General features: G+C 45.8%; 55 protein-coding genes and 3 tRNA genes (1 of these 58 only partly in view). 23 read left to right on the top strand and 35 right to left on the bottom strand.

The window, feature by feature from the left end; all coding sequences use genetic code 11:
- Both mpl and HMPREF2871_RS10750 read left to right on the top strand, forming a co-directional pair.
- On the top strand, positions 1–1,201 hold the 3' portion of the coding sequence (gene mpl / locus HMPREF2871_RS10755; RefSeq protein ID WP_049344804.1) for a UDP-N-acetylmuramate:L-alanyl-gamma-D-glutamyl-meso-diaminopimelate ligase. 176 nt of this gene lie to the left of the window's left edge; only the last 1,201 of its 1,377 coding nucleotides appear in the window; the start codon falls outside the window, past its left edge; the stop codon is at positions 1,199–1,201.
- A gap of 222 nt (positions 1,202–1,423) precedes the next feature.
- Positions 1,424–2,077, top strand: coding sequence for a DUF1287 domain-containing protein (locus tag HMPREF2871_RS10750; RefSeq protein ID WP_049333815.1), 654 nt, complete (start codon positions 1,424–1,426; stop codon positions 2,075–2,077).
- A gap of 112 nt (positions 2,078–2,189) precedes the next feature.
- Here HMPREF2871_RS10750 and HMPREF2871_RS11630 read toward each other — a convergent pair whose 3' ends face one another.
- The 5 genes from HMPREF2871_RS11630 to lon all read right to left on the bottom strand — a co-directional run bounded on the left by HMPREF2871_RS11630 (position 2,190) and on the right by lon (position 7,744).
- Positions 2,190–2,318, bottom strand: a complete 129-nt coding sequence (locus tag HMPREF2871_RS11630; protein WP_003683546.1) for a FeoB-associated Cys-rich membrane protein — start codon at positions 2,316–2,318, stop codon at positions 2,190–2,192.
- Entirely contained in the window at positions 2,315–4,183 is a 1,869-nt protein-coding gene (locus tag HMPREF2871_RS10745) for a ferrous iron transporter B (protein WP_049344803.1), read from the bottom strand. Before HMPREF2871_RS10745 ends, HMPREF2871_RS11630 begins: the two co-directional genes overlap by 4 nt.
- Positions 4,184–4,210: 27 nt before the next feature.
- The gene (locus HMPREF2871_RS10740) at positions 4,211–4,480 is read right to left on the bottom strand and encodes a FeoA family protein (RefSeq protein WP_049344802.1); all 270 of its coding nucleotides are present in this window, start codon (positions 4,478–4,480) and stop codon (positions 4,211–4,213) included.
- Between the two features lie 349 nt (positions 4,481–4,829).
- Entirely contained in the window at positions 4,830–5,099 is a 270-nt protein-coding gene (locus HMPREF2871_RS10735; protein ID WP_003683413.1) for an HU family DNA-binding protein, read from the bottom strand.
- A 185-nt stretch (positions 5,100–5,284) separates the two neighbouring features.
- Entirely contained in the window at positions 5,285–7,744 is a 2,460-nt protein-coding gene (gene lon, locus HMPREF2871_RS10730) for an endopeptidase La (protein ID WP_049344801.1), read from the bottom strand.
- A gap of 214 nt (positions 7,745–7,958) precedes the next feature.
- Here lon and HMPREF2871_RS10725 point away from each other — a divergent pair, with 214 nt between their 5' ends.
- The 7 genes from HMPREF2871_RS10725 (at position 7,959) to HMPREF2871_RS10690 (ending at position 14,569) form a co-directional block, all read left to right on the top strand.
- On the top strand, positions 7,959–8,234 hold the full coding sequence (locus HMPREF2871_RS10725) for an HP0495 family protein (RefSeq protein WP_049344800.1): 276 nt from the start codon (positions 7,959–7,961) through the stop codon (positions 8,232–8,234).
- Positions 8,234–8,836, top strand: coding sequence for a lipoyl(octanoyl) transferase LipB (lipB, locus tag HMPREF2871_RS10720; protein WP_049344799.1), 603 nt, complete (start codon positions 8,234–8,236; stop codon positions 8,834–8,836). Before HMPREF2871_RS10725 ends, lipB begins: the two co-directional genes overlap by 1 nt.
- A gap of 129 nt (positions 8,837–8,965) precedes the next feature.
- Positions 8,966–9,949, top strand: a complete 984-nt coding sequence (gene lipA, locus HMPREF2871_RS10715) for a lipoyl synthase (protein WP_003683323.1) — start codon at positions 8,966–8,968, stop codon at positions 9,947–9,949.
- Positions 9,950–10,042: 93 nt separating this feature from the next.
- Positions 10,043–11,800, top strand: coding sequence for a hypothetical protein (locus HMPREF2871_RS10710; RefSeq protein WP_049344797.1), 1,758 nt, complete (start codon positions 10,043–10,045; stop codon positions 11,798–11,800).
- An 82-nt stretch (positions 11,801–11,882) separates the two neighbouring features.
- Positions 11,883–12,098 (top strand): hypothetical protein, encoded by a 216-nt coding sequence (locus HMPREF2871_RS10705; RefSeq protein ID WP_049344796.1) that lies wholly within the window; start codon positions 11,883–11,885, stop codon positions 12,096–12,098.
- Entirely contained in the window at positions 12,095–12,649 is a 555-nt protein-coding gene (locus tag HMPREF2871_RS10700) for an ABC-three component system protein (protein WP_049344795.1), read from the top strand. The genes HMPREF2871_RS10705 and HMPREF2871_RS10700 overlap by 4 nt, the downstream gene beginning before the upstream one ends.
- Before the next feature lie 204 nt (positions 12,650–12,853).
- A complete protein-coding gene (locus HMPREF2871_RS10690) occupies positions 12,854–14,569 on the top strand; it encodes a DUF2326 domain-containing protein (RefSeq protein ID WP_009311764.1) in 1,716 nt (571 codons plus the stop codon).
- 93 nt (positions 14,570–14,662) lie between these two features.
- On the opposite strand, the gene HMPREF2871_RS11625 is transcribed toward HMPREF2871_RS10690, so the two are convergent.
- The 9 genes from HMPREF2871_RS11625 to ybaK all read right to left on the bottom strand — a co-directional run bounded on the left by HMPREF2871_RS11625 (position 14,663) and on the right by ybaK (position 23,351).
- The gene (locus HMPREF2871_RS11625; RefSeq protein WP_009311765.1) at positions 14,663–15,676 is read right to left on the bottom strand and encodes a TniQ family protein; all 1,014 of its coding nucleotides are present in this window, start codon (positions 15,674–15,676) and stop codon (positions 14,663–14,665) included.
- On the bottom strand, positions 15,673–16,566 hold the full coding sequence (locus HMPREF2871_RS10680; RefSeq protein ID WP_009311766.1) for a TniB family NTP-binding protein: 894 nt from the start codon (positions 16,564–16,566) through the stop codon (positions 15,673–15,675). The genes HMPREF2871_RS11625 and HMPREF2871_RS10680 overlap by 4 nt, the downstream gene beginning before the upstream one ends.
- Positions 16,563–18,425 (bottom strand): Mu transposase C-terminal domain-containing protein, encoded by a 1,863-nt coding sequence (locus HMPREF2871_RS10675; RefSeq protein WP_009311767.1) that lies wholly within the window; start codon positions 18,423–18,425, stop codon positions 16,563–16,565. The genes HMPREF2871_RS10680 and HMPREF2871_RS10675 overlap by 4 nt, the downstream gene beginning before the upstream one ends.
- Complete coding sequence (locus HMPREF2871_RS10670) at positions 18,422–19,069, bottom strand: heteromeric transposase endonuclease subunit TnsA (RefSeq protein WP_049344793.1); 648 nt, start codon at positions 19,067–19,069, stop codon at positions 18,422–18,424. The genes HMPREF2871_RS10675 and HMPREF2871_RS10670 overlap by 4 nt, the downstream gene beginning before the upstream one ends.
- A 412-nt stretch (positions 19,070–19,481) precedes the next feature.
- Complete coding sequence (gene hemB / locus HMPREF2871_RS10665; protein WP_003683488.1) at positions 19,482–20,483, bottom strand: porphobilinogen synthase; 1,002 nt, start codon at positions 20,481–20,483, stop codon at positions 19,482–19,484.
- Positions 20,484–20,515: 32 nt separating this feature from the next.
- Entirely contained in the window at positions 20,516–21,226 is a 711-nt protein-coding gene (locus HMPREF2871_RS10660) for a DUF6973 domain-containing protein (RefSeq protein ID WP_004519713.1), read from the bottom strand.
- Between the two features lie 160 nt (positions 21,227–21,386).
- Entirely contained in the window at positions 21,387–22,259 is an 873-nt protein-coding gene (locus HMPREF2871_RS10655) for a DMT family transporter (RefSeq protein ID WP_049344792.1), read from the bottom strand.
- Between the two features lie 3 nt (positions 22,260–22,262).
- Positions 22,263–22,850 carry a DnaJ domain-containing protein gene (locus tag HMPREF2871_RS10650; protein ID WP_004519715.1) on the bottom strand — a complete coding sequence of 196 codons (588 nt, stop codon included), beginning with the start codon at positions 22,848–22,850 and terminating at the stop codon, positions 22,263–22,265.
- A gap of 15 nt (positions 22,851–22,865) precedes the next feature.
- Complete coding sequence (gene ybaK / locus HMPREF2871_RS10645; RefSeq protein WP_004519716.1) at positions 22,866–23,351, bottom strand: Cys-tRNA(Pro) deacylase; 486 nt, start codon at positions 23,349–23,351, stop codon at positions 22,866–22,868.
- A gap of 99 nt (positions 23,352–23,450) precedes the next feature.
- On the opposite strand from ybaK, the gene HMPREF2871_RS10640 reads away from it, so the two are divergent.
- Both HMPREF2871_RS10640 and ttcA read left to right on the top strand, forming a co-directional pair.
- The gene (locus HMPREF2871_RS10640) at positions 23,451–23,804 is read left to right on the top strand and encodes a RidA family protein (RefSeq protein WP_004519717.1); all 354 of its coding nucleotides are present in this window, start codon (positions 23,451–23,453) and stop codon (positions 23,802–23,804) included.
- A gap of 128 nt (positions 23,805–23,932) precedes the next feature.
- Positions 23,933–24,892, top strand: a complete 960-nt coding sequence (gene ttcA / locus HMPREF2871_RS10635; RefSeq protein ID WP_004519719.1) for a tRNA 2-thiocytidine(32) synthetase TtcA — start codon at positions 23,933–23,935, stop codon at positions 24,890–24,892.
- Between the two features lie 91 nt (positions 24,893–24,983).
- Here the strand turns inward: ttcA and HMPREF2871_RS10630 are convergent, their stop codons facing one another.
- Positions 24,984–25,604 (bottom strand): TetR/AcrR family transcriptional regulator, encoded by a 621-nt coding sequence (locus tag HMPREF2871_RS10630; RefSeq protein WP_049344791.1) that lies wholly within the window; start codon positions 25,602–25,604, stop codon positions 24,984–24,986.
- Between the two features lie 395 nt (positions 25,605–25,999).
- Between HMPREF2871_RS10630 and HMPREF2871_RS10625 the strand changes: the two genes are divergently transcribed.
- From HMPREF2871_RS10625 to HMPREF2871_RS10610, 4 genes are all read left to right on the top strand, one after another.
- Positions 26,000–28,045: a TonB-dependent receptor gene (locus HMPREF2871_RS10625; RefSeq protein WP_070629609.1), complete on the top strand. Its 2,046-nt coding sequence runs from the start codon at positions 26,000–26,002 to the stop codon at positions 28,043–28,045.
- Positions 28,046–28,141: 96 nt separating this feature from the next.
- On the top strand, positions 28,142–28,540 hold the full coding sequence (locus tag HMPREF2871_RS10620) for a hypothetical protein (protein WP_004519722.1): 399 nt from the start codon (positions 28,142–28,144) through the stop codon (positions 28,538–28,540).
- Positions 28,541–28,640: 100 nt separating this feature from the next.
- A complete protein-coding gene (locus tag HMPREF2871_RS10615; protein WP_004519723.1) occupies positions 28,641–29,876 on the top strand; it encodes an MFS transporter in 1,236 nt (411 codons plus the stop codon).
- Between the two features lie 143 nt (positions 29,877–30,019).
- Positions 30,020–30,508, top strand: a complete 489-nt coding sequence (locus HMPREF2871_RS10610) for a DUF456 domain-containing protein (protein WP_003746916.1) — start codon at positions 30,020–30,022, stop codon at positions 30,506–30,508.
- A gap of 60 nt (positions 30,509–30,568) precedes the next feature.
- Here HMPREF2871_RS10610 and HMPREF2871_RS10605 read toward each other — a convergent pair whose 3' ends face one another.
- The 6 genes from HMPREF2871_RS10605 to HMPREF2871_RS10580 all read right to left on the bottom strand — a co-directional run bounded on the left by HMPREF2871_RS10605 (position 30,569) and on the right by HMPREF2871_RS10580 (position 35,919).
- A complete protein-coding gene (locus tag HMPREF2871_RS10605) occupies positions 30,569–31,228 on the bottom strand; it encodes a YecA family protein (RefSeq protein WP_004519725.1) in 660 nt (219 codons plus the stop codon).
- A gap of 34 nt (positions 31,229–31,262) precedes the next feature.
- Entirely contained in the window at positions 31,263–32,054 is a 792-nt protein-coding gene (locus HMPREF2871_RS10600; RefSeq protein WP_004519726.1) for a TrmH family RNA methyltransferase, read from the bottom strand.
- Between the two features lie 118 nt (positions 32,055–32,172).
- A complete protein-coding gene (locus HMPREF2871_RS10595) occupies positions 32,173–32,721 on the bottom strand; it encodes a sigma-E factor negative regulatory protein (RefSeq protein WP_039862135.1) in 549 nt (182 codons plus the stop codon).
- 5 nt (positions 32,722–32,726) lie between these two features.
- Complete coding sequence (rpoE, locus tag HMPREF2871_RS10590; RefSeq protein ID WP_004519728.1) at positions 32,727–33,326, bottom strand: RNA polymerase sigma factor RpoE; 600 nt, start codon at positions 33,324–33,326, stop codon at positions 32,727–32,729.
- A gap of 219 nt (positions 33,327–33,545) precedes the next feature.
- Complete coding sequence (gene tilS / locus HMPREF2871_RS10585) at positions 33,546–34,871, bottom strand: tRNA lysidine(34) synthetase TilS (protein WP_004519729.1); 1,326 nt, start codon at positions 34,869–34,871, stop codon at positions 33,546–33,548.
- 88 nt (positions 34,872–34,959) lie between these two features.
- Positions 34,960–35,919, bottom strand: coding sequence for an acetyl-CoA carboxylase carboxyltransferase subunit alpha (locus HMPREF2871_RS10580; RefSeq protein WP_004519730.1), 960 nt, complete (start codon positions 35,917–35,919; stop codon positions 34,960–34,962).
- A 204-nt stretch (positions 35,920–36,123) separates the two neighbouring features.
- Between HMPREF2871_RS10580 and HMPREF2871_RS10575 the strand changes: the two genes are divergently transcribed.
- Positions 36,124–36,525: an RNA-binding S4 domain-containing protein gene (locus tag HMPREF2871_RS10575; RefSeq protein WP_003679090.1), complete on the top strand. Its 402-nt coding sequence runs from the start codon at positions 36,124–36,126 to the stop codon at positions 36,523–36,525.
- Positions 36,526–36,618: 93 nt separating this feature from the next.
- Here the strand turns inward: HMPREF2871_RS10575 and HMPREF2871_RS10570 are convergent, their stop codons facing one another.
- The 4 genes from HMPREF2871_RS10570 to HMPREF2871_RS10555 form a co-directional block, all read right to left on the bottom strand.
- Complete coding sequence (locus HMPREF2871_RS10570) at positions 36,619–37,818, bottom strand: hypothetical protein (protein ID WP_004519731.1); 1,200 nt, start codon at positions 37,816–37,818, stop codon at positions 36,619–36,621.
- Positions 37,819–37,914: 96 nt separating this feature from the next.
- On the bottom strand, positions 37,915–39,678 hold the full coding sequence (gene recD / locus HMPREF2871_RS10565) for an exodeoxyribonuclease V subunit alpha (protein ID WP_004519732.1): 1,764 nt from the start codon (positions 39,676–39,678) through the stop codon (positions 37,915–37,917).
- 131 nt (positions 39,679–39,809) lie between these two features.
- Complete coding sequence (lolD, locus tag HMPREF2871_RS10560) at positions 39,810–40,493, bottom strand: lipoprotein-releasing ABC transporter ATP-binding protein LolD (RefSeq protein ID WP_004519733.1); 684 nt, start codon at positions 40,491–40,493, stop codon at positions 39,810–39,812.
- On the bottom strand, positions 40,486–41,736 hold the full coding sequence (locus tag HMPREF2871_RS10555) for a lipoprotein-releasing ABC transporter permease subunit (RefSeq protein WP_004519734.1): 1,251 nt from the start codon (positions 41,734–41,736) through the stop codon (positions 40,486–40,488). Before HMPREF2871_RS10555 ends, lolD begins: the two co-directional genes overlap by 8 nt.
- A 214-nt stretch (positions 41,737–41,950) precedes the next feature.
- On the opposite strand from HMPREF2871_RS10555, the gene HMPREF2871_RS10550 reads away from it, so the two are divergent.
- Positions 41,951–42,238, top strand: coding sequence for a hypothetical protein (locus HMPREF2871_RS10550; RefSeq protein WP_003683377.1), 288 nt, complete (start codon positions 41,951–41,953; stop codon positions 42,236–42,238).
- Positions 42,239–42,300: 62 nt separating this feature from the next.
- On the opposite strand, the gene recR is transcribed toward HMPREF2871_RS10550, so the two are convergent.
- The 4 genes from recR to rnr form a co-directional block, all read right to left on the bottom strand.
- Positions 42,301–42,906, bottom strand: coding sequence for a recombination mediator RecR (recR, locus tag HMPREF2871_RS10545; RefSeq protein ID WP_003679078.1), 606 nt, complete (start codon positions 42,904–42,906; stop codon positions 42,301–42,303).
- A gap of 82 nt (positions 42,907–42,988) precedes the next feature.
- Complete coding sequence (locus HMPREF2871_RS10540; RefSeq protein ID WP_049344789.1) at positions 42,989–44,842, bottom strand: SurA N-terminal domain-containing protein; 1,854 nt, start codon at positions 44,840–44,842, stop codon at positions 42,989–42,991.
- 145 nt (positions 44,843–44,987) lie between these two features.
- Positions 44,988–45,335 (bottom strand): ArsC family reductase, encoded by a 348-nt coding sequence (locus tag HMPREF2871_RS10535; RefSeq protein ID WP_004519737.1) that lies wholly within the window; start codon positions 45,333–45,335, stop codon positions 44,988–44,990.
- Between the two features lie 82 nt (positions 45,336–45,417).
- On the bottom strand, positions 45,418–47,913 hold the full coding sequence (rnr, locus tag HMPREF2871_RS10530) for a ribonuclease R (RefSeq protein WP_004519738.1): 2,496 nt from the start codon (positions 47,911–47,913) through the stop codon (positions 45,418–45,420).
- 79 nt (positions 47,914–47,992) lie between these two features.
- Here rnr and HMPREF2871_RS10525 point away from each other — a divergent pair.
- The 3 genes from HMPREF2871_RS10525 (at position 47,993) to HMPREF2871_RS10515 (ending at position 48,357) form a co-directional block, all read left to right on the top strand.
- Positions 47,993–48,079 (top strand) — tRNA-Leu (locus HMPREF2871_RS10525).
- 38 nt (positions 48,080–48,117) lie between these two features.
- Positions 48,118–48,204, top strand: a tRNA-Leu gene (locus tag HMPREF2871_RS10520).
- 62 nt (positions 48,205–48,266) lie between these two features.
- Positions 48,267–48,357, top strand: a tRNA-Ser gene (locus HMPREF2871_RS10515).
- Between the two features lie 179 nt (positions 48,358–48,536).
- Here HMPREF2871_RS10515 and HMPREF2871_RS10510 read toward each other — a convergent pair.
- The 5 genes from HMPREF2871_RS10510 to dnaQ all read right to left on the bottom strand — a co-directional run bounded on the left by HMPREF2871_RS10510 (position 48,537) and on the right by dnaQ (position 51,994).
- Positions 48,537–49,274, bottom strand: a complete 738-nt coding sequence (locus HMPREF2871_RS10510; protein ID WP_004519739.1) for a thermonuclease family protein — start codon at positions 49,272–49,274, stop codon at positions 48,537–48,539.
- A gap of 73 nt (positions 49,275–49,347) precedes the next feature.
- Positions 49,348–50,019: a ribose-5-phosphate isomerase RpiA gene (gene rpiA, locus HMPREF2871_RS10505; protein ID WP_003679072.1), complete on the bottom strand. Its 672-nt coding sequence runs from the start codon at positions 50,017–50,019 to the stop codon at positions 49,348–49,350.
- Positions 50,020–50,062: 43 nt separating this feature from the next.
- Positions 50,063–50,542: a 2-C-methyl-D-erythritol 2,4-cyclodiphosphate synthase gene (ispF, locus tag HMPREF2871_RS10500; RefSeq protein WP_004519740.1), complete on the bottom strand. Its 480-nt coding sequence runs from the start codon at positions 50,540–50,542 to the stop codon at positions 50,063–50,065.
- Positions 50,543–50,573: 31 nt separating this feature from the next.
- Positions 50,574–51,260: a 2-C-methyl-D-erythritol 4-phosphate cytidylyltransferase gene (gene ispD / locus HMPREF2871_RS10495; RefSeq protein ID WP_049336624.1), complete on the bottom strand. Its 687-nt coding sequence runs from the start codon at positions 51,258–51,260 to the stop codon at positions 50,574–50,576.
- Complete coding sequence (gene dnaQ / locus HMPREF2871_RS10490; protein ID WP_049336622.1) at positions 51,257–51,994, bottom strand: DNA polymerase III subunit epsilon; 738 nt, start codon at positions 51,992–51,994, stop codon at positions 51,257–51,259. The genes ispD and dnaQ overlap by 4 nt, the downstream gene beginning before the upstream one ends.
- Before the next feature lie 341 nt (positions 51,995–52,335).
- On the opposite strand from dnaQ, the gene HMPREF2871_RS10485 reads away from it, so the two are divergent.
- The 3 genes from HMPREF2871_RS10485 (at position 52,336) to HMPREF2871_RS10475 (ending at position 55,779) form a co-directional block, all read left to right on the top strand.
- Complete coding sequence (locus HMPREF2871_RS10485; RefSeq protein WP_003746951.1) at positions 52,336–52,812, top strand: NGO0322 family iron-responsive protein; 477 nt, start codon at positions 52,336–52,338, stop codon at positions 52,810–52,812.
- Between the two features lie 142 nt (positions 52,813–52,954).
- Positions 52,955–53,638 (top strand): 16S rRNA pseudouridine(516) synthase, encoded by a 684-nt coding sequence (locus HMPREF2871_RS10480; protein WP_049336621.1) that lies wholly within the window; start codon positions 52,955–52,957, stop codon positions 53,636–53,638.
- Positions 53,639–54,414: 776 nt separating this feature from the next.
- Positions 54,415–55,779: a sodium-dependent transporter gene (locus HMPREF2871_RS10475; protein ID WP_049336619.1), complete on the top strand. Its 1,365-nt coding sequence runs from the start codon at positions 54,415–54,417 to the stop codon at positions 55,777–55,779.
- A 60-nt stretch (positions 55,780–55,839) separates the two neighbouring features.
- Here the strand turns inward: HMPREF2871_RS10475 and dld are convergent, their stop codons facing one another.
- A complete protein-coding gene (dld, locus tag HMPREF2871_RS10470) occupies positions 55,840–57,531 on the bottom strand; it encodes a D-lactate dehydrogenase (protein ID WP_049344788.1) in 1,692 nt (563 codons plus the stop codon).
- Positions 57,532–57,671 lie beyond the last annotated feature (140 nt).

The raw sequence follows: 57,671 nt of genomic DNA, 5'->3' as shown, positions 1-57,671 counted from the left end.
GGACGAATTTAAAGCCGATATTTACGTTATCGGTAATGTTGCCAAACGCGGCATGGATGTGATTGAAGCCATTTTGAATAAAGGCCTGCCTTACATTTCCGGCCCGCAATGGCTTGCTGAAAACGTATTACACCATCATTGGGTACTCGGTGTAGCCGGCACACACGGCAAAACGACTACCGCCTCCATGCTCGCCTGGGTCTTGGAATATGCCGGTCTCGCTCCGGGCTTCCTGATTGGTGGCGTACCGGAAAACTTCAGCGTTTCCGCCCGTCTGCCACAACCCCCGCGCCAAGACCCTAACTCAAAATCCCCATTCTTCGTTATCGAAGCCGACGAATACGATACTGCCTTTTTTGACAAACGCTCCAAATTCGTACACTACCGTCCGCGTACCGCCATTTTGAACAATCTTGAATTCGACCACGCCGACATTTTTGCCGATTTGGGCGCCATTCAAACCCAATTCCATCATTTGGTACGCACCGTGCCGTCTGAAGGCCTCATCGTCTGCAACGGCCAACAGCAAAGCCTGCAAGATACTCTGGATAAAGGCTGCTGGACGCCCGTAGAAAAATTTGGTACCGAACAAGGCTGGCAGGTTGGTACCGTCCATGCCGACGGCTCGTTCGACGTACGTCATCACGGCGAAACAGTCGGACACGTCGCGTGGGAACTGATGGGCGAACACAACCGTATGAACGCCCTCGCCGTTATCTCCGCTGCACGTCATGCCGGCGTCGATATTCAGACGGCCTGCGAAGCTTTAAGTGCATTTAAAAACGTCAAACGCCGTATGGAAATCAAAGGCACGGTAAACGGCATCACTGTTTACGATGACTTTGCCCACCACCCGACCGCCATCGAAACCACTATCGAAGGTCTGCGCCAGCACGTCGGTAACGCACGCATCCTCGCCGTCCTCGAGCCACGTTCTAACACTATGAAACTCGGTACCATGAAAGCCGCCCTGCCCGCAAGCTTAAACAATGCCGACCAAGTGTTCTGCTACGCCGGTGGCGTGGACTGGGACGTCGCCGAAGCCCTCGCGCCTTTAGGTGACAAACTGCACGTAGGCAAAGACTTCGATGCCTTTGTTGCCGAAATTGTGAAAAATGCCGAAGCAGGCGATCATATTTTGGTCATGAGCAACGGCGGTTTCGGTGGAATACACGGGAAGCTGTTAGAAGCATTGAAATAGCCTTCTCCAATAACTAAGGCCGTCTGAAAAGTTTTCAGACGGCCTTTTATCATATGCCAATTTAAAATCTATATTTACAAAAAATGTTTTGGTAATACCCAAATAACACTCATCTATTATTTGCCCGTACATACTTGCTCAAGACCATTTTTCCATTATGCATTGCCAACCCACTCAAAAATCTGATAATAATGCAGACAACATCTAAGCCGTGCATATATCATGAAACACAAAATAGCCTTTAAGCCCATAGTTCTCAGTATTGCGCTTTCTATCCTTCTGATTACAACAGTTGTATTTTTTGCTCGTCATCACAATTCTATCCTAAGTATTAATACCGATTTCCTACAACAAAAAATTACCGAACCCAAAGGACCATCACCGAAAATCGTACAATCTGCGCGCAACCAAATCGGCAAAACCCTTCGTTACGACCCAGCTTACACGAAGCTCACTTATCCGATGGGAGATGTGCCGATATCAAAAGGCGTTTGCACAGACGTCATTATCCGTGCCTTGCGCGACCAAAATATAGATTTGCAAGATCTTGTTCATCAAGACATGAGCCGCAACTTTTCCGTCTATCCGAAACGCTGGGGTTTGAAACAACCTGATACCAATATTGACCACCGCCGCGTACCTAACCTAATGACTTATTTCACGCGTCAAGGCTGGGCAGTTCAAGATACAAACTATCAAGCTGGCGATATTGTAACTTGGGAACTGAAAGGCAACCGTCCCCATATCGGTATCGTCTCCGATCGAAAAATCGGAGACAGGCCCCTGATTATCCATAATATCGGTTCAGGAACCCGTGAAGACGATGTCCTCTACCGCTACACCATTACCGGACATTTCAGACTTCCCGTTCAATAAATCCTGGTGCTAAGCTCTAAATACTAGTTTAGCATCTGAAAAGCCATAGAGCAATAAAAAAGGCCGTCTGAAACAGTTTCAGATGGCCTTTTACTTACCTAACCCTCTTTATTTAACCGCAACCACCACATTTGCCGCAGCCACTGCTGCAGTCGCGTTTTTTCGGTTTGAACACGAATTTTCGCAAGAGGAAGAATACGCAGGCGAGCATAATCAAGCCGACGATAATATATTGAGTCATGACGATAGTATCCTTGAAGAAATTTGGTAAACCACGAATGCGGCAAAATAAGCCATCAGGAACAAATAGCCTGTAATCATAAGCATATTTTTCGTGGATTTGGTTTCGCGTCTAATCACGGTCAAAGTCGCGGCACACATCGGAGCATACACATACCAAGCCAAGAAGGCAAAGGCGGTCGGCAAGCCCCAGTTGTTGTGTATGATGGGAATCAGTGCGTTTTGTACGGCATCTTCAGACGATGCGCTGACGGCATAAACGGTACCCAATGCGGCAACGACCACTTCGCGCGCGGCAATACCCGGAATCATGGCAATACACATTTCCCACGTAAAGCCCAAAGGTGCAAACAACGGCTGAATAGCATGACCAAGCGTACCTGCCAAGCTGTAATCGATGGCTGCACCGGTTGCGCCTTCAGGCGGTTGCGGCCAGCTTACCAAGCCCCACAGAACCACGGCCAACGCAAAAATGATGGTACCCGCGCGTTTCAGGAAGGCTTTTACCCTATCCCACAGGCTGGTCATGATGTGTTTGAAGTTAGGCGTACGGAAAGTCGGCAATTCCATCAAAAGTGGGAATTGTTGCACGTTGCCTTTCATACGCGCCAAGCGTTTCATGATATACGCTGCCAAGGCGGCAGACAGGATGCCTGCGAGATAGAGGATAAACAGTGTCAGCCCTTGCAGGTTGAAAATCCCGCCTACCGTGCGATTAGGAATGACGGCGGCGATAATCAGCGCGTACACGGGCAGCCGCGCGGAGCAGGTCAGCAACGGGGCGACGGCGATGGTAACAAGACGTTCGCGCGGGTCATTAATCGTACGCGCCGACATCACGGCGGGAACGGCACAGGCGAAACTCGACAGAAGCGGGATAAACGAGCGTCCTGACAGACCGCTTTTTGCCATGAGGTTGTCCAACAAGAACGCTGCGCGCGGCAGGTAGCCGGAGTCTTCTAAAAGCAGGATGAAGGCGAACAAAATCGTAATCTGAGGCAGGAACACCAACACGCTGCCCAAACCGGCAATGACGCCGTTGACGAGCAAGTCGCTGAGGATGCCCGGCTCCATGTTGGCGCCTATCCATTCGCCCAGCGCGGTAAAGCCGCCTTCGATGGCGTCCATAATCGGCGCCGCCCATGTGTAAACCGCTTGGAACACCATAAACAGGATGACCAGCAGCATAATCATGCCCCAGACGGGGTGCAGCACGATGTCGTCGAGTTTTTTGTGCCATGCGGGCAGCGTCATCTGGGTGCGTACCACTTGTGCCAAAATCGATTCGACTTCTTGATAAAGTTTGTCGCTATCCAGCGCATCGAGCGTGCGTTCGGCAGAGGCGGGGTTTGCGGGGAAAGAGCGTTTGCGCGGCAGCTTCGCCACGGCTTCGCGTACAGCCTGTACGCCCGACGCGCTTACTGCAACTGTTTCCAAAACAGGTGCATCCAACAACTCGCTCAGTTTGGCCGCGTCGATATTCAAGCCCCTTTTGCGGGCCACGTCGCTCAAATTCAGCGACACCACCATAGGCAGCCCCAGCGTTTTCAGTTCCAAAATCATGCGCAGGGTCATACGCAGGTTGGTCGCGTCGGCAACGGCAATAATGGCATCGGGCGGAATGCCCATCTTGCCTACCATTACATCTTTCGCCACCGCTTCGTCGGGGCTGGTCGTGCGTAGGCTGTATGTGCCCGGCAGGTCGATAATGCGGACGGCCTCGTCGTCGAGGAAGGCGCCCTCGCGCTTATCGACAGTTACGCCCGGATAATTGGCAACCTTGGCATGTGAGCCGGTCAAACCGTTGAACAAAACGGTTTTGCCGCAGTTTGGCGCGCCAATCAAGGCAAAATAGCTTAGTTCCATCATTTTTCCTTATTCTTTCAGACGGCCTTAAACGGCCTCAACGATACGACACATAATCTTCCCGGCCTCTTCCAAACGTAGGGAAAATTGAGATTGGTTACCCAAACGTACCGCAAACGGGCCTCTCCCAAAACCACCCACTGCAATCACTTGCAACGGCATTCCGCTGGAAAAACCCAAATCTGCAAGGCGACGGGTTACCAAGGTATCCAAATCACCAAAAACAGGATTGGAAACGATGGAATCAATATGTACGACTGCGCCTTTTTTCAGGCGCGACAAAGGAATGGTAGACATAAGCCTCTCTTTTCATTTGTTTTAAAAAATCAGATTATTAGAAATGTGAGAAGTATGACGAATGTGTGCACATTTGAAAGGTTGGTTATGAGTGGCTATTCGCTACTTCTTTCAATAAGTGCGGTTTGTTTTAAGTATTGTTATTTTCTTTGCTAATGATAAATCTTATTAATGTAAAAATCAAATGTAACAAGATAAACTAAAAAGGCTGAAATCCTTTTATCATTAGGATTTCAGCCTTTTTATACACTCAATAAACTAAAGGCCGTCTGAAAACTTTCAGACGGCCTTCAAAATAAAAAACCGAATCAAATCGGTTTTTTATTCCCATTCAGGGAAAGACTCTAAATTACAGAGCGTCTTTCAATGCTTTACCGGCACGGAATTTAGGAGTTTTAGCGGCAGCAATAGTCAAAGGCTCGCCAGTTTTAGGGTTGCGGCCTTGACGTTCGGCGCGTTCGCCGACGTAGAAAGTACCGAAACCGACCAGAGTAACAGTGTCGCCGTTTTTCAACGCGTTGGTTACGGCATTAGTAGTAGCATCCAAAGCTTTTTGCGCAGCAGATTTGGAAATGCCGGCTTCTTGAGCAATTGCTTCGATCAATTCAGACTTGTTCACAATTAGTCCCTTCCTATCGTAAAAAATGATGAAATGCCCGAATACTCGGGGCTTAAGCACTTTTAAAGCACATACGCACTTTATAGCAATTCTGAAATTATCATGTCAAGTAAAAGATGTGGAATTGCCCTATTTTTGTGGCATTCAGGGCAAAACCACATTTTTTGCAACATCAGACGGCCTACTTAATGCTTGGTTGCTTTTGTTCTTGACTTCGCCTTAGAAGTTTGCGGGGTCTCGGCAACCGCCAATTCAGCCGCCCATTGCTCAGGCTGAGTTTCCAAGCCCAAAGCCAACACTTCATCAATCCATTTGACCGGATGAATGGTCAGACCGGTTTTGACATTTTCAGGGATTTCTTCCAAATCTTTGACGTTGTCTTTTGGAATCAATACATGCTTGATCCCGCCGCGCAAAGCAGCCAGTAGTTTTTCCTTCAAACCGCCAATCGGCAAGACTTCGCCACGCAAAGTGATTTCGCCGGTCATCGCCACGTCTGCACGCACCGGAATTTTGGTAAAGGCAGAAACCATCGCCAAAGTCATGGCGATACCTGCACTCGGACCGTCTTTCGGCGTCGCACCTTCAGGTACATGGACGTGAATGTCTTTCTTCTCGTAAAAATCAGGAGCCAGACCCACTGATTCAGCACGTGAACGGACAACCGACCATGCGGCCGATACCGATTCTTTCATGACATCGCCCAGTTGGCCGGTACATTGAATCGTACCTTTGCCCGGCAAGGCAACCGCCTCAACGGTCAACAACTCGCCACCGACTTCGGTCCAAGCCAGACCGGTTACCTGACCGATGCGATTTTCGCTTTCGGCCACACCATAGTCGAAACGGCGCACGCCCAGATAGTCATGCAGATTTTTCTCAGTAACTTTAATCGCTTTAGGCTTGGCCTTGCTTACTGTTTTGGATTTGGACGCTTTTTTCTTGTCCTCATTCAAAGTAACCTGCATCACTACTTTGCGGCAGATTTTGGCAATTTCGCGATCCAACGAGCGGACACCGGCCTCGCGGGTGTAGTAACGGATAATATCGCGCACTGCACTCTCATCAACCACCAACTCGCCCTCTTTCACACCATTGCGCTTCATTTGTTTCGGCACAAGGTATTGCATGGCGATATTGATTTTTTCGTCTTCCGTATAACCGGACAGACGGATGATTTCCATACGGTCAAGCAGCGGAGTCGGGATATTTAAGCTGTTTGAAGTGGCAATAAACATCACATCGCTCAAATCATAATCGACTTCGGCATAGTGGTCGGCGAACTTGTTGTTTTGCTCAGGATCCAGCACTTCAAGCAATGCACTGGCCGGATCACCGCGGAAATCGCTGCCCATCTTGTCGATTTCATCCAGCAGGAACAATGGATTTTTCACACCCGCTTTCGCCATGTTTTGCAGGATTTTGCCCGGCATAGAGCCGATATAGGTACGGCGGTGGCCTCGGATTTCGCTTTCATCACGCACGCCGCCCAAGGCCATACGCACATATTGGCGACCTGTGGCTTTGGCAATCGACTCACCCAAGGAAGTTTTACCCACCCCCGGAGGACCAACCAGACACAAAATCGGGCCTTTGAGCTTGTCCATACGTTTTTGAACAGCCAAATATTCCAAAATGCGCTCTTTGACTTTTTCCAAACCATAGTGGTCGGCATTCAAAATCAAATCAGCCTTGGCAATATCTTTGCTGACACGGGATTTTTTCTTCCACGGCAGCTCAAGCAAAGTATCGATATAGTTGCGCACGACAGTAGATTCCGCAGACATCGGCGGCATCATTTTCAGTTTTTTCAATTCAGACAGACATTTTTCTTCAGCCTCTTTGCTCATGCCTGCTTCTTTGATTTTGTTTTCCAGCGCATCCAGCTCGTCGCGCTCGTCCTCTTCGCCCAACTCTTTCTGAATCGCTTTCACTTGCTCATTCAAGTAATACTCGCGTTGGGATTTTTCCATTTGACGTTTCACGCGGCCACGGATGCGTTTCTCAACCTGCATGATGTCGAGTTCGGCTTCCAACTGCGCCAGTAGAAATTCCAAACGGTCAACAATACCGGCAGTCTCCAGCACATATTGACGCTGCTCCAATTTCAGCTGCAAATGCGCGGCAATAGTATCGGCAAGACGGCTGTTGTCATCGATACTGCTGATGGTGCTGATAACTTCGGCAGGAATTTTTTTGTTCAACTTCGCATATTGCTCAAATTGAGTCAGCAGAGTACGGCGCAAGGCCTCAATTTCAGGATTGTCTTTGTCGCTATTCTCATCAATCGCCTCAACATGAGACAAAAACAATCCGCCTGTTTCATCAACCGTCAACGCACGCGCACGACGAATACCTTCTACCAATACTTTAACGGTACCGTCAGGCAGCTTCAAAACCTGCAAAACTTGGGCGACTGTACCGGTCTGGTGCAAATCTTCAGCTTTAGGGTCTTCTGTATTAGGGTCAAGCTGGGCCAACAGGAAAACCGGATCATCATTGGCCATTGCCGCCTCAAGGGCCGCAATCGATTTAGGACGACCGACGAACAGCGGCAATACCATATGCGGATACACCACGACATCGCGTAAAGGCAAGGTAGCCAGCGCACTGTATTCCTCAAAATATTTGTCTTTTATCGGCATAGTTAGAAATCTCAATCATTGTTAAATCAGAATGTAGCTCAAAATTGGGCTGAAGCGCTGCATTTCAAGACTTGAAAAACAGCTTATCCGCACCTATTTTCGAAAACATCATTTTTAATAGCCCGATATGGACGTTTACGATAAAATATATCGGATTTCGGGCCGTCTGAAAACTTTTCAGACGGCCCGAGCAAACCAAACAAGGCAGTAAACCATGACAGACTCAACTGAAAAAAAATCACTGATTGAATTCCCCTGCACTTTCCCCTTGAAAGTTATGGGCGCAGTTCATCCCGAATTTGAATCCGCCATTTTGGAAACCGTGCGCAAACACGCTCCCGATACCGAGCCGCACCACATTACTACGCGCCCAAGCAGCAAAGGCAACTACACCAGCGCAACCGTCAAAGTAAATGTCGATAACCAAGAGCAGCTCGACAATATCTACCGCGACCTGACTTCACACGAATTGGTAAAAGTGGTGCTGTAATGAAAATCGTGCACAAAGGCTTGGTCGATTACCTGCCGACTTTCGAAGCCATGAAGGCATTTAATGCCTCGCGTGACGAAAACACCGAAGACGAATTATGGGTGGTCGAGCATCCGCCCGTATTTACCCAAGGCTTGGCCGGAAAACCCGAACACCTCCTCATTCGCGACGATATTCCCGTTGTCCAAATTGACAGAGGCGGTCAAATTACCTATCACGGCCCCGGTCAACTGGTTGTCTATACGATGATCAATTTCAAACGCCGTAAAACCAGCGTCCGCCATATCGTTTCCGCACTTGAAAACAGCATCATCGCCACCTTGGCAGAATACGGCATCGAAGCAGCCGCAGATCCCAAACGTCCCGGCGTTTACGTCGGCGAGCGTAAAATCGCTTCCCTGGGCCTGCGTATCAAAGACGGCTCCGTTTACCACGGCTTGGCGCTTAATGTGAACATGGATTTAAGTCCGTTTACCCATATCAACCCCTGCGGTTATGCCGGTATGGAAATGACCCAAATTGCCGACTATGTCTCTCCGGCACCCAGTTTGGCAGAAGTTGCAGACAAACTGACCAAGCATTTACAAAAAGAGCTGGCATAAGGCCGTCTGAAAATATTCAGCCCCAACGCCATCTTTTAACTGCCCCTCTGAACCCACAAGCCCTTAGGTCATAAAGACTACGATAAGCTTTTCAGACGGCCTTTATAACGACAGAAAGAACACATCACCATGAGTGAAGAAGTAAAAAACGACCCCAAACGCGGCATCAAACTGAAAGGCGCAGATAAAACTGCACGCATTCCGATTAAAGTTGTTCCATTGGAACAAAAATTGAAAAAGCCCGAATGGATCCGCGCCAAATTACCGGGCAAGAAATTCTTTGAAATCAAAAACATTCTTCGCGAACAAAAAATGCATACCGTGTGCGAAGAAGCATCTTGTCCAAATATCAGCGAATGCTTTACCAAGGGTACGGCCACATTCATGATCATGGGCGATATTTGTACCCGCCGCTGCCCGTTCTGCGACGTTGGTCATGGCCGCCCCAATATGCTGGATCCTGACGAGCCTAAACACTTGGCCGAATCCGTTAAATCCATGAACCTGCGCTATGTCGTGATTACTTCCGTCGACCGTGACGACCTGCGTGATGGCGGCGCCCAACACTTCGCCGACTGCATCAAAGCCATCCGCGAAACCAGCCCGAATACCAAAATCGAAATCCTTGTTCCCGATTTCCGCGGCCGTTTGGACATCGCACTGGAAATCTTGGCAGAAACACCGCCCGACGTGATGAACCACAACTTAGAAACCCATCCAAGCCTGTATAAAAAAGCCCGTCCGGGTGCCAATTACCAACACTCCCTCGAGCTTCTGCGCCGTTACAAAGAAATGATGCCCCATATCCCGACAAAGTCCGGCATCATGGTCGGCTTGGGCGAAACAGACGAGGACGTACGCGAAATAATGCGCGATATGCGTGCCAACAATATCGAGATGATTACCATCGGCCAATATCTGCAACCTTCAGACGGCCACCTGCCCGTCCTACGCTATGTAACGCCTGACCAATTTAAAGTTTTTGAAAAAGAAGCATACGAATTGGGCTTTACTAATGCCGCGATCGGCGCAATGGTTCGCTCCAGCTACCACGCAGACGAACAAGCAGCCGAAGCTTTGCGTGAAACCCACGGCGGTTGCAGCCACCACTAAGGTTTAATGTGAATTCTGATGTGAATTCTGACGCTATTTGCGACTGAACTACGCTATTTGCGACTTTATAACGATAAGTTCGACTGGGCAAATATGGATCAACAACCAGTTATTGAAATTGCCGAATTCCCACATGATAATAAATTGTGGCGAATTGATAGGTTAGGGAAGATTTTTTCCCAATTGAAAAATAACAATAACCTGTTTATTGAAGTCTATTTACGCCCAGTTAACTTTCATGATAATTCTGTATATAACTTTGCTAGATTTGATAATTCTGGTAGAGAAATTCCAGAATATAATCAATTAAAAAAGATTCCTGTTAATATAGGCTTGCTTCCTATTTTAAGAGTTGGATCTCTTTGGATAAAAGGAAAACTTCAAAATAATAAAGCAGTTACAGATATAGTTACTCTTAAAAATATTGAAATAAATGCAAATACAGTAGAAATAATTAATAGCAATTACAAAATAAAATATTTAGATTCAAGCGGAAGAGAGCAAGAATGCAAACTATTGTTGCAGAAAAATTTTGCAACAGATGCAAAAGTACCTTTTTCTTGCTTAAAAATTCAAAATGAGAATTACAAAAATGGAATAATTATTCCAGTAATAGAAATTATCCGTTTTTATTATGCCTGTTCAACTAGACTAGCTCATTTAACATTTTCTAATCCAGAAGAAATTACAAAAATTTCATATGCGATAGATAATGAAACAGACAAGGTAGTCATTAAATTACCACAGCAATATACAGATCAAGAGGCCTTTATTTTAGCAAGAATATTGACTTCAGATATTGCTTTATCCGGATTCTTTCAGATTAAAAACTCCCTAATAAAAATAGGTTTTAACGAACAACCAACTACATTATTATCTACCAATTTCCCATTTATCAATTCAACTAATTTAGTGGTTCGCGGTATTAAAATTGTTGATAGATTCTTAGTTACGGAGATTTGTTCTTGTTCGGCTCCTTTTCCCGATATTTCTGTTGATAGGAATAATGACAACCGAAAGGGAGATAAGAAAACAGATATACCTGATGATGAAAAGAAAGAGTATCGAAGAGAGGGACGAACTTCCAGTCTCAAAGGAAACTCCATTATCCAAAATCAATATGAATCAGACACTTGCGTATCAACATTACAATTTGACTTAAACATAAATTGCTTTTCAGATTTGATCGGTAAAAAGATTGAAAAACCCAAAAAACCGTTTAATGAATACAAAGCACAGAAACTTGTTATAAATGAACAAATGAATGTAACCGGCTTAGGCGCGGATTTAGGTACATGGGGCCAAACTACAATTGCACCTGCGTCCATTAGCACATTTAATACCCAATCCGAAAAACACAATAGAGATGCCTTAGCTGCAACTTTTGAAAATTCCGTACGGGCTATCGAACATTTGAATGAAGAATATTCAAATATTCAAGCAGCTATCTATATGTCCAGCTCTCCGGCTTGTGAGTTTGTTCCATTAACTGATTCAACCCATAAAGCCCAATGGTCGTATCTTGTTTCCAAAACCAAAACAAGGCGTAAGGTATTATTAGGAAAAATTGATTATAAAGATAGGACATTTTGGTTGATTGAAATTCAAGCTCGGAAAAGTGAGCATTTCGTTACAGCAATTATTTATTTTGAGACAAATGACGAGATGAAGTATCTGGGTCAATTGTTATACGTCTTGGCAAAAAAACGAGGAATTTGGGATAAAATTCCCAAAAGAACTAGTTTGCAAATTACTACTCTAAAACATACGCATAAAGATATTGCGAGTTTTGCACGGAAAATTAGCGAAAAAGTTTTTGAATTTACGAATAATTTAGATTTTAAAAAATAAGTTTTCAGCCCCTAAAGCTGGTACATGTTTTAATGGGGTATTCAGTTTAGATTGTATTAAAAACTTTGAACTTGGAAAAAATATGGAACAATTTATTCAATGGATTAAATCAGATATAGGAGTAACAATTGCTTGGATAGTTGGTGTAGTTTTTCCCGTTATAGGTCTAATTGCAACGCTTTTTAAGTTCAAAAAGTCAAAACATGATAAAAAAAACAATATTATAAATCAATCTATTCAAGGCGATAATAATCAGCAAGCGGGGAAAAACATTATCAAACGAAAGGGTAAACCATGATTGGCGGAAAACATCAGCAAGATATAAGCGGAAATAATAATATACAAGCTGGTGGGGATGTTATTAATAACATTACTTACTATCAAAACACCGATGTAGATATTTTATCAGCGATTGAAAAGGTGCTGAGCGGAATATATAAAAACGCTCAAAATGGAGAAGAATTTACTCCAATAGATACAAAATCTTATACCATCGAAAATAAAATTAACTTTAATGAAATTTCTTATTTTGATCCATTAGAAGACTTCCAGGAGGGGTATCACTATGTTAAAAATCAAATCAAAATACTTTCTGAAGTAGATCCTGCATGTGAAACAAGCATTACCCAGCATATTAAACATTATTATCGTAAGATACGCCGCAAAAATACTAATTGTTCTGCAGATAAAATTATTGAAAAAGTCTGTTCCGAAATTGAAACTGCATTAATTGGAAAGAACACAAGACTTGCTCTAGAAGAACAAAAAGCTGTTGAATTTGTGGTATTCTATATATTTGCAGAATGCAAAATTTTTGACAAACCACCATCCGACTATGCTTCTCAATAGGACAGAACCCCAAAAAAGCCTTTACTCTGTAGGGGCTTATTTAATAGGTAAACTTCGTGAATCCACGGAGCCATTTTATGCTGTAGAAATGTTTGAAAAATACGGTAACCAGCTGAATGTCAGCTTTCCTCAATTCATGCTAACACTTGACTGGTTGTTTCTGGCAGGCTTAATTGATTCGAATGGTGATGGAAGATTAAAAAAATGTTTCTAAAAAAATTTACGCTAACTAGTGAAACAGGTAAGACCATTAGGGAAGTAACCTTCAAAAAAGGCATTAATATCATCTTAGGCAGTTCGGATGAAAACCAACAAAACTCTTCCAATAGTTTAGGTAAAACTACCCTAATTCGCTGTCTTGATTTTTGCTTGGCAGGTAAAGACGCAAAAGCTATTTACACCGATTCTGAATTTAAAACAGAAAACCGCCTAGTTGTTGATTTTCTCAAAAAAGAAAAACCTACATTCAAACTTACACTTTCACACTCTTTTGATGCATCCGATGAAATCATTATCGAACGTTGTCTTGATCTAACCGCTCGAAGCAAAATTACTAACTATATTGATGGCAAAAAATACAAGCACGAAGAGTTTGACCTAAAGCTGAAAGAGCTTTTGTTTAATTTTACCGACCCCAAACCTACTCTACGCCAATTACTTGGAAAATTTATCCGCCAGCGGGACAACCAAATTGATAAGATATTATATTTCAATGGAAGTTTTTGCAAAAATGTTGAATATGAAAAAATTCATCTGTTTTTATTCGGCTTTAATCAAACAAATCTGTTAAGTAAAAAATCCGAAGTAGAGAAGCAACAGCGAAGTATAGAAAATGCACTTTACGTATTGGAAAAGCGTAATAGCATTAGCTCATTGAAGCAACGAATCAATTTGATTGAAGGTGAACTTTATGATTTAGAAGCTCAGCGCAATGCTTTTAATATTTCCGATAAATATGACGAAGAAGCGGCGCAATTAGAGAATATTCAAATTCAATTAAACAAAAACGAACAATTACTGGCAGAACAACGTTTAAAACGGAACGGTGCAAACGAAAGAATTACGCGGTTAGAGCGTGACGCAGTATCTGCAAACGGTAGTACTTTGCAATATCTCTATGAGGAAGCAAATTTTTATAACGAAGAATTAGCAAAGACTTTTGATGAAGTAGTTAATTTTCATAATACTATGCTGAAAAACGAAATCGCTTTTCTTAAAAAAAGCATACAAAAAAGCGATACTCGTATTTCTGAGTTGGAAAACGAGCGTTCTTATTTGACTGACGAATATAATCGGCTACTTTATAAATTAGGACAAACTGGCTCATTACGTGAATACACTAAACTCAACGACAGGATTGCCACCAAATACAAAGAAAAGGGAGAAGCAGACGCATTATTAGAAGAGCTAAACCATTACATTGGAGAATCAAAAGAACTAAAGGAAAAATTAGATAATCTCGTAGAAGAAATGCATAGAAATACTGAACTACTAGATGAGAATTTGAAAATATTCAATTTCTACTTTTCCAAATATACCGAACAGTTAACCGGCCAAAAATACTTGTTGTCATTCAACCTAACTAAAGATACTAACATATTTAAATTTCAAATAGATGAGTTTAACCACAACCCAGGCTCAGGAGAAAAACAAGCAGTAGTAATGGCCTTTGATTTAGCTTATATGGCCTTTTGCAATGATAAAAACCTTAGAAGACCGTTATTTGCAACTCAAGATAAAATCGAAGTTGTTGATATTCAGAAGATTTCTGTATTATTCAACTTGGCAAATCAACAAAATGGCCAATTAATTATTCCTATTATTAACGATAAAATTAAAGATTATCCTGATTTGGAAAAAGATACAGTTTTATTTTTGACTTCTGAAGATAAATTCTTTCGTATTGATAATGCCAAATGATGCCCATAACCCACCTCTTTAGTAGGTTTTATTCTATCTTTCAGACAGCACGCTTAAAATTAGAGGCTAATCTACTTCGACCTCATCAAAAACTCATAACTTCCGATATAATTCCTTATAAATATTCCTATTCATTTGAGAAACAATTTGACGAAAATCATCAGGACAATCTCGGAAATCTTTCAGTAAATGGTTATATCGAATTACTTTATCATGCCATGCTTGGATTAAATTATTCGGATAATTTTGCAACAACCACATACAAGAATAAATCGTGCTGTGTCGTTCCACCAAACTGCGACTTTCCCAACTCAGTCGACGAGAACGTTCTAATTGAACTGGAGTCTGATGTATTTGCTTGCACAAATAAGAGTACAAATCCGGTGCAAGCTTCTTTGATGTAGTAATCGCCAAAAAGTGATGCAGAATTTTTAGTTGTTCTTTTTCAGATTGGTTAAAAAGATAATCAAGATTAGCAATTCGGTTTAACCAATTTTGCCATTGCAGCCTGATTTCATCATTAAAGAAAATAACATTCTCACAAGGACTGTTGCTCAAGTCATATTGACAATTCCAACAATATTTCAACTCTGTAAAGCGCTGCAAATTAGGTTTACCTAAATCTTGTCGGTGAAAAGCAACATATATACCACATTTAGGACAGCAATCATGCATCATGATTTGATGTATTGGACAAAATGTATATAGGGCTATGCGCCATGATTTTCGGAAATATGTTTCATTGTCAGTAGCTAGACATAGCGGGCAATAAACAATAGCATTATTATCGCGTTTACGGTGATTGGCTTTAAGGCTGTTTATCCACGTCAATTGTCCTGAAAAATTGTTTTTGTCAAATAATCGACCTTGTAGGCTATCTAATGTGGTTGTTTTGATTCGAATGGTTGAACAGCCTGTTTTTTCAGCCAATGTATTGACCAACCAGTCAGGAGTATGGCGATCTATATCCCTATTCCATATCTCATAATTAGGAAATAGCAAATGACAGAAGGTTTGTACTTTCAACCCGTTTGCATGTGCTAAGCGAACCAACCATGATGTAAACAATTCATCAGGATAAGGTTTCGGATGAGCGGGTAAAATCATCTGAGTTTATCCAATTGACGTTTACGTTGGCTTGGGCTAATCCAGTTGATTGAATTTAAGATTGTTTCGTTAATACATTCAGTTTGTTGTTGAATAGCGGCTACAGCAGCTTGTGTCAGCAAACGAGAAAGCTCTCCAATATATCCTTCACTCATGGCATATAACTTTGTAGCCAACGAAATTTCATGTAAATCCGACGGTTGACTAAGCGGCAGCATCCGTTCAAAGCTCATCAATAAACGCATAAAATCCTTATTTAATTCCCAACGAGGAAGCACCGCAGGTTCAAAACGGTTGGCCAACTGTGCATCAGTTTGAATGGCTCGATATGCGTCTTTAATACCTACACCTACAATCGGAATTTGTAATTCATTTCCTAAGTATTTAATTACATTTAAAAACGTTTTCTGCTTATTCAAACTCCCGGAAAGGATATGGTGGATTTCATCAATAATCAACATTTTAGTATTAACGTATTTGAGCAAATGAAGCACTTGGGCAAGTTTTTTATCTGTCCTGTCATGAGTTTTATAGGGGGCAAACAGTAAATCTAAAATAGCATTGTAAAAACGGCTTTCATCAGGTATAGGCGGTGCTTGAATAATCACTACTGGTGCGATAATACCATTTCCATGTGGATTATCATGGGTTGGATGTTGCCGCAAAAAATATTTAATCAACATGGTTTTACCGTTATTAGTATCACCAACCAACAACATATTAGGCATACGGTTTTGTTTCGGGAAACTTAGCAAATCTTCCAGTTTTACCAAAATCTGTTGAGCCTGCGGATAACCTATCCAACGTGGGGAACGTATGTATTCAATGCGCTCAATATCACTATACTTTAGTTGTTCTTCTGCTTTGGGAGAAAGGTGAGGATAATTCATGATAAATCGTCCAAATCTTCAAAAGGCTGAATATCATCAAACATATTTTCCTCATTTTCAGACGATATAATATTCCTCGAATCAATTTGAGGCATAGGTAAAGATGCTCGAGTACTTTGATCTAATTGGCGACGTTGTTGAGCGCGACGGATGGCTTTAGTCTTACCTTGAGCTTGCTGTTCCAATTCTCGCATTCGTCCGTATGCTGCAAAAATCATGTTCTCATCAATATTCTGTTTCTGCTCATTTTTTAATTGTCTCTGAATCTCTCGTAACTCCCAAATGCTGATAACCGGATTCGAACTGTTCCGATAAGGTATTGGAAAATACATCAATAAATCTGGGTCATAAAACCAAATCACGCTCAAATCACGTGGATCTATGCGAAAAATGAACTGGCGAGCCTGTCTAGGATTAGTCGGATTAGTTGCTGCAATCCACGGTCGTAAAACGTCATGCCAATAAGTGATTTTATGGATAACTACCCCATATTGCTGCACCGTTCGCATTTCAAACGGCATAAAGGTCAAGCGCAATAGTGTCTCATCAACCACTTTATCAGGTAATCCTGTTCCTAAAGAAACATCATCTCCTAATACACCTGATTTCCATTTGGCTAACGGTGAGATTCCCAATCCAGAATGAGTACGCTGATGATAAACATCACAAATAAATAGTGTTAACCACGTTTCAAATTCAGTTAGCGTTAATGCCGCCTTGCTTTCGGAAGCATAATCTTTTCTTTGTTGTGTATTTGCAAAAGTAGTACCAGTTAAACCGTGGACTTCATCCAAAATCGTACCCAGTAAACGCTCAATGTGTCCTCCGAAATGAGGACGTGCCACAGGCCTCCACTCAATTTCAATACCGTATTGTTTACACGCCTTTTCCAGCACTTTGCCACGGAATTCTTTTGCATTATCCAAATGAATTTTGCGTGGCAAACCCCACACGGGCCACCGCCCTTTCACTCCATGTTTTGCCAACCAGCTTTCTTTAGACAAAATACTATGTGCTAAACACAAACCTGTAGATAATGCACTTGGTGGATCGAATGACACATAAAATCCCGTAACCATTCGGCTGAACACATCAATCGCCAGCGTAATCCACGGCCTACCAATAGGCTTACGATATACATCATCGACTAAAATAATGTCTAACTTTGTATGATCTATTTGTACCACTGAAAGCGGATAATCGGCATTTGGAAAGCTACCTTGTAAAGGAGAAAATTTCATTTCTGCTGCTTTATGGCTTAGCCGTTTAGCAGTTTTAATTTGAGGCGCAATATTTTTGATTCGAGAACGAATGGTATTAGCATGAGGAGCTGGTAAATTTTGTTTATGGCAACGCCGTGTAATTTCTCTAATGATTTTCTGTATTGATTTACGTTGTGTGCTTAAATAATCCACTTCCAATACTTGCCTGATAAGCTGTTCTACATCATCAGAAAGCTGTGTTTTACCACTATCACTACGCTGCTTACGTGTTAAAGCAGTCAGAACGCCGCTTTCCTTATAACTTTTTAACCAGCGATAAACCGTACTGATATGTACACCGCATTCGGCAGCTCTCGCTTGAACATCAGATTTACTACGTTTTGGATTTCGGATAAGTGGCTCAATTACATCGAAATGTTGTTGAGCTAATTGCCATTTTTGCTCAGGAATACTATCTAAGTGGGTTAATTCAGCACTCTGGACTGTTGATAGATCCGCTAATTTTGCTTGGTAATCTGCACCGGTTACACTATCGCGTAACTGATATGTTTCTAAATCCAGGACTGCTGTAATTACACAGATTTTGTTTTGAAACAAAACCATTGCACCGACATTCACATTTAAAGTTGCTTTCATTTTTTAAACCATATAGCGGATTGCATAGTGAGTGGTTGATTTAAATCTGCGCCAATTTTTCGTTCTGCAATTAAGTACCACAATACAGGCAATAATTTTGCTTGATTGTATTCATCCTGAAAAGTCTGTTGAATAAGCTGTTTAGGTGTGGATTTTTTCAATTCGCGTAACGATTCATCCAATAAAGTCATATATGCTTCGCTATATTCGCCAGATAAGCCATTTTGTTGATATGGCAATAAAAAGCGTACATTGCATAAATAATCAGTATGAATCTCTAACTCTGTAATCAGTTTAAAATGCCAACCGTGTGATTTGCAAAAATGTAAGGCAGCCTGAAATTTAGGTTTGAGTTCACGCCAGTTTTTACGTAAATCGCTACGATATTTTACTTCGTAAATAATTACATCATTTTGATAATGAACCAAAACATCAGGGGTATAGATATGCTTCTTTCCTGTTGGGTCAAACCACTCAATCGCGATAGGCTGTACTTCGAAATGCTGTACATTAGAATCAAATTCCAGCAGAGTTAAAAAATCACGCTCCAAAGATGACTCATAAGCTGCAATGCCTACAGCTTTGTTAAATGGAGCAATGCCTGTAATATTTCGATAGTTTTTAGGAATTTTACGGATTGGCATAGTTTTATATGTGTAGTAGAAAAATGGTTAAAAGGAAGACAATCTTAATTAGTTAATACCCTTTATCAATAACCCAAACTCAATTAGCTTTCTTATAATTTAGTCTCAAATAACAATATTATTTTCAAATCTTAATGCAAAATTTTTGTTTTCAGTCGCAAATAACATTATTAGAAGTATAAGATTTTGCATATTCTAGTCGCAAACAACATTGGAATTCACATTTAAATCATATAAGGCCGTCTGAAAAATCAGGGGACTATTTTTTCAGACGGCCTTTGTTTATGCAAAACTCTTTAGATTTTCAAAAAATAAACCTTAGTCGGGCCCTATTGAGCCAATCTTAAGTAATACAAAAAAGCGGCTAAACAGGATAAACACTGTTTGCCGCTTTTTAATTTATTTCTTTATTTTACTTCTTCAACAATTTTGCCGCTTCAATCGCGTAGTAAGTCAAAATACCATCGGCGCCAGCACGTTTGAATGCCAATAAGCTTTCCAAAATGGTTTTTTCGCCATCCAGCCAACCGTTTTGAATGGCAGCCTGAAGCATGGCATATTCGCCGGAAACTTGGTAAGCATACGTCGGTACGCCGAATTCGTCTTTGACTCGGCGGACGACATCCAGATACGGCAGACCCGGTTTTACCATAACCATGTCTGCGCCCTCTTGAATATCCAATGCTACTTCGTGCAAGGCTTCGTTAGTATTTGCAGGATCCATTTGGTAGGTTTTCTTGTCTGCCTTACCCAGATTGCCGGAACTACCGACGGCATCGCGGAACGGGCCATAGAACGCTGAAGCATATTTTGCCGAATACGCCATAATGCGCGTATGGATATGTCCGGCATCTTCTAAGGCTTCACGGATGGCAAGAATACGTCCGTCCATCATGTCTGACGGGGCAATGACTTGTGCGCCTGCATCGGCATGACACAAAGCCTGTTTTACCAAAACTTCAATGGTTTCATCGTTGAGGACATAGCCATTTTCATCGGTTAAACCGTCTTGACCGTGAATGGTGTAGGGATCCAAGGCAACGTCGGTCATGATACCCAGCTCTGGGAATTTCTCGCGCAGGGTTCGTACTACTGTCGGCACCAAGCCTTCAGGATTATAAGCTTCCTCCGCAAACTCGGTTTTGTTTTGCGTTACCACGGGAAACAAAGCCAGCATAGGAATGCCGAGCTTCAGTGCTTCTTCAGCAGTGAACAACAATTTGTCCAAACTTTGGCGTTTGACACCCGGCATGGATGGGACTGCCTCTTCCTGATTCTGGCCTTCCAATACAAAAACCGGATAGATCAAATCATCTGCCGTCAAAGTATGCTCGCGCATCAGACGACGTGAAAAATCATCTTTACGCATACGGCGCATACGGGTGTTTGAGACATAACGCGGAGGGAAATTCATAACAATTGCCTTTCAATAATGAAGTCTTAAAATCAGTCTTCGACTTGACGTATGGCTTTGACCGAACGTTTGATTTCGCTGAACGTACCGGTTTTATAACTATTACGTTCCTGTTCGGTCATACCGTTTTGATCCAATTTGGCGATATTTTTCAATGCCTCGGCATACTGGCCGTCTGAAAGTTTTTCCTGTTTGATGCGCCAACGGTTGTTCACTTCGGAAGCCGTCCATAAGCCTACTTTGTTGTAGTAGAACAAAATGCTTGCCGCCAGCGTCTTCATATCGCTGTCGGGTTTGGCACTGCCGATACTGCGGCCGATACGGTTATTACGTTGATCGACTGCCTGGTCGGCAAGGTAGCGGCTGAAGTAGTCGTCTTTACCTTCTCGCAACTCCATATCCGTCAGACGCGCATTACCTGCTTTTTCTGCAATAATGCTGTCGAATTTAGAAGCAATCGCCGCCTGCCACAATGCTTGGCGTACGGCATTGACCTGTGTTCCCCTGCTGTCGCCGTTTGCTTTGTCGTCCAAACCTGTACGCTCGGCAAAGCGTGTGGCATTACTGGTCATATTGATTAAGCCTTCGTCTTCCATCCCGATAACTTGGGCGGCCACGGGATGGTTAAGCGCGAATTGAGCCATTTTACTGCGGCGGCTTTGATCTTCCTGATACGATTGGCAACCGGACAATACCAGCATGCCGAAAACGGCGCATTGAATGTGTTTTTTAATATGTTTCATGATGTAACTATCGATATTATTGTGTGAGTTCAACTTCTTTGTTTAACATAGAAACGCCCGTAAGCGCAAAATAATTTCCACACGGCCAAATCAGCGCATGAATGGCTATTTTATAATAAAAATAAGGCCGTCTGAAAACTTTCAGACGGCCTGAGTATTTTTAACCCAGTAAGCTGCGAATCTGCGGCCAATAAAACAGGCAGGCTATCGAGCAAATAGCAATACTGATACCGGCTGCATTAATGCTGCTGATTTTTTCCTTAAATATTGCCGCACCGATCAGCGTACCCAAAACAATCACGCCAATATTCATACCGGCAAAGACCAAGGTTGGATTATCCTTCATGATTTGGTGTGCCGAGATGTAGGTAACAATATTCAAAAAGTTCAGACAGCCCAAAATCATACCGCCCACTATGCCCTCTTTGGTCCATTTGCTTCCTTTGGCAAACAGGTAGCCAAACATCAAGATACCGGCCAAACAAAACGCCACCAGCAAATTACCGGCAAAAGCGGTACCGCTTTTCGCCACTTGTTTGAACAAAATATCGATGACGCCGTAGCCGCACCAGACGCTCAAAAGCAGCATTACTTGCGTGCTGAAGCCGCCGGATTTCTTGCCGCCATCGCTTTTCCAAAGCAAGAAAAACAGTGCCGTAAATGCCAATACCAAACCGATCAGACGGCCTTCGGTCAACTGCTCATGGAAAAGCGTGAATGAAGCGACAATCGGCAGAAACAGCGATAAGCGTTGTGCCGCGTCCGATTTGACGATACCTGCCGCATCTACGGATTTGCCCATAATGACAAACACGCTTGGCAGCAATATGCCCAAGGCCGCAAAAAGCCACCACGTCGGTAAAAATACCTGCGGATTGCTCAAATCGGGTTTTAACACCAGCATGGTCAAAGTGACGGCAACGATATAATTCACCGCCACCGCCTGCTCGATATTGATTTTTTGCTTGCGCGCCACTTTCAGCAAGACAGACACCAACACGCTGCAAACGATACTTGCCAATAAATATGCCATGCTTTAAAACCATCCTTGATTGGAAACAGGCTTATCTTCATTCAGTTTAATCAGTCCGACGACTACACGGTAAATAAACCAAATGGCAGTTACCAATAAAATCAGCCAACCAATTAAGATCAGTGTAGTAAAAGTTCCCAAAACCGTACCCACTAAAGACACCCAAAATGTCTTAATCAAATAATCGATATGACTGGCGTAAATACTGCCTTGAGCCTCATCGCGTTTAACATACGCCATAATCACACCGACAACGGGGGTAAACAAAATCAATAAGCCCACAGCATATGTAACATAAGCAATAAAAACATAGTTTTTTACGTCAGAGCTGGGCGTGTTGACCACATTTGTCGCCGTATTATTGAAGCTGTTGTCTTTGGCTTCCTGACGCTCGTACTGCATAGCCGCATCATAAGCCAAACGTTTTTCCGGATGAGACAATACTTCAAACGCCTGTCCGATGGCTTTGAAACGCTCCGCATCTTTCTGAATATCCGGATTGGCCACCAATTTGCCGTAAGCTTCGCGGATAACGTTGATATCCGCATCCTGAGATACACCCAAGATTTCGTATAAATTCACTTGTTCCATCTGTATTCCCCTCCTTTACGCGTCCACTGCAACATGAACATCTTGCGGATTAAGCGTCCGCAGGTTTTCAGGCTTCATGCCTACGATAAACCCACGTTTGCCGCCATTGATAAAAATCTCGTCCAAAGCCCAAATACTTTCTTCCACATAAACCGGCAACGCGGTTTTCATACCGAACGGCGACGTCCCGCCGACCAAATATCCTGTCCATTTCGCCGCCTGATCTGCCGTTGCCGGTTCGATGTGTTTCAAACCCAGTTCGCGCGCCAGATTGCGGGTGGAAATATGTTTGTCACCGTGCATTAAAACAACCAAACCTTTTTTATGCTCATCCTGCAAAACAATCGTTTTGATGACCTGATGCTCGGGCTTGCCCGTACATTCGGCAAAACGCGCCGTACCACCATGTTCTTCATATGCGTAAACATAAGGGACAAAATCGATTTTCTTACTGCGTAAAAAGCGTACTGCCTGCGTAACCGGATATTCTGCTTTACTCATGGGTTGTTTTCCGCCATCCTTTTCAGACAGCCCCTCTTAAATGTGGAACGTAAACAGTCGCAATGTTACCATACCTTCTTTTTGAAATCAGGAGACAACATGGACATCCGCTATCTTGGCACAAGCAAACGCTATTCGGAAGCCGTCGTGGCCAACGGCTTGGTTTTCCTCTCCGGCATGGTTCCCGAAAATCCTGAAGCCGATGCCAAAGCGCAAACTGAAAATGTTTTGGCGCAAATCGATTCATGGCTCACCCAATGCCAATCCAACAAAGCCCACATTTTAGAAGCCACCATCTATCTGCCCGATATGAACGACTACGCCGCTATGAATGAAGCCTGGGACGCATGGACAGCGCCCGAACGCGCTCCGGCCCGCGCCTGCGTGGAGGCGAAACTGGCTTCGCCCGACTGGAAGGTTGAAATCAAAATCACCGCCCTTCAAATCAAATAAAGCACAAATATCAGGCCGTCTGAAAACGCCGCTTCAACCAAGCAGGCGCAGTTTTTCAGACGACCTTTATTCTTTTGCGGTACAATACCGCCCTTAAATTTTTCTATTATTTCAAAGCACAAACAGCCATGTCCAAAAAAACCAAGCAAGAATTAGAAAACAACAAACTCAGCAAACGCCTGCGCCACGCTGTCGGCGATGCGATTAACGATTTCAACATGATCGAACCGGGCGACAAAATCATGGTCTGCCTCTCAGGCGGCAAAGACAGCTACGCCCTTTTAGACATTCTGCGCCAGCTTCAAGCCAGCGCGCCGATTGATTTCGAACTGGTCGCCGTCAATCTCGACCAAAAGCAGCCGGGCTTCCCCGAAGAAGTATTGCCAACCTATCTCGAAAGCATCGGCGTTCCCTATAAAATCGTTGAAGAAGACACTTATTCCACCGTCAAACGCGTGTTGGACGAAGGCAAAACGACTTGTTCGCTGTGCAGCCGCCTGCGCCGCGGCATCCTCTACCGCACCGCAAAAGAATTGGGCTGCACCAAAATTGCCTTAGGACACCACCGCGACGACATTCTTGCCACTATGTTCCTGAATATGTTCTACGGCGGCAAACTCAAAGCCATGCCTCCCAAACTAGTCAGCGACAACGGCGAACACATTGTCATCCGTCCTCTGGCGTATGTCAAAGAGAAGGACTTGATCAAATACGCCGAGCTGAAGCAATTCCCAATTATTCCATGCAACCTCTGCGGCTCTCAGCCCAACCTGCAACGCCAAGTCATCGGTGACATGCTGCGCGATTGGGACAAACGTTTCCCCGGCCGTATTGAGTCTATGTTCTCCGCGCTACAAAACGTCGTTCCATCACATTTGGCCGATACCGAACTTTTCGACTTTGTCGGCTTGGAACGCGGTCAAAGCCTGAAACACGGCGGCGACTTGGCATTTGACAGCGAAAAAATGCCGGAACGTTTCTCCGACGGCAGCGAAGAAGACGAAAGCGAAATCAAAATCGAGCCGCAAAAAGCTGAACGTAAAGTCATCAATATTTTGGCAAACAAACCCAAAACCTGCGGTTTATAATTCCATTTAATTTTCAGACGGCCTTTTGGTAGCTATTTACCGAAAGGCCGTCTGAATATTCATATTTGAAATTTTTTCTATTCTTTTTTATCTATTCTTTCCCTGACAAACCGTGCAGCAGCAACCCCAATATATCCTGCGGCAGCTTTTGTGGTGCAGCGGTATAAAGTGCAGTCAGTTGCGGATGGTACATCAATATATCTGCCTGACGGATGAACAGGTCAATGAGCTCCACCGGCAAATCGGGCTGAATCAGGCGGCGTTGTTGTAGAGTATGGAAGAAGCCGCGCATAAAAGCGTATTTTTCTTCGTTCAATTCGTGGAAAAATCGCTCCAGCTCCAAATCGGTGTTCTCTTCAATGTCGCGCAGGAAAGCGGCGGAATAAAGTTCTTCAAACGATTGTTTTTGCAAGACAAACACAGCCTCGGCGGCTTCGCGCAGGCTGCATTGCCGTTCAAGCAGATTTTCAAATTCGGCACGGACGCGGTTTTTCTGCTCGGTAACAATTTCCTGCAAGAGTGCGTTTTTACCGCTGTAATATTTGTAAAAAGTGACGCGGCTGACGCTGGCCTCGGCGCAGATACTGCCTACGAATACGGCGGAAAAGCCATGTTCGCGGAATAGGCGGCGGGCGGTGTCGGCGATGGTTTGTTGTTTGCTGGCAGTCATGACGGTAAGAAGATTTTGATTTTGTTCATAAAGGTTTTTCATTAAAGTTATCCGCAAGTCGGATACTCATCATATTTCCCCACAGCGGCAATGGCAATATAACGGCTTTCAGACGGCCTCTTTCCTTATCCTTCCGCTCCGCCCTACGAATGAGGACTATCGGATGCTTGGCAGGCCAAATTCATGAAGATTACAGAATCTGCCTCCTCCAACCTTCTCCCAAAAATAGGAGAGGGATTTTTTTGGATGATTCACAAGATAAGAGGGAAGTAAAGTGAATGATAAACACTTGCATTCCTGTTTCTTATTTCTTATACTTTACATTAATAGTTTGTTTTATGTAAATGTGTAAATACAAATATTTGCATACTGACGGAGCAATTGGATTACCTGATGTTCAATCCACCCCGACGTATGCCGTCTGAAAGGATAAGGAAATGCAGAAACACACCCTCCGCCGCCTCCCCCTATTGATTGCCGCCGCTTTCGCCTCCGAATGGATTTATGCCACCGATGCGGTGCAAGATGCGGAACAGGTGCAGTTGGAAGAAGTCGTCGTCACCGGCGAACGCACCAACCGCAACGGCTTTGAAACCGCCACGTCCAACCGCGTTTTCTCCACGCCGAACATCGACCGCAGCGGCCACAATCTTTCCGCAACCGACCTGATCAAACAGACTGTGAACACGGTGGACTTGGGCAGCGGCAACGATTTGCCGACCGTGCGAGGCGTGGACGGCTCCGGCCCTGCCGTCGGCGCGGTAGCGTTCTTTGCGGGCACGCGGCCGCGCCTGAACCTGTCCATAGACGGCCGCTCCGCCACTTACAACGAATACGCCTTCGGCACGCAATCGCTGTGGGACATGCAGCAGGTGGAAGTCTTGCGCGGGCCGCAAAGCCATGTGCGCGGGCAGAACGCGGTGGCGGGCGCGGTGGTGATGCGTTCCAAAGACCCGACCGACGAATGGGAAGGCGCGCTACGCTTGGGTTTGGGCAACCAGAAAACGCGCAACATCGCCGGCGTAGTGTCCGGCCCGATTGTGAAAAACAACCTTGCCTTCAGATTGAGCGCGGAACGGCAGCAACGCGAAAGCTACGAGCCGTTCGTGTCCTACGAGCCAACCGGCAATCAGCGCCGCGTGGAAAACACCAACGTGCGCTTCAAACTTCTGCTCACGCCCGAAAACCATCCCGATTTTTACAGCCGCCTGACGCTGAACCACATCCGTTCGCGCGCGCCGCAAAACGAAATCATGGGCAACACTGCCAGCCGCCGTTTTTTAAAAGAAAAACCCGTGTTCGTAACCGGCTCGACATCGGGCATCTGGGACGTATCGTGGCAGCTTAACGACTATCTGAAACTGGAAAACAAACTGGTTTACGGCCGCTACCACAACGAGCGGCTGCACCTGCCAATGACCGTCAGCCCGCAAGGCGTGCCCGCCGAACTCAAAGGCCGCGAACTGCAATGGGAGCCGGTATTGCATTTTTCAAACAAAGGCCGTCTGAAAGGCCTTGTCGGACTGCACTACTTCCGCAGCAAACAAGACGAATGGGTGGACATCCGCAGTGTCGGCGGCCGCAACACCTTTGACGACCGCAACAGCGTACGCGCCCTGTTTGCCGAAACCACATACAGCCCCAGCGAAAAATGGGACATCACGGCCGCCGCCCGCCTTGAAAAAGAAACGCACAAAAGAAGCGGCGGCAGCGGCGCACTGCACCTTAATTTAGACAAAGGCCAGACCGTGTTCCTGCCCAAAATCGACATTGCCTTCAAACCCACCGACCAATGGGTCAGCGGCATCAAAGCCGCACGCGGCTACAACCCCGGCGGCGCGGGCATCACCTTCGGCCGCCCCGTCGTAACCTACACTTATGAACCCGAATATGTGAACAACTACGAGTGGTACACCCGCTGGCGCAGCGCAGACCGCCGCCTGCAACTCTCCGGCAACCTGTTCCTGAACCACTACCGCGACATGCAGCTCCCCTTCTATCTCGGTACCAACTCCGTCGTCATCCGCAACGCCAAAAAAGTCCATACCTACGGCGCGGAACTTGCCGCCGACTGGCAGGCGACCGACAGCCTGAAACTCACCACCGGACTGGGGCTGCTCAACACCAAAATCAAAAGCTATCCCGACAGCGGCATCGAAGGCAACAAACTCGGCCGCGCGCCCAAATACACCGCCAACATCGGCGTGAAATACCTGAACGACAAAGGCTGGGAAGCCGGCGGCGACGTGCGCTTCTACGGCGGCTACTACTCCGCCGCCGATAATGCCGAATCGGGCAAAATCGGCGCATACAACCAAGTCAATCTCTACACCGCCTACAACTTCAAACAAGGCCGCGTCTCACTCTACGCCGACAACGTGCTCAACCGCCGCCAACCCATATTCATTTCCAGCGCCGACCGCCAAGACGCGCTCTACCAACGCCCCAGAAGCGTGGGCGTGAGTGCGGAATGGAAGTTTTAAATGAAGCTGAAATGATAGAGGCCGTCTGAAAAAACATAGGTCGGACATTTATGCCCGGCCTACCGTTTATTCCTCCAAAACACCCAAAGGAATCCCATGCACTACTTCACCCCCGCCAAAACCCTGCCCGAAGGCACCATCTACCTGACCGACCTGACCCACGTCGCCGACTTCGCCGGCTGGCTGACCGAATTCGAAACCCTGTTAAACCAAAACCCCCGCTTCGCCACCGTCTGCACCCCGATGCGGCGGCAGGTAAGCGACGAACAGCGCATTGCCGACCGTAAAACTTACATCGAATGGATAAAGGCACATCGGCCGCAACTGTCCGAACGCTGCGCCGCCATGCTCCTTATCGAACCCGACGCGGCACAACTGGCGTTATTCCGCGAACAATCGTCCAAACTCGGCCCCGCGCTGGGCGTGAACTACATCGTTGAAGCAGATGAAACAACCGCCCTACTTCGCGCAGAAGAAGCGTTGAAGGCCGTCTGAAAAGATACTAAACCTATTTAAATACAAATCAAGTATTACCACCCAATATGTTCAGACGGCCTTGTCCCTTTATTTGCCTCATCTTCAAAAGAATCATGTGATGTCCGACAATCAGACTTCCCCAAACTCACGCGACTGGCTGCTGCTTATCGGCGGCAGCACTTACAAATTCACGCTAACCGGTTTTTATCTGGTCGCACTGGTCGCTATTTTGAAAAATCACGGTTATAGCCTGAATCAACTGAGCTGGATTCATTTAATCGGCAGTATCGAAGCAGCGAAGGTATTGTTTGCCGCACTGATGGAACGGCGGCCGGCGGGGCGGTTCGGGCGGTTTCGCGGCTGGCTGCTGGCGGCGACGCTGGGACTTTCGGCAGTGTTCGGGCTGATGGCCTGTACCGACATAACGCAGAACTTCGCGCTGCTTTTGACCTGCTGCGTACTGCTCTCGGCGATGTCGGCGGTGTACGGCTGCGCGATGCTGGGTTTGTCATGCATCGTCCTGCCGCACCGCGAACGCGGTTTCGGCGGCGTGATTCAAACGATGGCCGCACGCGGCGGCAAAATGATCGGCGGCGCGCTGGTATTGTGGCTGTATCAGGAATACGGACAGACGGCGGCGGCTGGCTTTATGCTGGCGTTCAGCCTGCTGATGTTGCTGCAACTCTTGTACTACCGCGAGCCGGAAAGTCCGACTGCGCAAGGTAGTTGGACGGCGTTGGCAACGCGGCTAGTTTCTTTTTGGCAGCAACCTGAAACGGGCTGGCGGTGGCTGGTTTTGCTGTTTGCCGTTGCCGTACCGTATGCGTTTATGGCGGCAACCTTTGTGCCCAAGCTGGCGGATTTGGGCTTCAACCCGAAGCAGACGGGCGGGATTCTGGCGGTGGGCATTCCTGTTGCCTGCCTGATTGTAACGCCGCTGTCGGGCTGGTTTTCGCGCAATTATCCGCGCCGCAAACTCGTATTCCTGCTCTACGCGCTGCAACTGCCGCTTTTGGTGTCCATGACCGCCATCGATACGCTCGCACGTGCCCACCCTTGGCTGCCGCCCGCGCAAATCATCGCCCTGAGCCTGAGCTACACGCTGCTGCTGCCGGTGATACTGGCGTTGGTGATGGACAAATCAGACCGCGCCACCGCTGCACTCGACAGCAGCCTGCAATTTTCCGTCGTCCTGCTCGGCAGTTACGCAGCCGGTTTCGCCGCCCTACGGCTGGCAAAGGCTATTGGTTATACAGATGCGTATTGGGTTGCAGTGTACTTAGCCGTATTGGTAGGCCTGCTTTTATATTTGAATAGAAATTTATTCAATCATTCAGAACATGATTCACAATAATTCGCTTAGATATTTATCCATCAATTTTAATTGAGCGCGCCTCCGGATAATTTTTCATTTTATTGCACAATCTCTCATGAAAATATAACAAAACGTGCCCATAATACTGCCGTTATTACACTCTTAAATTTAAAAGGAACCTCATGACTGCTGTTCTCATCGTTCTCGGCTTGATCGCCATTGTTGTCGGTATTTTAGGCACTATTTATCCTGCCTTGCCCGGATTGGGTTTGATGTTTGGTGGTGCATGGCTGTTGGGTTATGCCGGCGATTATCAAGTGTTTGGCTCGGGTACGCTGACCTTTTTGGCTATCGTTGCCGTATTCGGTACTGCAATGGACTATGTGGCGGGCGCATTGGGTGCAAAATATACCGGCGCAAGCAAAACCGCGGTTTGGGGCGCGTTTATCGGCGGCATTGTCGGCGCATTCTTCTCTATTCCGGGCCTGTTGCTCGGCCCGTTGGCAGGCGCGGCCATCGGCGAATTTATCGCACGCAAAGACACATGGCAGGCAGGCAAAGTCGGTATCGGTACGTTTATCGGCTTTATCATTGGCACAGTAGCCAAAATCGGCTGCGCATTAACCATTGCGTTAACCATCCTGTTTGTTTGGTTGGCCTCGTTGTTCTAAGACAAAACATTAAAGGCCGTCTAAATTTCAAGCATTCAGACGGCCTTTTCATTTCACTGTTTATTTGCCGCAGCAGGCTTTGTACTTTTTACCGCTACCACACGGGCAAGGATCGTTGCGCCCCACTTTTTCGCCTTCGCGGCGGACGGTTTGTGGCTTATTGATGATGGCCTGCCAGTACCAGTAAATATCAAGCAGGACATGCGGCAAATCAGATTCCAGCTGGGTCAGCTCTTTTTCATTCAGATGCAAGATGACTTCGCCGTTTTCCTCATCGTCATAGATACCGCCCAAAGCCATAATCGGATAGAACAAATCTTCAAACTCTTCCTGATCGACTGCTTCAAACCAATCGGTAGGCACAATATCCAGTGCGTAAAGATAGGCGTTACACCAAGTGTAGAAATCCGGATTGCCGGCTTCATCTTCATAAAACCACAAATCAGGCAAAATCTTCTCGTCGAGCTTCATGCGCATATCAGCAGCCATTGCCATTACCAAACGCTCGATTTCGGTGCGCTCTTTAGCATCAAACAAAGATTCTTCACCCAAAATCTCAGGCAGCCAGTTGGTCGGGTTCAAAGCATCCGGACCGCTCAATAAAGCCATCATAAAACCTTGAACCTCATCACAACGCATGGTGTTGTGGGCTTCGGATTTGGCATCCAGCAATTCCATCAAGCGGCTGCGTGCCGCTTCATCAAAAGTCAGTATTTGCATTTTTGTTCCTTAAAATAAAATCGTATTATTGTTTTCAGACGGCCTGGGCATGGATACGCTGCCGCATTTGTTCAAACAGACAAACCGTCGCCGCCATCGCGACATTCAAGGATTCGGTTTGCCCCAACATGGGAATTTTGACACAGGCATCGGCCTTCTCTTTTACCGTTTCACTCACGCCGCTGCCTTCGTTGCCAAACACCCAAGCACAGGGTTGACTGAGGTCCATCTCATACAAACCGATATTGCGACCGCCCAAGGCAGTTGCCCAAATTTGATGCTGATACGTTTCCATCCAAGCTGATAATTCCACTCGGCTGAAAATAGACAGCAGAAAATGCGCGCCCATCCCCGCTCGCAACACTTTGGGCGACCAGATATCCACGGAATCATTGCTGCACACAATTTGCCTGACTCCGGCAGCCGCTGCGCTGCGCAAAATCGTCCCAGCATTGCCTGGGTCTTGTACCCGCTCCAATACCACGCAATCGCCGTCTGAAGGCAAGCCTGCCTGCTGCGGAATATCAATCCAAGTCATCACATCATCGGCATCGGTCAGACTGGTGATTTTAGACAGCGCTTCGTTACCGACCCAAGTAATCAATCCCTCGTCCAACTGCGCCGTAATTTCTTGAATTTCAATATGTTGCTGTTTCTTTTCAGGCAGATAAACCTGTTTGGGCGTACCTCCGCTTTGCAAATAAGTTTGCAGCAAATGTACGCCTTCCAATACGGTTTCACCGCTTTCACGCCTTGCTTTGGCCTGCGTCAGCAGACGGAATAAATGTTTGAGCTGTTCGTTTTGAGCAGAGGTAATCAGTTTCATGGAGCGCATTATAACTGTTTTGACTTCGTTGAAGCTATGCTTTCAGACGGCCTAACGGTTTTACTACGAAAATAAAAAACCCTTGCAATAAAGCAAGGGTTTCACATGATTTCATTTTTTACTGCACAACAGTCTGCTGCTCATTTTGCTGCTCGGTGCGAACAGTAGGACGGTTTTCAAGTTTGCCGTCTTTTGCCGCATTCGGTACAACAGTCTCGCCAGGCTCAGAAGCCGCTTTATCACTAGGCGTACCGCTTACCGGAATGATATTTTGGGCAGGCTGAGTATTAGACTTCTCTGCAACCGGCATAGCGTCACGAGAAGATTGCGGTGTAAATTGCCATACTGCAACAGCAATCGCACACACACTGGCAGCAGCTGCGAAGAATTTGAAGAAGCCGCTATTAGCCGCTTCACGCTGGGCATATTTTTCCTGTTTGCCTTCAGCTTCGGCTTGAGGCACTGTAAATGCTTTGCTTTGCATGGTTTCACCGGCAACACTTGCCGCTGCACCCTGACGGATACAGTCGCCGATAATGTGGTACTCATGCCAAGCGCGCATAGCTTCCTCGTCTGCCAATACGGCATCCAGCATCTCATCAGTCAATGCTTCACCGTCCATCAATGCAGACACATACTCCAATGCTTTATTTGTTTTTTCGTTCATTTTTATTACCACCTTTGATCTTCAGAAGTATCCAACAGCGGCCGCAAATCTTTTGCAATCAGTTCACGCGCTCTGAAAATACGCGAACGTACAGTACCTATCGGACAATCCACTACCCGAGCTATTTCTTCATAAGACAAGCCATCCATTTCCCTAAGCGTAATGGCTTGACGCATATCGTCTGGCAGTTGCGCAATGCTTGCTTCGACGGTCTGCAAGATTTCCCGATTCATCATTTCAGCTTCCGGCGTATGGTAATCCGCAATCTGATCGGTTAAATCAAGAACATCTCCCTCCTCATTGGCTGCTTCCGAACTGACAAAAAACTGGCGACCCGAAGTGGTCAGAAAATTCTTTGCCGTATTGATACCGATACGGTACAGCCATGTATAAAACGCACTCTCACCGCGAAAATTAACCAGCGCACGATAAGCCCTAATCATTGCTTCTTGGGTTACATCGTGCACTTCATGCTCATCCTGAATAAAACGGGAAATCAGTCTGTTTAGCCGACGCTGATACTTGGACATCAGCATCTCGAATGCCTTATGGTCACCTTTCTGCGCGCGCTCCACCAAAACTTGATCTATTTGGCGATCGTTCATACCCAACCTTTAATCGTTTTACTGCTTTAAACCAAAAAATAGTAAAGCGTGCTGTGCACAATAAAGACAGCATCGCTTTGAAATAGTTCCACAAGATTACATTTAATCGCAAAAGTTTATTCGTGCAGATGCTCTAACATAAGCTGTATTGCTTATTATATATACACTTAGCACAAGTAGTTAAATTACTAATACTTACTAAATTTAAAGTTATTCTCTTTACTTTTCTGCTATATATTTGACCAACTTTTCATGAACAGGCAGATAGCCTTCGCCTATTTGAACATCGCTTCCCACCCGAAGATTAACAACAGCAAGGCACTTGTTGCCCATACTTAGGATAATCGGCCAATATTTACGGACGAGTGGCACAATATGACACTCTTGCAATAGTTTTTCGACTGATTTTTCCCTCTGTCCCGACTGAATCACATCACCTTTGACCACACTTCTAAGTACCGCCGGCTTCTCCAACTCCTCTTCCGACAAACCTCCCTTAAACGGTAATAAAACAAAACCATTTTCGAGCAAAATATCTTTCAGACGGCCTTGAACTTCCCTGCCATTACACCAAGGCAGTTTTTGAAACTCACTTTCCTGACAAACAAACAGCTTGTCCCGATATGCGACCAGTTCCCCATCTGGCAAATTCAACTGCGCCTGATCAGCGGTTTCCAATACTCGGGCAAAATCGGCAATACTGTGATAAGAAGGCAATGATTCCGTTTGCTTTCGCAAAAAATACCAAAGCAGTCGACGACGCAAAAGCGGCGTACATTGCCTCCACAGGCTGATGCTGAATATTCCGTTTGGACTAATGCGCTGGTATTCAGACTCAATCAATTCATCTAAAAGCTGCAAATCTTCCTGCAATAATCGAACATTGGCACAAATTTGCTGCTCAAAATTCGGAATACGCTGCTGCCATTGCGGTAAAGCCTGATTTCTCATCCAATTGCGTAAATAGCCGGAGTCTTCATTACTTTCGTCTTCAACAAAAGATAATCCCCACTGTTGCGCATACTCAGCCAATTCCTGACGAGAAAATGCCAAAAGTGGTCGCCAGATTTGAATTTCTTCATTTAAATTACGCCATACAGGCATGGCTGCCATACCGCGTAATCCGCCCCCGCGCACAGCCGACAACATAAATGTTTCGATTTGATCATTGTGGTGATGGGCCAAAACAATAATTTTCCTCAGGCCGTCTGAAAATGCCTGATATCGGGCAGCCCTAGCTGCCGCTTCCAAACCTTTTCCTTGGTTTTGCACATTAACGCGGCACACCCGCAAGGCAACATCCAGACGCTGACAATAATCCTGACAAAATTTTGCCCAACTGTCGGCATTGGTGCTTAAACCGTGATGAACATGAACGGCACGCAAATCAAAATGGCGAAATTCGCGCATCCGATGCAAAAGATGCAGCAGGACGACAGAATCTAATCCGCCACTCAAGCCAACTTCAAAAACAGTATGGTTCGGCAAATCAGGAAAAGCTGTTTGAAAACTTTTAAATAGGGAATCAGGGGATACTTGCGACATTTCAGACGGCCTGAAATTGTGAATGACTCAAAAATAGAACACAAAAAAAGCAAGCAGCGACATCTGCTTGCTTTTTCAGCAGTCAAACTTATTTATCGGTAAATTTACCGTAAGCCATGATGCGGTCAAAACGGCGAGAAAGCAAGTCAGGCATGGTCATACTTTGCGCTTCGCTTAATTGCTGCTCCAAAACGGTTTTAACGTTTTTCATCGTGGTTTCAAAATCACGGTGTGCGCCGCCCAAAGGCTCATCAATCACTTTGTCGATGACATCCAATTCTTGCAGGCGTTTGGCGGTAATACCCAATGCTTGCGCGGCATCTGCTGCTTTTTCAGCAGTTTTCCAAAGAATAGAGGCGCAACCTTCGGGAGAAATCACCGAATAAGTCGAGTATTGCAGCATATTAACATAGTCGCCGACAGCCACTGCCAACGCGCCACCCGAACCACCTTCGCCAATGATGGTGCACAATACCGGCACATGCAGGCGGGTCAGTTCGTACAAATTACGGCCGATGGCTTCAGACTGGCCGCGTTCTTCTGCACCAATGCCCGGATACGCGCCTGGTGTATCGACAAAGGTCATAACTGGAATATTGAATTTTTCGGCAGTCTTCATCAAGCGCAATGCCTTACGGTAACCCTCAGGACGCGGCATACCGAAATTACGGCGGATTTTTTCTTTGGTATCGCGACCTTTTTGATGGCCGATAACCATCACGCTTTGGCCGTTGAAACGCGCCAAACCGCCGACAATGGCATGATCGTCAGAATAATGGCGGTCGCCATGCAACTCTTCAAAATCGGTAAAAATACCGTTGATGTAGTCCAAAGTATAAGGACGTTGCGGATGGCGGGACACTTGTGAAATTTGAGCCGGAGTCAGCTTGCTGAAAATTGACTTGGTCAACTCGCTGCTTTTCTTTTGCAGTCTGGCAATCTCGTCGGAAATATCAACGGCAGATTCGTCTTGTACGAATCGCAACTCGTCAATTTTATTGGTTAATTCGGCGATGGGTTGTTCGAAGTCCAAAAAAACGGGTTTCATAAAACAAAGCTCTCGGTAACGGTTGCTGACATGATACGCTAATCAGACGTATTTGACAGCATTTCTCAAAGGGAAACTGCCATCTTTTGCAATAAAAAATCTTTCAGACGGCCTTTAACAAAGAAATAGTATATCTGCACTAAACTCATGAAGTGCCGTATCTTATGATAAACTTCAATTCAGTTCAATCATTTCAAACAGGCTATGAAAAACGATCATGACAATTCGTCCATGCGCTTGGACAAATGGCTTTGGGCCGCGCGCTTTTTCAAGACCCGCGCGCTGGCACAAAAACATATTGAGCTGGGCAGGGTTTTGGTAAACGGCTCAAAGGTGAAAAACAGCAAAAATATTTCTGCCGGCGACACCATCGACATGACTTTGAACTCCCTTCCCTACAAATTCAAAGTTGCCGCGCTCAATCATCAACGCCGACCGGCACCGGAAGCGCGTTTACTCTACGAAGAAGACATGAAAACGGCTGCCGAACGCGAAGCTCAAAAACAGCTCGACCAAGCCAGCCGCATCAGTGCCGCTTATCCGGACGGACGCCCAACCAAACGCGACCGCCGCCAGCTTGACCGTATGAAACGCGATAGCTGGTAAGCGTCGAATCCATTATTTCAGACGGCCCCATATCCATGCCGTCTGAAAACCAAAAACAGGCAGGACATCCTGCCTGTTTTTTATTTGTAATGATTAAAATTTATATTCTAACTGACCACGAATAACGTTTACATCCTGCTTATCCGTGCCGACAGTAGGTGTAACCTGTTTACCGGCCAAATAGAAGCCTTTGAGTTTCCAGTTTTTCCAAGGAATATAGGTCGCACCGATTTGCACGCCTTGGACGTTTTTGCTGTAATCCTCAACAGAAGAGACACCGGACAACAAACCGACACGGCGGTAGTTCAAGAATACGTCGTAAGAATTGCGGACGTTCCAGTCGGCCAATTTATAGCGTACTTCAGTGAACACGCCATCATTTTTAATTTTTTGTCCGGCATCATTATAGGCTTTGATATTGGACTTGCTGACTGCGGCCATCCAATGCCAATCGTCATTAAACTTGATATCCGTACCGATTTCTCCAAAGACCGCATTTTTCTTCGCACCGCGTACATCGATGTCTTTCATGTAGCTGACCGTTGCGCCGACGTTGATATTCTCATTTACAGGCAACACGCTTTGAACTGCGGCAAAATGTCTGCGACGGCCACCAATGCCCCATGTGTTGTCGTTTAGATTGCCAGTACGGCGGCCCGCATAGATTTTGGTAGGCAGGGTTTTATTGTCGAAGAAGATTTCGCCGCCGGTTACTTCGGTATCCCATACGCGGCCGTATGAAGAGAACGCACCAAATTTACCGACACGCGCTTTAATATTGTTGTACAAAGTACCTTCGGCATACAGTTTATTCACCGGCACATCATGATCGCCGTTGAACTTACCGGTTTCCAAATCGATATTCGGCTCGATTTGGGCAACCAATTTCCAATCTTTATACAGTTTTGCGCGTAACCAAAACTCCGCATTAAAGTTGGCATTGGTATCTTCAGGCGTCGGATTAACGCTGCTGTTGTTGGCATTGATGTCTTTGGTATCCGCACGCACGCGCAAACCACCATTTATAGTCAATAAATCATTGAAAATACTGATTTTATCGTCATCTTTGCGAATAATACTGCCGGAATTGACGTAATCGTTGGTGGTGGACAAAGCCGCCGCATCACGTCCGCCATCAGCATTCTCTGCCAAAGAATAAGACGATGAAGCCAATAAAATACAGGTTACAATCAGTTTGGTTTGAAATTTCATGCCGACTCTCCAAAAGAAGGTATTGAAAGTGAAGTATTCGATAAAGCGTACAAAATTATGAATTTCGTATAAATTATTCATTTTATTTACTAATTATTTTTATCGTATGTAAATTAGTGTAATCAGTCAAGCAGATTTAAACGCTTTATCCTCTTTCAGACGGCCTCTTGATTCAGGTCAAACAGAATCCTGCTCATCAAGCTGTTCAAACTGCCATTCCAAGGCATCGGCCAATGCCGTCCTGCGTTTTTGATGGCATCCCACAGCCTGACATAATTCCTCCGCATTTCCCCAAAACACAAAACGTTCACGCGCACGGGTAATGGCTGTGTAAAGCAGAGCCTTATCCAAACCTCGGGCTTCTTCTTCGCTTTCCGTCGTTGCAGGCACTGACGGGGGCAACAGCCATACTTCCCGATATTCCGAACCTTGGCTCTTATGCACCGTCATGGCAAAAGCCGATTCAAAATCGGGCAAACGGCTGATGGCAATTTTTTTGAATCCATCTTTCTCAGGAAAATAGGCAGACAAGCCATTCAACGATTCTTCATCTTTCATAATCAGACCGATGTCGCCGTTAAACACTTCCAGCATGTAATCATTGTGGGTAATCATGATGATTTGTCCGGCAAACCAAGGCGTTTCGCCCGAAACCTTGCCTTGTCGTTGCAAGTATTCTTGATAAGCCTGATTCAAATCATCCGCATCCTGCCGCCAAGCCGCCAATACCACTACATCGGCAGCATGACCATAGGCGAGTGCAACATTATTCTCTGCCACGGCCTGCCAATAATCCTGTTGCTTTTGATACAGCAAGGCGACCTGCTCTTTCAGACGGCCTGATTTCATTTCCAATTCTTTGGGGAACTTGTCAAACTGTTCAACCGCAGTTTGCTTTTCCCCGGAAACCACCGCCCTTGCCAAACAGCCGATACCGCTGTCTGCACCAAACCGGTGGCTGAACGTCAATTTGGCATTGTTTTGCGATAAAGCCTGTGGCTGCCCTTTTATCTCAAAGCCATGATTGGGCAGGTACACTTCCAGCTTTTCAGCGGTTTCTTTATCCAAAGCCGTCGGACGCGACAATGCTGCCAACACGGCTCCCAAGCCAACCGACGGCAACTGGTTTTCATCGCCAAGCAACACAAGACGGCAGCCGGTAGGCACGGCGCGCAATAAATCCAACACCAGCGGCAAATCCAACATCGACGCCTCATCCACCACCAAAACATCCAAAGCAAGCGGATATTCATGATTGAACACAGGGCGCATTTGCGGCGGACGCAGTTTCAACAAACGATGGACAGTCTGCCCTTCCAAGTTTTCCAAATGCGCTTTAATGCTCGGAGACAAATCAAAACCGTCCAAAGCACGCTGCAAAGCCCGTGCCATATGTGCAGCCGCTTTACCTGTCGGCGCAGCCAACGCAATACGGGGCAGCTTCGTACTGTTATTGCAAATCAGACCCAAAAGCTTTGCGACGGTCGTCGTCTTCCCCGTACCCGGCCCGCCGGTAATCAGCATAAAGTTTTGCAGCAAGGCCAAAGCAGCAGCATCCCGTTGCTCTTTGCTGTCTTTAGTATCAAACCAGTCGCTCAGGCTTTTTGAAGCCACCATGAAATTCACTTCTTCCGCCTCGGCACTTGCCAGCCGTTTGATTTCAACAGCCAAATCATGCTCCAACTGCCACATCCGCCCTAAAAACAATTTCCGGCCTTGCAGGATAAGCGGTTTATCCGCATTACCGACCAAATTCGGCAAGTTGCTTAAGGCATCAACATCCGCTTTATCCAAATAAACAAACGAATGCCCGTTTTGCAAGGCTGCAAACAGTCGAACCACATAAGGCTCAATAACGGATGCACCCTGTACTTCGTGACGGCGGAAAAACGCTATGGCCGCATCTGCGGCAGAGGAAAGGATAGAGTTGGTTGGATTCATGGTTTATGCTTGATTGATACGGACAAAAGAAAGGCCGTCTGAAAAACAGCGTTTCCATAAATGAAAACCTATTTTCAGACGGCCTCTATTATACCGTTCAAAGCATAAAATATTTGCCTGAAATAATAACCTTATTGCAGCACTTGCAGGCTGCCGTCTTTCATGGTCATTACCCGGTCGAAACGCTCAGCCAGCTCATCATCATGGGTCACCACAATCAGGCTGGTGTTCAATTCGCGTTTCAAATCCAGCATCATGTCCAGCACATTTTGCGCATTTTTACGGTCAAGGTTTCCCGTCGGTTCATCCGCCAATAAGCATTTCGGCTCATTAACCAAAGCACGGGCAATCGCCGCACGCTGACGCTCGCCGCCGGAAAGTTCACTCGGACGGTGCAGCATACGCTTGTCCAAGCCAACCTTTTTCAGCATATTGACAGCCTTCTCCTCAGCCATCGCCTTGGGCATTTTGCCGATTAAAAGCGGCATCATGACATTTTCCAAAGCAGAAAACTCAGGCAATAGATGGTGGAATTGATACACAAAGCCCAAATAACGGTTGCGCAATTCACCCAACTGTTTTTGGCTCAAGCCGCCCAAATCCTGATCCATCAGTATCACCTTGCCTTCAGACGGCATATCCAAGCCACCAAGAAGGTGCAGCAATGTGGATTTACCGCTGCCTGACGAACCAATAATACTCACGCTTTCCGCTTCTGCAACTTCAAAATCCAAATGATTCAACACTTGTACATTCAATGCGCCATCATTATAGCTTTTGCCAACGCCGGTACATTTCAAAATTGTCTTACTCATAACGCAAAGCCTCCGCAGGTTGGGTTTTTGCAGCACGCCAGCTCGGATACAGTGTGGCGATAAATGCCAAGCCAAGCGAAATGCAGGCAATAACGGCGACATCCTTCAAGTTCACATCGCTAGGCAGGTAATCGATGAAATAAACCTGTGAGTTAATCAAATGTACGCCAAATAGGTCTTCAAAAAACGCGACAATCTTACCAACATTCCACCCCAACAATACACCGCATACCACGCCCACAAGCGTACCAAAGAACCCCGCAAATGCGCCCTGTACCAAGAAAATCTTCATGACCCCACCCGGGGACAAACCCAAAGTGCGCAAAATCGCAATATCGGCTTGTTTTTCCGTTACCGCCATTACCAAAGAAGAAACGAGGTTAAACGCAGCAACCGCGATAATCAGTGTCAAAATGATGAACATCATGCGTTTTTCCAACTCAACGGCTTCAAAATAGCTGCGGTTGTTAAACGTCCAGTCGCGCACCCATACTTCATCTTTTTTAGCATCAGGAATCAACTTGGCAATGAAAGACGGCGCATTCTGAGGATCAGCCAATCGTAAACGCAGCCCACCGACATTTTCTCCCAGTCGATACAAGACTTGCGCATCCTTGATATGCGTCATGGCCAATGTGTTATCGACTTCATATACACCGGTTTTTACCACACCGACCACATTAAACTGCTTCAAGCGCGGCACTACACCGGCAGGAGTAACATTCCCCTCAGGCGTAATCACTGTAACCTTGCCACCAATCTCCGTGCCCAATGCCTCAGCAAGCCCTTGACCCAAAATAATATCAAATTCGCCCGGCTTCAAATCGTCGAAACTGCCGGCCGGCATATCCTTGCCGTAATCAACGACATTTTTTTCTTCAGACGGCAAAATACCGCGTATTTGTACACCGCGCACTTCTCCTGCATTAGCAAGCAAAGCCTGATCGGAAACATAAGGCGCGCTGGCCAATACTTCCTTTTTGCCTTTTACAAATTCGCGCAAACTCTGCCAACCCGGCGCACTGCCGACATCGTAATAGCCGATTTCTGCATGAGGTGCGACGTTCAACAATTGACCTCGTATCTCTTTCTGAAATCCGTTCATTACCGATAACACCACAATCAGCGCCGTTACACCCAAGGCGATACCGACGATTGAAATCATGGTAATAAATGACATAAAGCCATTGCGTTTTTTCGCACGCAAATAGCGCAGGCCTATCCAAGTTTCTAAAGAAGCCATTCAAAAATGCCTCATTCGTTTGTCAAAAATGGCTTATTGTACCGTAAAACCGACAGGTCGTCCGATTGCCCGACTGATGTAGCATTCAGGGATAAAGTGTATGTAAAACCATGTATCTTCCCGTAAATTCCGCCGAAAAACTTGCACAATCGGCCAATCGCCCTTATTCTGAAGCTGTGACACACTTTGTCACCATCAAAAAGGAAATACACTAATGAACAGCAAAAAATTCTTGGCCCTCGTATCCGTAGCTGTGGGTTTGTCATTCAGCTTCAATGCATATGCCGCCAAAGAAATCAAAATCAGTTCAAACAATACCGCTTACTCCGACGCCGATGTTCAAAAACTGGCAGCCACTGCTGTCGGCATGGGCGTAAAAGAACCTGTCAGCCTCAACAGCGGAAACGGTGTTGTTACCGTATCCGGCAGCAGCGCAACCAAATGCGCATTTAAAGTCGGCAACGGTGATACGCCTCAAATTCAAGGCGTCAGCTGCAAATAATCTGATTTCATCAATGAAAAGGCCGTCTGAAAAACATTCAGACGGCCTTTTTATATTGGCATTTAAGATTGGATATTTCTTCTATCGTAAACAGCCTGTGCCAAAGTACCGGCATCCACATATTCCATCTCGCCGCCCAAAGGGATTCCCCTTGCCAACCGGCTGACTTTATAAGGAAGATTTTTAAACAATTCCGCCAATACATACGCTGTCGCGTCGCCTTCGGCTGTGAAGTTGGTTGCAATGATAATTTCCTCAATATCACTCGCCTGCAAACGGGCAACCAGCTTATCTAATGCCACTGCCGAAATATCCATGCCCTGCGCCGGACTGACTTGCCCCATCAAAACAAAATACAGGCCATCATGGCAATTAGCCGCCTCCATACTGGAAACATCCGCCGGCATATGCACAATCATCAAGCGGCTTTTCTCACGTTTTTCGTCGGCGCAAATTTCACACAAATCGCCTTCGCAAAATGTATTACACATCCGACAATGCTGCACCTGTCTTAAGGCAAACTGCAAAGCATCCACCAACTCCTGCGCTTCTTCGCGTTTGTACTGTAAAAGCTGGTAAGCCATGCGTTGAGCGGATTTCGGGCCGACATTAGGCAGGATTTTTAATGCATTAATCAAGCGGACAAAGGCATCAGGATTTTTACTCATGATTTCAGACGGCCTTTAAAAAGATAGCTAAAAATAAGAAAACAGCCGGAATTCATCCGGCTGCCCTACTCTAATATTCTGCTTATTCGGCAGCATTATTAACTTGTTGTGCACCTTGCGTACGATCGATTTTCTTATCCAAATACTGGAGCAAGGCATCGAAAACATTGGCGGAAAGCTGCTGAACCAAAGCCTGTTTAGCAGCCGGAATCTGTGAATCGGCATTTTCAGGAGCAGAAACGCTCTGAACTTCCATAATCACCGGCGCAGGCATACCTTCCAACAATGTATACGCAGGTTTGCCGCCGACAGGACGCGCTTTCAGCAAAGCTGCATAAGCCTCCGGAGACATGGTTTTACGTGCATCTTGTGCGCTCAATTGAGAAACAGGCGACCATTGAACATCAGCAGCTTTACCGGCTTTCAATGCGGCCAAAGTTTCCTGGGCTTTTTTCTCTGCCAGTTTGGCGGCTTCAGAGCGCTGATATGCTGCACGGACATTGTCTTTGACTTCCGCAAATGGTGCGATTTTCTCTTCGCGCACTTCTTTCGCACGAATGACCCAAACGGTTTCGTTGTTGATGGCAATTACTTCAGAATTGTGTTTTTTCTTCAGTACATCGTCGCTAAACGCAGCATTAATCAACGTTTCAGGCAAACCTGCCTCTTTCGCACCCGCTCTGGTCACCCATTCATCCAAGTTTTCCACTTTCAAACCTGAATTGGCGGCTGCTTTTGCCAAAGAAGATGGAGCATTGAAGGCATCTTCACCCAATTTTTCTTTAGCAGCATTAAAGGCAGAAGCTGCTTTTTTCAGTTTCAAGGCTGCTTCGATACGCGCTTTGGCTTGTTCCAAAGTCGGCTCAGCTTCGACATTCAAAACTTTAATGACGTGATAACCCAAAGATGATTTTACGGTATCGCTGACTTCGCCTTTGCCCAATGCAAATGCCGCTTTATCGAATTCAGGTCCAAAGCCGCTGCCGCCACCTTTGCTCAGATAACCCAAGTTGCCGCCTTTATTGCTGCTGGACAAGTCTTTGGAATACTTGGCCGCCAGTTCGGCAAACGAATCCGGATGCTCTTTAAGCTCCGCAGCCATTTTGTCCACTTCTGCTTTAATTTCCGCATTACTTGCTTCATCTCCGTTAGGCATGACCGGAATGAAAATATGCGCAATTTCGGCTCTTGGCGACAAATCTACACTTTTGCTGTCGTAAGCTTTTTGTACTTCTTCCGCACTGACGGTTTGCTTGTCAGCCAAATCTTTGATGTTCAAAGCCACATATTCCAGCTTAACGGCTTGAGGAATCAAGTAATCTTTTTTATGCGCTTCATAATACTTTTGCAAAGCCGCATCATCTACTTTTACTTGTGCCGCAAATGCTTCAGGGCTGAACGTAAATGAACGGATGGTACGTGTTGCTTGAGTCAGGTTAATCAACTGACGTGCTTGCGCATCGCTGACCAAAGCGCCGTTTTGCACTAAATTCAACAGATTTTGCAATTGGAACTGTTCGCGGATATCTTCAACGAACTGATCCTCGGTCATCCTGCGTTGATCCAAATATTTCTTGAGCAAATCCTGGCTGAATTTACCGGAAGCATCATGGAAATTCGGATCATCCACAATAACTTGCTTGATTTGCTCCTGAGACACAGCGATGCCCATCAGCTTGGCACCTTGCTTCAGATAAGCACGTTGCAATAACGATTGGAATACCGCATCACGCGAAGGTGCATTATTGCCGGCAGCCTGCTCGTTTTGTATCGCAATCTGTAAAGCATGCTCGCTGACCTTCTCATCCCCGACTTTGACAATGTAATCAGAACCCGGCGAAGACAAGTTATTGGCACCGAATCCGATAAAGGTCAGACCGATGATACCTAAAACAATCTGGGCGGGTGTTTTATATTTTTCAACAATATGGAACATATTTATCCGAAAGAAAAGTTTGGCGCGGCAGCCAGAAAATGCTGCCGCAAAAATCTTAAAATCCTGAAAACAGGCTCAAAGCGCGTATTGTAACGTATTTTTTCGAGGCTTGCTTTTTCAGACGGCCTAAAAACCTAAAAATACCTTATCCGAAAATTTCCTGATACGCTTCTACTGAAAATCCGACATGAACCTGTCCTTCTTTGACCAATACAGGCCGCTTGATGATGCTGGGATTCTCCACCATCAAAGCAATCGCACCTTCTTTTGTGGCGGCAGATTCTTGCGCATCTTTATCCAACTTGCGCCAAGTCGTACCTCTTTTATTGAGCAAAATTTCCAAAGCCGCCTGACCCAGCCAGCCATCAATCAATTCGGCAGTCGGGGCGTTTTTCTTAAAATCTACAAACTCAAACTCGATGCCGTTTTCCGCCAACCAACTGCGCGCTTTTTTAACCGTATCGCAATTGGGAATACCGTATAGTTTTATCATCTTAATTTATCCTTGGTTTTATTCATAAAATCACAAATTCAGGCCGTCTGAAACTTTTCAGACGGCCTGAATTGAATGCAGCTTATTTCTTAGCAGCTTTCTTTACTTTAATCTTCACGCTTTTGCCTTGCGCGTTATTTTTATGCCCGGCTTTGACGGAAGTTGTTTTCGCCTGCGTTTTTTTCTTGCCTGCGGCTTTAGGTTTGCTTGGCTTGGCAGGCTTGGAGGCAGGTTTACTTTTCACCTTGCTCTTCTTTGCCTTCATGGGAGCAGCCAACGCTTCATCAATTTCTTTAGCCGACAGTTTACGCTTACGCTTTTCGACAGACTTGTCAGCAGCTATTGGCTTGCTTACAGGTTTTGCTTTTCTACCTCCGCGTTTCTTACCGACTGAACCGCCGCTGATTAAGGTCAAATCAATCTTGCTGGTATCCAAATCGGCTCGCGCGACTTTTACAGTAACCGTATCGCCCATGTTGAAACGGACACCACTACGCTCGCCCTCAATTGCCATAATTTCAGGACGGAAGTTGAAATAATCCTCTCCCAAATCGCTGATATGTACCAAGCCGTCGATATGAATATCGTCCAAGGTTACAAAAATACCGAAGCTGGTCATGCCCGAAATCTTGCCACTGAAAACTTCGCCGACTTTGTCGCGCATATAATAAGTTTTCAGCCAGTTTTCCACATCGCGGCTGGCATCATCGGCTCGGCGTTCGCAGAAAGAGGTATGCACGCCCAAAGCCTCCCAGGTTTTATTGGGTTGGTAAGTTTGTCCGTTCAATACAGCTTTAATGGCGCGATGTACCGTCAAATCGGGATAACGGCGGATAGGCGAAGTAAAGTGTGCATATGCGCCATAAGCCAGACCAAAGTGACCGTCGCAATGAGGCTCATAAACCGCCTGCTGCATAGAACGCAGCATCATCACTTGTAACAATTCCGCGTCCGGACGGTTTTTAAATTGCTCGGCAAGCGTAGCATAGTCTTTCGGCGTCGGATTATCGCCGCCACCCAAACTCAGCCCCAGCAAACCAAGCTGCTCGCGTAAGGTGGCCAGTTTTTCAGGAGTCGGGCCCAAGTGATTACGGAACAAAGCCGTATGTTTGTTTTTCAGCAAAAATTCTGCCGCGCAAACATTCGCCGCTAACATACATTCTTCAATCAGCTTGTGCGCATCGTTGCGGACAACGGGAACAATCTTGTCAATCTTACCGTTGTCATCAAAAATCATCTGAGTCTCAACGCTCTCAAACTCAACCGCGCCACGCTCGAAACGTTTTTTCTGCAAGATTTTAAATAACTTATACAGAGTATCGATTTGCTGCTTAAACGGATAATCCTGGCCGTCTGAAATCCAATCCCAAACTTGATTGTAAGTCAGTCGCGCATGAGAACGCATTACTGCCGGATAGAAACGGTATTCCTTGATATTGCCGGCATAGGTAATCACCATATCGCACACCATACACAGGCGTTCAACATCAGGATTGAGAGAGCAGATGCCGTTGGACAAATTCTCCGGCAGCATTGGAATCACACGGCGCGGGAAATACACGCTGGTACTGCGTTCTTGAGCATCTACATCAATCGCGTCATCAGGGCGGACATAATGACTGACATCAGCTATCGCCACCACCAAGCGGTAGTTGCGGCCAATTTTTTCGGCAAAAACCGCATCGTCAAAGTCCCGCGCAGTTTCGCCGTCAATGGTTACCAGAGGCAAATCGCGTAAGTCCACGCGCCCTTTCAAGTCGGTTTTACGCACATGATCGGGAATTTTCTTCGCGGCTTTGACACACGCTTCGCTGAATTGATGAGGCAAATGGTGCTTGCGTACAGCAATTTCAATTTCCATACCGCTGTCGGCATAATCGCCCAACACTTCAATCAGCTTAGCCACAGCAGGACGATGCGCTTCAGGATACGTCTCAATTTCAGCCACAATCACTTGGCCGGATTGCGGTTTAAAGTTCGCCACGCTTTCAGGCTCTAACACGATACTTTGGCTCAAACGCTTGTCTTCTGCCTCCAAAATAGCCACGCCACGATCCATATAAAAACGACCGACCACTTTAGACTGCGCACGCTCCACCACATCTAAAACCGTTCCTTCACGACGGCCTCTGCGGTCGATACCGGCAGGACGAACGGTAACAATATCCCCGTGCATCACGCCGCGCATCTGACGCTCATACAAAACGAAATCACCTTCGCCCGTCGGCGTTAGCGGCACAGCAAAACCAAAACCGTCTTTATGCGCTTCGACACGACATTTAACCAATGCCAATTTTTCTGCCGCGCATACCGCGCCACGTCGGTTGATCAACACCTGACCATCACGTGCCATCGCTTTCAAACGGCGTTCGAAGAATTCATATTCATCTTCTGTAATCGACAATTCATGTGCCAACGCTTCGATTTTTGTCGGCACACCTTTTTGTTCCAATAATTCAATGACCCATTCACGGCTGGGCAACGGATGAGCGTAACGTTGTTTCTCCCGCTCCAAATACGGGTCTTTTTCTCGTAAATTTAAAGATTTAGTATTTTTGTTCATTTTGATAGTTGACATTCTTTTTTTAAAATATATAATAGCTGCTTCTTCGCAGTTCAGGTAGTCAACTCTACCTTAAATTGAAGAATAAAGCAAAGCCCAGGTGGCGGAATTGGTAGACGCGCTAGCTTCAGGTGCTAGTGTCCTCACGGGCGTGGAAGTTCGAGTCTTCTCCTGGGCACCAAATAATTTGGTGCTTCTTTGCTTAAGAAAATTTAAATTGCCCAGGTGGCGGAATTGGTAGACGCGCTAGCTTCAGGTGCTAGTATCCTCACGGGTGTGGAAGTTCGAGTCTTCTCCTGGGCACCACTGATAAATCAATCAGTCAATTTTTCACATTATTCTGATAACAAGTCAGGATAATAGTCCACAGAGAGGTGGATGAGTGGTTTAAGTCGCACGCCTGGAAAGCGTGTATACGTGAATAGCGTATCGAGGGTTCGAATCCCTTCCTCTCTGCCAGATACTAAAGACACCAGCTAACGGTGTCTTTTTTCATATCCGCCCTTCTTAAAAATATTACACCACACTTTTATTTCTATTACCCTCCAATCATAAACCTGCCACTCATTCTTATCTTATACTAAACCTTAATGATTAAAGGCCGTCTGAAAGTTTTCAGACAGTCTCTTTCTTAAAACCTACCAAATCCCGAACCATTGTTTATCAGACTGCTTTTTATCACCGCTCTGCTGCTCATAATTTTGACGGCGAAATTGCCAAGGTGCTTGCGGATTGTCTTTTTTCCATAAGCCTTTTCGTTTTTCCTTGGCTTGTTTTTGTGCGGCCGAATAGTCAGTGTAAGCGGTTTTACTTTGTTGTTTTTTGGCATAACTTTCATAATGCCATGCGGCGCCATCCCGTATCTGCATTAAATTCAAGTCAATCGTGCCGACAGATACTTGGGCAACTTCGCGCTGGTAGCGGTCAGCTTCAAACACACGGACTTTGACTTTTTTATTCAATGCGGCATCAATCAGATTATCTCGTGATTGCGTACCATAAGCCTGATTGATTTCCGGTGCATCAATATAGGCCATACGGATTTTGTGTTTCCGGCCGTCGCTATCGATAATATGCACGGTATCGCCATCATGGATTTTGATGATTTTTCCGTTGTATGTGTAGGATTGTCGCAATGACTTTTGTTTTTGTTCCGGTTTGGGTTCAGCTTCGGCTTTGGTGTCAGATGTGGCTTTGACGACATTTTCACCCAGCCATTCATTGACCTTTTCCAAACCGATATTGTCGCTTTGTGCCAATGTTGCGGCAACGCTTACCCCTGTACGAATCAACTCGGTATCGCGTGAGCTGTAACCAAGCGCGCCCAAAACGGATAAAACAACGGGCAACCATTTTATAATTTTACTAATTTGCATATTTTGCCAAATTGAAGGCCGTCTGAAAGACCTAATACACTTTCAGACGGCCTTTAAGATTGATTAATCTTCATTAATCCTGACAAGGCAGGATGACTTTTGCGCCTTCTGCCGTACCCAAAACCAACACATCGGCGGCATCGCGGGCAAAAATACCGTTTTCGAGTACGCCGGTGATTTTGTTGATTTCGTCTTCCATTTTCAGGGCTTGGTCGATATTGAGGCCGTGAACATCGACGATTTGGTTGCCATAGAAAGTAGTATAGCCGACACGCAACTCAGGCTGTCCGCCCATGGCAAGCAGTTTGCGCGACACCAGCGAACGGGCATTTTCAACCACTTCTACCGGCAACGGGAATTTACCCAAACGGGAAACATATTTGCTTTCATCGGCAATACAGACAAATTTATCGGATGCACTGGCCACGATTTTTTCGTTCAAATGCGCACCGCCGCCACCTTTAATCATTTGCAGCGCGTGGTTGACTTCGTCTGCGCCGTCAACATAAACCGCCAAACCCATCACTTCATTCAGTGAAACTTCTGGAATTTCATATTTCGCCAAAAGCTCGCTGGATTTTTTAGAAGTAGACACGGCACCCTTAATTTTCTTACCGCTTTTACCCAAAGCTTCGATAAAGAAGTTGATGGTAGAGCCGGTACCGATACCGATGTATTCGTTTTCAGGAACAAATTCCACCGCTTTTTCGGCGGCAATACGTTTGAGTTCGTCTTGAGTTGCCATGTTGTCAGTCCTTCAGTTTGAATAATAAAGTAATTTTAAGCTCTTAGGCTTTAATCAGCAATACTGCCGCTTGCGCTTCAATGGCTTCCATACGCCCCAGATAGCCAAGTTTTTCGTTGGTTTTACCCTTGATGTTCACGCAGTTTTCAGGCAAACCCAAATCTACGGCAATATTGGCGCGCATTGCTGGAATATGCGGCGCAAGTTTTGGCTTTTGCGCAATCACAGTCGTATCGACATTAACCACCTTCCAACCCAATACCTGCACGCTTTGATAAGCCTCGCGCAACAGCACACGGCTGTCTGCATCTTTGAATTCGGCGGCAGTATCAGGAAAATGGCTGCCGATATCGCCCAAACCGGCCGCGCCCAACAGGGCATCGGTAATCGCATGCAAAAGCGCATCGGCATCGGAATGGCCCAGCAAGCCTTTTTCAAACGGAATGTTGACGCCGCCGAGTATCAAATCTCGCCCTTCAACCAACTGATGGACATCGTAGCCCTGTCCGACACGGATATTCATATTGTTTCCTTAAATAATGGGTTTTAATTGTTCAGACGGCCTTGAGCAACAATCTGACAATGTATTCGTCTTGCGGCAGCGTCAATTTTAAATTGCGCGTATCACCCTGCACCAAGCGCGGTCGGATACCCAGTTTTTCAACCGCTGATGCTTCATCCGTAATTTCACTCAAATCATCAACCGATAAGGCTCGATTTAATAAGGCCGTCTGAAAAAGCTGCGGCGTTTGCGCCTGCCATAATCCTGCACGTGCAACGGTTTCATCAATATGATGACTGCCGTCTGCCCGCTTGAGCGTATCGGCCACCGGTATGGCCAGAATGCCGCCTTCATCATTTTCGCCTGCCTCATCAAGCAAACGAGTTAACGCTTCGGCAGGCAGGCAACAGCGCGCAGCATCATGAACCAAGATATTGTCTTGCGCCTCGGCCAAACCTTGCTCCAATAAAACGGACACACCATTGCGTACCGTTTCGGCACGACTTGCACCGCCCACTCGGAAGACACGCACCTTCTCAGATAGGGCCGTCTGAAAAACCGAATCTTCCGGCGAAAGAATAACGGCAATTAAATCTATGCGGGGGTGTTGCTCAAAAATTTCTATGGCATATTGCAATACGGTTTTACCATTGATTTCAACATATTGTTTAGGTTTTCCCGCGCCAAATCGCGCCCCGACACCGGCAGCAGGAATCAAAGCGATATTGCGGCGCATCATGCTGACGCTCCGGCATCGGCCTCATTCGGCGTTTCTGCCTTGCGCCATACACACACTTCGCCCAAATCGTCCAAATATTTTTCATGCGCGGCCAGCTCTTCCGCATTGGCTTTGATGACTTTCAACTGCGACGTACGTTTAGTTTCAGCAATAACGGTTGGTTTGACTTCGCCCTCTTCTTCCGCCTCGCCGCCCATCAGGTCGAACTGCTGACGCGTCATGGCAAGATAGACTTCACCCAAAAGCTCGCAGTCGATTAACGCGCCGTGCAAGACACGTTTGCTGCGGTCAACGGAAAAGCGGTTACACAAGGCATCCAAGCTTGCCTTTTGCCCCGGAAACATTTCACGCGCCATGGCCAGCGTGTCGGTGACTTTACAGCCGAGCTCCTCAATAGAAGGCAAACCCATGCGGCGGAATTCCATATTCAGGAAGCCGACGTCAAACTTAGCATTATGGATGATCAGCTCTGCGCCACGTATAAAGTCGGCAATCTGTTTACCCACTTGGGCAAACGGCGGCGCATTCTTCGCTTCCAATACTTCAATCGTCAAACCATGCACCTTCGCCGCTTCCTCCGGCATATCGCGTTCGGGGTGGACATATAAATGAAGGTTGGAGTCGGTCATTTGGCGATTAATCATTTCCAAGCCGGCAAATTCGACCAGACGGTCGCCGCTTTCAGGATAAAGGCCCGTGGTTTCCGTATCGAGGATAATCTGACGTTGGCTCATGGTTGGTGGTTTCTACAATTATCAAAACGTCCTGAATCATACTGAAGGCCGTCTGAAATGTATAGTCAGCAAAACTTTAGCTGCTTTTCAAATACCCTTTTAACGCTGGATTTGTTCAGACGGCCTTTATTATTTTTTCATCTATTGGCCAGCTATTACTCCAATTTTGAGTAGAAAACCCAATTTCTATAAAATTTTTTAAATTTAATTTCTTTAATAATGAATACCTTACTTATTATTTAAATAATAGGAACAATTATCATTTGCAAATTTAAAAAATCTCCGTATAATACAACCCATCGAAACGAAACAACCGCACCACAGAATGAAAGGAGAAGAAAATGCCCGAAAGTATTTTTAAGCAAGTCTCCCTTGACATTCTGAGACTGCACCAACAAGCCATCCGCTCTTTAATCGCCACCAAATGTTGCGATGAGTGCGAAGTACACGACGCAGTATTCATTACTTTAGATGGCCGCTATTATGTTTGGCTTCCTTGCATGGGCAAATCGCCCCAATCAGAGACCGGCATCCTGCTGATTGAAGATGAAGACGGCAATACACGCTTGAGCTGGGTGGCCGACACACGTGAAGTCAAGCAAAAAGACAGTCTGTACAACCGCGTTGTTTCCGCCCTGCAACGAAAAATGCAGCGCACGAAAAACAAGTTCATCCAGTCGGCAAACGCCCGATTGCTCGAACTCACGCCTCAGCAAGGCCGTCTGACGACAAACAGCGAAGATTTCTCGCTTTCACCACATGACTTGATGAAAGCACTTTATCCGGCAACACATCAAATAGGAGAATTTGCCCTGTAACAGTTTTTGGTAGTGGTTTGTGTTCCTTTTGCGCCCCTTAACATTTTAAAGGGGCGATTTTTTTGCCTCTGCTTTTCAGACGGCCTTAAAACCGGTTTTCCAGTACAATAAAGGCCGTCTGAACATTTCCTACTTTTCAACCATGCAACTGCTCAAATACATCCAATCGCAGGGTCTCGGCAGCCGCAAGCAATGCCAGTGGCTGATAGACAATGACTGTATCGCCATCAACGGCGAAATTCATAATCGTGCAAAAGACGATATCGATCCGTCTCAAGTGCGCACCCTGTCTGTTGACGGCGAAGAGATTGCCGCCGTACCCATGCCCTATTTCTACATTTTGCTTCATAAGCCTGCGGATTACGAAACTTCGCACAAACCCCAGCAATATCCGAGCATCTTCAGCCTTTTTCCCGACCACATGCGCAATATCGATATGCAGGCAGTCGGCCGCTTGGATGCAGACACAACCGGCATTATTCTGATTACCAACGACGGGCAATTTAACCACCGCGTTACTTCGCCCAAACACAAAGTTCCGAAGCTCTACCGCGTTACCTTGAAGCATCCTGCCGACGATACCCTTTGCGCTACGTTGAAAAACGGAGTCCTCCTGCATGACGATAATGAAACCGTCGCTGCCGCCGAAGCAGTGTTGGCCGACCCAAACACATTGATGATGACCATTACCGAGGGCAAATATCATCAGGTCAAGCGCATGGTCGCAGCCGCAGGCAACCGTGTCGAGCAGCTCCACCGTGAACAATTCGGCGACTGGAATATCGACGATTTGGCCGCCGGAGAATGGAAATTCATCCAAATCTAAAAAAATTCCAAAATTTTGAGATATTTTTTTAAACAAAATGGATTTTTAATTTCTTTAAAATCAAACATCTAAACCTTATTATTTTTATTTAACAGAATTTAACACTAGAAGGACTGAACTATTGTATAATTCGCCTGTCTGAGTAACACTTGCTTCGAGAGAAGTGAGTAAGTGAGTAAGACGTTTTCCCCGTAATGTGTTTGGCCATCTATACTTTCCCCTTAGTATAGATGGTTTTTTTTATCTAAAATTTGACAATCAAGCGGGCATGCTTTTAGACGGCCTTTCTCATCTAAAGAAGCCATCATTGCCAAACCCATCTCCACTCATTAACTTGCCATTACTCCTTTTCTCTTTCTCGTCTCTTCCGCATCAATCTGTGCCGTTCCAATTTCAGACAAATCGTTTTATAGAAAGAAAATCTATCGGCTATCCAAGCTAGGGTTACAGGATATTATTAGACAGCCTTAGAGAAAGACCATCTTTGTTGCCGACATATTTGAAAGCACACCTTAGTGCTATCCAATCCCCTCACAACAACCCTTTCCCATATCCCACTTTTCAGACGGCCTTTATCGTTACGGCTCTTTCAATCATTCGTATCGCTTCAGACAAATTCTCTGTTTGCAGGTTTCAATACCAAGCAAACCAGAGAAACCCACTAAAAATTCTTCATTACATGGTTTTTTTAACTAATTTTCTTTTCAGACTTTAGTCAAGATTCGTTAAATCTTTGCGGTAAAATGTTGTCTTTATTTTCATGTATCTGAGTTTTTATGTCTTCCAATCAACCCCGTCAAACTTGGTCCAACCGTTTGACTTACATCCTTACCGTTGCCGGCGCGACTGTCGGTTTCGGCGCAACGTGGCGTTTCCCGTATTTAGTCGGTGAAAACGGCGGCGGCGCATATGTGTTTTTGTTCTGTATCGCCATGTTGGTCATCGGTATTCCGATGATTTTGGTGGAAAACGTCATCGGCCGCCGTAAAGGCGTGAACGCGCTGGATGCGTTTGGCGGCTCGATGAACGGCAAACCTGTTGCCAAAGTTTGGAAAGCGGTCGGTTGGATGGGCCTGCTCGGCGCATTCGGCATCATGGCCTATTACATGGTGCTCGGCGGCTGGGTCATCAGCTACATCGTCAACATCATCGGTGGCAATTTGGACATTTCCAGCCCTGTCAGCGGCGAAATAACGAAAAGCTTCTTTACCGAACACATCGAAAACAGCCCTTGGGAAATTGCGTTTTATACCTTCCTATTTGTGGTTGTGAACCAATGGATTTTGGTCAAAGGCGTCATTGGCGGTATTGAAAAAGCGGCAAAATACCTGATGCCTTTGCTGTTTTTATTCCTGATTGCCATGGTCGTGCGCAACGTTACCCTGCCGGGTGCGATGGAAGGGATTACTTTCTATCTGAAGCCTGATTTCAGCAAAATTACCGCCGAACTTTTCGTCTTCGTTTTGGGGCAAGTATTCTTCGCACTGAGCTTGGGTTTCGGAGTGATGATTACGTTATCCAGCTATCTGGATAAAAACGAAAATCTGGTTCAGACGGCCGTAATTACCGCGATTACCAATACTTTGATTGCCGTGTTGGCTGGCTTTATGATTTTCCCATCCCTCTTCAGCTTTGGCGTTGCCCCTAACTCCGGCCCGACGCTGGTGTTCCAAAGCCTGCCGATCGTGTTCTCCAATATGTGGGCAGGCCCTGTATTTGCAGTGATTTTCTTCTCACTGCTTCTGATTGCCGCGCTGACCACTTCTCTGACCATTTATGAAGTGTTGATTACGACCATTCAGGAGAAAACCAAAATCCGCCGCGCAGCGGCTATTACCATCGTACTGACAGGTATTTTTATCTTCGGCAATATCCCTTCCATCTTGAGCTACGGCCCATGGAAAGATATTTCCGTGTTTGGTAAAAACATTTTCGATGCTTTTGACTATATCAGCGGCAACATCCTGTTTATGCTGACCGCGCTCGGCTCTGCCTTGTTCGTCGGTTTCGTGATGAAAGATGAAGCGAAGGACGAATTGCTCTACAAAGGCAACCATACTACGGTCAATATCTGGTTTGCCTATGTGAAATACCTCGTGCCGTTGGTGATTCTGCTGATTTTCATCAGTAATCTGTTCTGATAAGCAAACATATAAAAAGGCCGTCTGAAATATTCAGACGGCCTTTATTTTAACTACGCTTTATTCTGCCCAGTTTTTCTTCTTACTGGTTTTACCGATACCGGGGTTGAAGCTGTTGGTTGGGTCGAGTTTTTTATAGAACTGTTTCAGCTCGGGCTTGGCTTCATACAGATGACCGACATTATGCTCGGCAGGATATTGCGCACCGCGTTGGTCAAGCAGATGGAGCATTTCATGTTCCAAAGCCATACAGTCGTTGCCTTTTTTAATGATGTAGTCCTGATGGAACACATGACACATAAAATGTCCGTAATACAATTTATGGATGATTTTATTGTCGATTTCGGGCGGCAGTGTTTCAAACCAATCACGATCATCACGACGCAAGGCGATATCGAGTGCAACCAAATCCTCTACTTCATCATCATGTACAGAACGGTAACGGATCGCGGCAGAAGCCACAGCAAAGCGATGCAGCATAGCCGCCTGCGTTTCTTCGGCATTACATTCAAAGAATGCGCCGCCATGGGTTGCAAAATATTCCTTCAAGAAAGCACGCGCTTCTTCTACCCCCTCGCCACCCATTTTTAAAATCAGGTGATGTTCATATTTATCCCGATAGTTGCGCATAGATTTCGGCAAGTGATCGGGCAAAATCTTACTGATCAGTTGCATGAATTTATCAGAGAAGTGTTTTGGTAAGAAACTTATCTTTTTGCTGAATCTATCCACACGGGCCTTCAGATCAAACAGTTTCGGAAGTTGGTGGGTACCGAACGTCTTAATGATATAAAAAGTATCTTTACCATAAACGGCAGCAATATCAAAAGCATGACGATGGATATACTCACCAGAAATAGGCAGGTTTTTAAACTCGCTCAAAGCAGCACGACGAATATCGGTCAGCTCATTAATATCATTTGTACCGATATAGAAAACGGCAGTCTGTTTTTCTTGTGGGAACGTATCCAAGCGTACGGCAAACACCATCAGCTTGCCCGCGCAACCTGATGCTTCGTAGTGACGCGCAGGGTCGGCATTAAAACGGGCGGCAGTCGGTTCATTCACTTGGCGGACATGATCGCAATAAGCATGGTCATGCCCTTTGCCTGCATTTTGAACAATGTCTTTTTTCTGATAATGGAAACCTTGCAGATTGGTCAGAATTTCTTCAGGGGTTTCGCCCAAATCAATGCCCAAATGGTTGACCAGCTCCAGCTTATCCTCTTCGTTGATTTGTGCAAACAGGGCCATTTCCGTATAAGCCGGACCACGCTGTACCAATGCACCGCCGGAGTTATTACATACGCCACCCAATACAGATGCGCCGATACAGGACGAACCAATTACAGAGTGCGGCTCACGGCCTAAAGGTTTCAGCAGCAGCTCCAATTGATTCAAGGTAGAACCGGGCAGGCAGACAACCTGTTCGTTATTGTTAATCGGCTGAATGATGTTCAGACGCATGGTATTCACAATCACAATATCTCGGTCGTAATCATTGCCGTCAGGAGTCGAGCCGCCAGTCAGGCCGGTATTGGCAGCCTGCGTAATCACGATAACATCAGCCTCAACACATGCCTGCAAGATTTGCCACATTTCCAACACCGTACCCGGGCGGACAACTGCCAGCGCCTTGCCTTCGCCAAAACGATAGCCTTGACGGTATTGTTCGGTTTTCGCCGGGTCTGTGATGATGTATTTTTCACCGACGGTTTGCGTCAGCCGGCTGATTAATTGTGTAGCATTCATTGCATACTCCTTGAGAGATTAAAATATTTATTAGATTGCAAGCATTGTAGTAATCCGTTCAATCAAAGTAAAGGCGAAACCCGTTTTTTAAACTCATCTTTTAAATAAACAAAAGGCCGTCTGAAAATTTCAGACGGCCT

This window comes from Neisseria sp. HMSC067G12, from assembly GCF_001812725.1.
In the GTDB taxonomy this organism is placed as follows: Bacteria; Pseudomonadota; Gammaproteobacteria; order Burkholderiales; family Neisseriaceae; genus Neisseria; species Neisseria perflava.
Note: the sequence above shows the minus strand (reverse complement) of the source record. Positions and strands in the feature narration are given on the sequence as shown.

Excerpts from the sequence above, each read along its gene's own strand:
- HMPREF2871_RS10475 (WP_049336619.1), top strand. The coding sequence starts at position 54,415 with ATGTCTTCCAATCAACCCCGTCAAACTTGGTCCAACCGTTTGACTTAC.
- HMPREF2871_RS10670 (WP_049344793.1), bottom strand. The coding sequence starts at position 19,069 with ATGCCAATCCGTAAAATTCCTAAAAACTATCGAAATATTACAGGCATT.
- lolD (WP_004519733.1), bottom strand. The coding sequence starts at position 40,493 with ATGAGTAAGACAATTTTGAAATGTACCGGCGTTGGCAAAAGCTATAAT.
- lon (WP_049344801.1), bottom strand. The coding sequence starts at position 7,744 with ATGCCGATAAAAGACAAATATTTTGAGGAATACAGTGCGCTGGCTACC.
- recD (WP_004519732.1), bottom strand. The coding sequence starts at position 39,678 with ATGAATCCAACCAACTCTATCCTTTCCTCTGCCGCAGATGCGGCCATA.
- HMPREF2871_RS10680 (WP_009311766.1), bottom strand. The coding sequence starts at position 16,566 with ATGAATTATCCTCACCTTTCTCCCAAAGCAGAAGAACAACTAAAGTAT.
- HMPREF2871_RS10540 (WP_049344789.1), bottom strand. The coding sequence starts at position 44,842 with ATGTTCCATATTGTTGAAAAATATAAAACACCCGCCCAGATTGTTTTA.
- HMPREF2871_RS10605 (WP_004519725.1), bottom strand. The coding sequence starts at position 31,228 with ATGCAAATACTGACTTTTGATGAAGCGGCACGCAGCCGCTTGATGGAA.
- HMPREF2871_RS10630 (WP_049344791.1), bottom strand. The coding sequence starts at position 25,604 with ATGAAAAACCTTTATGAACAAAATCAAAATCTTCTTACCGTCATGACT.
- HMPREF2871_RS10580 (WP_004519730.1), bottom strand. The coding sequence starts at position 35,919 with ATGAAACCCGTTTTTTTGGACTTCGAACAACCCATCGCCGAATTAACC.
- lipB (WP_049344799.1), top strand. The coding sequence starts at position 8,234 with ATGAAAATCGTGCACAAAGGCTTGGTCGATTACCTGCCGACTTTCGAA.
- HMPREF2871_RS10615 (WP_004519723.1), top strand. The coding sequence starts at position 28,641 with ATGTCCGACAATCAGACTTCCCCAAACTCACGCGACTGGCTGCTGCTT.
- HMPREF2871_RS10640 (WP_004519717.1), top strand. The coding sequence starts at position 23,451 with ATGGACATCCGCTATCTTGGCACAAGCAAACGCTATTCGGAAGCCGTC.
- HMPREF2871_RS10725 (WP_049344800.1), top strand. The coding sequence starts at position 7,959 with ATGACAGACTCAACTGAAAAAAAATCACTGATTGAATTCCCCTGCACT.
- HMPREF2871_RS10705 (WP_049344796.1), top strand. The coding sequence starts at position 11,883 with ATGGAACAATTTATTCAATGGATTAAATCAGATATAGGAGTAACAATT.
- HMPREF2871_RS11630 (WP_003683546.1), bottom strand. The coding sequence starts at position 2,318 with ATGACTCAATATATTATCGTCGGCTTGATTATGCTCGCCTGCGTATTC.
- lipA (WP_003683323.1), top strand. The coding sequence starts at position 8,966 with ATGAGTGAAGAAGTAAAAAACGACCCCAAACGCGGCATCAAACTGAAA.
- rpoE (WP_004519728.1), bottom strand. The coding sequence starts at position 33,326 with ATGAACGATCGCCAAATAGATCAAGTTTTGGTGGAGCGCGCGCAGAAA.
- dld (WP_049344788.1), bottom strand. The coding sequence starts at position 57,531 with ATGAATGCTACACAATTAATCAGCCGGCTGACGCAAACCGTCGGTGAA.
- HMPREF2871_RS10740 (WP_049344802.1), bottom strand. The coding sequence starts at position 4,480 with ATGTCTACCATTCCTTTGTCGCGCCTGAAAAAAGGCGCAGTCGTACAT.
- ybaK (WP_004519716.1), bottom strand. The coding sequence starts at position 23,351 with ATGAGTAAAGCAGAATATCCGGTTACGCAGGCAGTACGCTTTTTACGC.
- HMPREF2871_RS11625 (WP_009311765.1), bottom strand. The coding sequence starts at position 15,676 with ATGATTTTACCCGCTCATCCGAAACCTTATCCTGATGAATTGTTTACA.
- HMPREF2871_RS10650 (WP_004519715.1), bottom strand. The coding sequence starts at position 22,850 with ATGGAACAAGTGAATTTATACGAAATCTTGGGTGTATCTCAGGATGCG.
- HMPREF2871_RS10480 (WP_049336621.1), top strand. The coding sequence starts at position 52,955 with ATGCAACTGCTCAAATACATCCAATCGCAGGGTCTCGGCAGCCGCAAG.
- rnr (WP_004519738.1), bottom strand. The coding sequence starts at position 47,913 with ATGTCAACTATCAAAATGAACAAAAATACTAAATCTTTAAATTTACGA.
- HMPREF2871_RS10745 (WP_049344803.1), bottom strand. The coding sequence starts at position 4,183 with ATGGAACTAAGCTATTTTGCCTTGATTGGCGCGCCAAACTGCGGCAAA.
- ttcA (WP_004519719.1), top strand. The coding sequence starts at position 23,933 with ATGTCCAAAAAAACCAAGCAAGAATTAGAAAACAACAAACTCAGCAAA.
- HMPREF2871_RS10600 (WP_004519726.1), bottom strand. The coding sequence starts at position 32,054 with ATGAAACTGATTACCTCTGCTCAAAACGAACAGCTCAAACATTTATTC.
- rpiA (WP_003679072.1), bottom strand. The coding sequence starts at position 50,019 with ATGGCAACTCAAGACGAACTCAAACGTATTGCCGCCGAAAAAGCGGTG.
- HMPREF2871_RS10485 (WP_003746951.1), top strand. The coding sequence starts at position 52,336 with ATGCCCGAAAGTATTTTTAAGCAAGTCTCCCTTGACATTCTGAGACTG.
- HMPREF2871_RS10660 (WP_004519713.1), bottom strand. The coding sequence starts at position 21,226 with ATGAAACATATTAAAAAACACATTCAATGCGCCGTTTTCGGCATGCTG.
- HMPREF2871_RS10570 (WP_004519731.1), bottom strand. The coding sequence starts at position 37,818 with ATGAATAATTTATACGAAATTCATAATTTTGTACGCTTTATCGAATAC.
- HMPREF2871_RS10535 (WP_004519737.1), bottom strand. The coding sequence starts at position 45,335 with ATGATAAAACTATACGGTATTCCCAATTGCGATACGGTTAAAAAAGCG.
- HMPREF2871_RS10750 (WP_049333815.1), top strand. The coding sequence starts at position 1,424 with ATGAAACACAAAATAGCCTTTAAGCCCATAGTTCTCAGTATTGCGCTT.
- HMPREF2871_RS10655 (WP_049344792.1), bottom strand. The coding sequence starts at position 22,259 with ATGGCATATTTATTGGCAAGTATCGTTTGCAGCGTGTTGGTGTCTGTC.
- HMPREF2871_RS10510 (WP_004519739.1), bottom strand. The coding sequence starts at position 49,274 with ATGCAAATTAGTAAAATTATAAAATGGTTGCCCGTTGTTTTATCCGTT.
- dnaQ (WP_049336622.1), bottom strand. The coding sequence starts at position 51,994 with ATGAGCCAACGTCAGATTATCCTCGATACGGAAACCACGGGCCTTTAT.
- tilS (WP_004519729.1), bottom strand. The coding sequence starts at position 34,871 with ATGTCGCAAGTATCCCCTGATTCCCTATTTAAAAGTTTTCAAACAGCT.
- HMPREF2871_RS10575 (WP_003679090.1), top strand. The coding sequence starts at position 36,124 with ATGAAAAACGATCATGACAATTCGTCCATGCGCTTGGACAAATGGCTT.
- HMPREF2871_RS10710 (WP_049344797.1), top strand. The coding sequence starts at position 10,043 with ATGGATCAACAACCAGTTATTGAAATTGCCGAATTCCCACATGATAAT.
- recR (WP_003679078.1), bottom strand. The coding sequence starts at position 42,906 with ATGAGTAAAAATCCTGATGCCTTTGTCCGCTTGATTAATGCATTAAAA.
- HMPREF2871_RS10610 (WP_003746916.1), top strand. The coding sequence starts at position 30,020 with ATGACTGCTGTTCTCATCGTTCTCGGCTTGATCGCCATTGTTGTCGGT.
- ispD (WP_049336624.1), bottom strand. The coding sequence starts at position 51,260 with ATGATGCGCCGCAATATCGCTTTGATTCCTGCTGCCGGTGTCGGGGCG.
- ispF (WP_004519740.1), bottom strand. The coding sequence starts at position 50,542 with ATGAATATCCGTGTCGGACAGGGCTACGATGTCCATCAGTTGGTTGAA.
- HMPREF2871_RS10555 (WP_004519734.1), bottom strand. The coding sequence starts at position 41,736 with ATGGCTTCTTTAGAAACTTGGATAGGCCTGCGCTATTTGCGTGCGAAA.
- HMPREF2871_RS10690 (WP_009311764.1), top strand. The coding sequence starts at position 12,854 with ATGTTTCTAAAAAAATTTACGCTAACTAGTGAAACAGGTAAGACCATT.
- hemB (WP_003683488.1), bottom strand. The coding sequence starts at position 20,483 with ATGAATTTCCCTCCGCGTTATGTCTCAAACACCCGTATGCGCCGTATG.
- HMPREF2871_RS10550 (WP_003683377.1), top strand. The coding sequence starts at position 41,951 with ATGAACAGCAAAAAATTCTTGGCCCTCGTATCCGTAGCTGTGGGTTTG.
- HMPREF2871_RS10620 (WP_004519722.1), top strand. The coding sequence starts at position 28,142 with ATGCACTACTTCACCCCCGCCAAAACCCTGCCCGAAGGCACCATCTAC.
- HMPREF2871_RS10595 (WP_039862135.1), bottom strand. The coding sequence starts at position 32,721 with ATGAACGAAAAAACAAATAAAGCATTGGAGTATGTGTCTGCATTGATG.
- HMPREF2871_RS10700 (WP_049344795.1), top strand. The coding sequence starts at position 12,095 with ATGATTGGCGGAAAACATCAGCAAGATATAAGCGGAAATAATAATATA.
- HMPREF2871_RS10675 (WP_009311767.1), bottom strand. The coding sequence starts at position 18,425 with ATGAAAGCAACTTTAAATGTGAATGTCGGTGCAATGGTTTTGTTTCAA.
- HMPREF2871_RS10625 (WP_070629609.1), top strand. The coding sequence starts at position 26,000 with ATGCAGAAACACACCCTCCGCCGCCTCCCCCTATTGATTGCCGCCGCT.